General features: G+C 37.5%; 51 protein-coding genes, 10 tRNA genes and 1 pseudogene. 40 read left to right on the top strand and 22 right to left on the bottom strand.

Annotated features, from left to right (window positions below; translation table 11 throughout):
• Positions 1-13 precede the first annotated feature (13 nt).
• Positions 14-757 carry a hypothetical protein gene (locus QL998_RS08815; protein WP_290192535.1) on the top strand — a complete coding sequence of 248 codons (744 nt, stop codon included), beginning with the start codon at positions 14-16 and terminating at the stop codon, positions 755-757.
• Positions 758-1,415: 658 nt separating this feature from the next.
• Here the strand turns inward: QL998_RS08815 and QL998_RS08810 are convergent.
• The 4 genes from QL998_RS08810 to QL998_RS08795 all read right to left on the bottom strand — a co-directional run bounded on the left by QL998_RS08810 (position 1,416) and on the right by QL998_RS08795 (position 3,813).
• On the bottom strand, positions 1,416-2,297 hold the full coding sequence (locus tag QL998_RS08810; RefSeq protein WP_182725276.1) for a site-specific integrase: 882 nt from the start codon (positions 2,295-2,297) through the stop codon (positions 1,416-1,418).
• Positions 2,290-2,511: a hypothetical protein gene (locus QL998_RS08805; RefSeq protein ID WP_054206549.1), complete on the bottom strand. Its 222-nt coding sequence runs from the start codon at positions 2,509-2,511 to the stop codon at positions 2,290-2,292. Before QL998_RS08805 ends, QL998_RS08810 begins: the two co-directional genes overlap by 8 nt.
• Positions 2,512-3,014: 503 nt before the next feature.
• Positions 3,015-3,530 carry a hypothetical protein gene (locus tag QL998_RS08800; RefSeq protein WP_290192534.1) on the bottom strand — a complete coding sequence of 172 codons (516 nt, stop codon included), beginning with the start codon at positions 3,528-3,530 and terminating at the stop codon, positions 3,015-3,017.
• A 19-nt stretch (positions 3,531-3,549) separates the two neighbouring features.
• Complete coding sequence (locus QL998_RS08795) at positions 3,550-3,813, bottom strand: helix-turn-helix transcriptional regulator (protein WP_165723918.1); 264 nt, start codon at positions 3,811-3,813, stop codon at positions 3,550-3,552.
• A gap of 92 nt (positions 3,814-3,905) precedes the next feature.
• Here QL998_RS08795 and QL998_RS08790 point away from each other — a divergent pair, with 92 nt between their 5' ends.
• The 5 genes from QL998_RS08790 to QL998_RS08770 all read left to right on the top strand — a co-directional run bounded on the left by QL998_RS08790 (position 3,906) and on the right by QL998_RS08770 (position 6,712).
• Complete coding sequence (locus QL998_RS08790; protein ID WP_182725282.1) at positions 3,906-4,097, top strand: hypothetical protein; 192 nt, start codon at positions 3,906-3,908, stop codon at positions 4,095-4,097.
• An 88-nt stretch (positions 4,098-4,185) separates the two neighbouring features.
• On the top strand, positions 4,186-4,554 hold the full coding sequence (locus QL998_RS08785) for a hypothetical protein (protein ID WP_182725277.1): 369 nt from the start codon (positions 4,186-4,188) through the stop codon (positions 4,552-4,554).
• 31 nt (positions 4,555-4,585) lie between these two features.
• The gene (locus QL998_RS08780; protein ID WP_182725278.1) at positions 4,586-5,065 is read left to right on the top strand and encodes a dual specificity protein phosphatase family protein; all 480 of its coding nucleotides are present in this window, start codon (positions 4,586-4,588) and stop codon (positions 5,063-5,065) included.
• 286 nt (positions 5,066-5,351) lie between these two features.
• Positions 5,352-5,570: a helix-turn-helix domain-containing protein gene (locus QL998_RS08775; protein ID WP_182725279.1), complete on the top strand. Its 219-nt coding sequence runs from the start codon at positions 5,352-5,354 to the stop codon at positions 5,568-5,570.
• A gap of 77 nt (positions 5,571-5,647) precedes the next feature.
• Entirely contained in the window at positions 5,648-6,712 is a 1,065-nt protein-coding gene (locus QL998_RS08770; protein WP_182725280.1) for a replication initiation protein, read from the top strand.
• Positions 6,713-6,916: 204 nt separating this feature from the next.
• On the opposite strand, the gene QL998_RS08765 is transcribed toward QL998_RS08770, so the two are convergent.
• Both QL998_RS08765 and QL998_RS08760 read right to left on the bottom strand, forming a co-directional pair.
• Positions 6,917-6,993 (bottom strand) — tRNA-Pro (locus QL998_RS08765).
• Between the two features lie 110 nt (positions 6,994-7,103).
• Positions 7,104-7,727, bottom strand: coding sequence for an arylesterase (locus tag QL998_RS08760; protein ID WP_182195904.1), 624 nt, complete (start codon positions 7,725-7,727; stop codon positions 7,104-7,106).
• Between QL998_RS08760 and QL998_RS08755 the strand changes: the two genes are divergently transcribed.
• From QL998_RS08755 to QL998_RS08625, 27 genes are all read left to right on the top strand, one after another.
• Entirely contained in the window at positions 7,728-8,441 is a 714-nt protein-coding gene (locus QL998_RS08755; protein ID WP_007580378.1) for an ABC transporter ATP-binding protein, read from the top strand.
• Positions 8,431-10,932, top strand: a complete 2,502-nt coding sequence (locus QL998_RS08750; protein ID WP_182195906.1) for an FtsX-like permease family protein — start codon at positions 8,431-8,433, stop codon at positions 10,930-10,932. Before QL998_RS08755 ends, QL998_RS08750 begins: the two co-directional genes overlap by 11 nt.
• 129 nt (positions 10,933-11,061) lie before the next feature.
• Positions 11,062-11,586: a crossover junction endodeoxyribonuclease RuvC gene (ruvC, locus tag QL998_RS08745; protein ID WP_002960649.1), complete on the top strand. Its 525-nt coding sequence runs from the start codon at positions 11,062-11,064 to the stop codon at positions 11,584-11,586.
• 2 nt (positions 11,587-11,588) lie between these two features.
• The gene (gene ruvA / locus QL998_RS08740) at positions 11,589-12,206 is read left to right on the top strand and encodes a Holliday junction branch migration protein RuvA (protein ID WP_182195908.1); all 618 of its coding nucleotides are present in this window, start codon (positions 11,589-11,591) and stop codon (positions 12,204-12,206) included.
• A gap of 7 nt (positions 12,207-12,213) precedes the next feature.
• Positions 12,214-13,221: a Holliday junction branch migration DNA helicase RuvB gene (gene ruvB, locus QL998_RS08735; protein WP_007580382.1), complete on the top strand. Its 1,008-nt coding sequence runs from the start codon at positions 12,214-12,216 to the stop codon at positions 13,219-13,221.
• A gap of 977 nt (positions 13,222-14,198) precedes the next feature.
• Positions 14,199-14,903: a protein TolQ gene (tolQ, locus tag QL998_RS08730; RefSeq protein WP_002960643.1), complete on the top strand. Its 705-nt coding sequence runs from the start codon at positions 14,199-14,201 to the stop codon at positions 14,901-14,903.
• Positions 14,890-15,318 (top strand): protein TolR, encoded by a 429-nt coding sequence (gene tolR, locus QL998_RS08725; RefSeq protein WP_002960641.1) that lies wholly within the window; start codon positions 14,890-14,892, stop codon positions 15,316-15,318. Before tolQ ends, tolR begins: the two co-directional genes overlap by 14 nt.
• A gap of 4 nt (positions 15,319-15,322) precedes the next feature.
• Positions 15,323-16,249, top strand: coding sequence for a cell envelope integrity protein TolA (gene tolA / locus QL998_RS08720; protein ID WP_182195910.1), 927 nt, complete (start codon positions 15,323-15,325; stop codon positions 16,247-16,249).
• A gap of 9 nt (positions 16,250-16,258) precedes the next feature.
• A complete protein-coding gene (gene tolB / locus QL998_RS08715) occupies positions 16,259-17,617 on the top strand; it encodes a Tol-Pal system beta propeller repeat protein TolB (RefSeq protein ID WP_290192533.1) in 1,359 nt (452 codons plus the stop codon).
• A 34-nt stretch (positions 17,618-17,651) separates the two neighbouring features.
• A complete protein-coding gene (gene pal, locus QL998_RS08710) occupies positions 17,652-18,194 on the top strand; it encodes a peptidoglycan-associated lipoprotein Pal (protein WP_002960636.1) in 543 nt (180 codons plus the stop codon).
• 13 nt (positions 18,195-18,207) lie between these two features.
• On the top strand, positions 18,208-18,957 hold the full coding sequence (ybgF, locus tag QL998_RS08705; protein ID WP_290192532.1) for a tol-pal system protein YbgF: 750 nt from the start codon (positions 18,208-18,210) through the stop codon (positions 18,955-18,957).
• Positions 18,958-19,183: 226 nt separating this feature from the next.
• Positions 19,184-19,259, top strand: a tRNA-Lys gene (locus tag QL998_RS08700).
• Between the two features lie 70 nt (positions 19,260-19,329).
• Positions 19,330-19,405, top strand: a tRNA-Lys gene (locus QL998_RS08695).
• Positions 19,406-19,489: 84 nt separating this feature from the next.
• Positions 19,490-19,565: transfer RNA gene (locus QL998_RS08690), tRNA-Lys, on the top strand.
• A gap of 85 nt (positions 19,566-19,650) precedes the next feature.
• Positions 19,651-19,726, top strand: a tRNA-Lys gene (locus QL998_RS08685).
• Positions 19,727-19,809: 83 nt separating this feature from the next.
• Positions 19,810-19,885 (top strand) — tRNA-Lys (locus tag QL998_RS08680).
• Between the two features lie 64 nt (positions 19,886-19,949).
• Positions 19,950-20,025: transfer RNA gene (locus QL998_RS08675), tRNA-Lys, on the top strand.
• 83 nt (positions 20,026-20,108) lie between these two features.
• A tRNA-Lys gene (locus tag QL998_RS08670) sits at positions 20,109-20,184 on the top strand.
• 62 nt (positions 20,185-20,246) lie between these two features.
• Positions 20,247-20,322 (top strand) — tRNA-Lys (locus QL998_RS08665).
• A 141-nt stretch (positions 20,323-20,463) separates the two neighbouring features.
• Positions 20,464-21,504 carry a quinolinate synthase NadA gene (nadA, locus tag QL998_RS08660; protein WP_182733272.1) on the top strand — a complete coding sequence of 347 codons (1,041 nt, stop codon included), beginning with the start codon at positions 20,464-20,466 and terminating at the stop codon, positions 21,502-21,504.
• Between the two features lie 175 nt (positions 21,505-21,679).
• A tRNA-Ser gene (locus tag QL998_RS08655) sits at positions 21,680-21,769 on the top strand.
• Between the two features lie 186 nt (positions 21,770-21,955).
• Entirely contained in the window at positions 21,956-23,197 is a 1,242-nt protein-coding gene (locus QL998_RS08650) for an integrase domain-containing protein (RefSeq protein WP_290192531.1), read from the top strand.
• A gap of 21 nt (positions 23,198-23,218) precedes the next feature.
• Entirely contained in the window at positions 23,219-23,884 is a 666-nt protein-coding gene (locus QL998_RS08645) for a hypothetical protein (protein WP_290192530.1), read from the top strand.
• Positions 23,885-23,961: 77 nt separating this feature from the next.
• Complete coding sequence (locus QL998_RS08640; RefSeq protein WP_121954309.1) at positions 23,962-24,213, top strand: hypothetical protein; 252 nt, start codon at positions 23,962-23,964, stop codon at positions 24,211-24,213.
• A 373-nt stretch (positions 24,214-24,586) separates the two neighbouring features.
• Complete coding sequence (locus QL998_RS08635; RefSeq protein WP_290192529.1) at positions 24,587-26,566, top strand: glutathione synthase; 1,980 nt, start codon at positions 24,587-24,589, stop codon at positions 26,564-26,566.
• Positions 26,567-26,571: 5 nt separating this feature from the next.
• Positions 26,572-28,431 (top strand): DEAD/DEAH box helicase family protein, encoded by a 1,860-nt coding sequence (locus QL998_RS08630; RefSeq protein ID WP_290192528.1) that lies wholly within the window; start codon positions 26,572-26,574, stop codon positions 28,429-28,431.
• A 45-nt stretch (positions 28,432-28,476) separates the two neighbouring features.
• Positions 28,477-30,804 (top strand): hypothetical protein, encoded by a 2,328-nt coding sequence (locus QL998_RS08625; protein WP_290192527.1) that lies wholly within the window; start codon positions 28,477-28,479, stop codon positions 30,802-30,804.
• Between the two features lie 74 nt (positions 30,805-30,878).
• Here the strand turns inward: QL998_RS08625 and QL998_RS08620 are convergent, their stop codons facing one another.
• The 11 genes from QL998_RS08620 to QL998_RS08570 all read right to left on the bottom strand — a co-directional run bounded on the left by QL998_RS08620 (position 30,879) and on the right by QL998_RS08570 (position 45,898).
• The gene (locus tag QL998_RS08620) at positions 30,879-31,037 is read right to left on the bottom strand and encodes a hypothetical protein (protein WP_290192526.1); all 159 of its coding nucleotides are present in this window, start codon (positions 31,035-31,037) and stop codon (positions 30,879-30,881) included.
• A gap of 13 nt (positions 31,038-31,050) precedes the next feature.
• Positions 31,051-31,767 (bottom strand): zeta toxin family protein, encoded by a 717-nt coding sequence (locus tag QL998_RS08615; RefSeq protein ID WP_290192525.1) that lies wholly within the window; start codon positions 31,765-31,767, stop codon positions 31,051-31,053.
• Positions 31,768-31,862: 95 nt separating this feature from the next.
• Complete coding sequence (locus tag QL998_RS08610; RefSeq protein WP_290192524.1) at positions 31,863-33,083, bottom strand: hypothetical protein; 1,221 nt, start codon at positions 33,081-33,083, stop codon at positions 31,863-31,865.
• A 21-nt stretch (positions 33,084-33,104) separates the two neighbouring features.
• A complete protein-coding gene (locus tag QL998_RS08605; RefSeq protein ID WP_290192523.1) occupies positions 33,105-34,001 on the bottom strand; it encodes a DarT ssDNA thymidine ADP-ribosyltransferase family protein in 897 nt (298 codons plus the stop codon).
• Positions 34,002-34,013: 12 nt separating this feature from the next.
• Entirely contained in the window at positions 34,014-34,703 is a 690-nt protein-coding gene (locus QL998_RS08600) for a hypothetical protein (RefSeq protein WP_290192522.1), read from the bottom strand.
• A 10-nt stretch (positions 34,704-34,713) separates the two neighbouring features.
• Entirely contained in the window at positions 34,714-36,768 is a 2,055-nt protein-coding gene (gene pglZ / locus QL998_RS08595; protein ID WP_290192521.1) for a BREX-1 system phosphatase PglZ type B, read from the bottom strand.
• Positions 36,768-40,178 carry a DNA methyltransferase gene (locus QL998_RS08590; protein ID WP_290192520.1) on the bottom strand — a complete coding sequence of 1,137 codons (3,411 nt, stop codon included), beginning with the start codon at positions 40,176-40,178 and terminating at the stop codon, positions 36,768-36,770. Before QL998_RS08590 ends, pglZ begins: the two co-directional genes overlap by 1 nt.
• 23 nt (positions 40,179-40,201) lie before the next feature.
• Complete coding sequence (brxC, locus tag QL998_RS08585) at positions 40,202-43,681, bottom strand: BREX system P-loop protein BrxC (RefSeq protein WP_290192519.1); 3,480 nt, start codon at positions 43,679-43,681, stop codon at positions 40,202-40,204.
• Between the two features lie 10 nt (positions 43,682-43,691).
• Complete coding sequence (locus QL998_RS08580) at positions 43,692-44,237, bottom strand: BREX protein BrxB domain-containing protein (RefSeq protein ID WP_290192518.1); 546 nt, start codon at positions 44,235-44,237, stop codon at positions 43,692-43,694.
• Positions 44,238-45,020: a hypothetical protein gene (locus tag QL998_RS08575; RefSeq protein ID WP_290192517.1), complete on the bottom strand. Its 783-nt coding sequence runs from the start codon at positions 45,018-45,020 to the stop codon at positions 44,238-44,240.
• 2 nt (positions 45,021-45,022) lie between these two features.
• Complete coding sequence (locus QL998_RS08570; protein WP_290192516.1) at positions 45,023-45,898, bottom strand: WYL domain-containing protein; 876 nt, start codon at positions 45,896-45,898, stop codon at positions 45,023-45,025.
• Between the two features lie 307 nt (positions 45,899-46,205).
• Between QL998_RS08570 and QL998_RS08565 the strand changes: the two genes are divergently transcribed.
• Positions 46,206-48,125, top strand: a complete 1,920-nt coding sequence (locus QL998_RS08565) for a hypothetical protein (protein ID WP_290192515.1) — start codon at positions 46,206-46,208, stop codon at positions 48,123-48,125.
• Between the two features lie 34 nt (positions 48,126-48,159).
• On the opposite strand, the gene QL998_RS08560 is transcribed toward QL998_RS08565, so the two are convergent.
• Complete coding sequence (locus QL998_RS08560) at positions 48,160-48,357, bottom strand: AlpA family transcriptional regulator (RefSeq protein ID WP_149602879.1); 198 nt, start codon at positions 48,355-48,357, stop codon at positions 48,160-48,162.
• A gap of 125 nt (positions 48,358-48,482) precedes the next feature.
• On the opposite strand from QL998_RS08560, the gene radC reads away from it, so the two are divergent.
• From radC to QL998_RS08540, 4 genes are read left to right on the top strand one after another with little or no spacing between them, the layout of a single operon-like run.
• The gene (gene radC / locus QL998_RS08555) at positions 48,483-48,956 is read left to right on the top strand and encodes a DNA repair protein RadC (protein ID WP_010557264.1); all 474 of its coding nucleotides are present in this window, start codon (positions 48,483-48,485) and stop codon (positions 48,954-48,956) included.
• A gap of 12 nt (positions 48,957-48,968) precedes the next feature.
• On the top strand, positions 48,969-49,388 hold the full coding sequence (locus QL998_RS08550; RefSeq protein ID WP_290192514.1) for a DUF2787 domain-containing protein: 420 nt from the start codon (positions 48,969-48,971) through the stop codon (positions 49,386-49,388).
• Positions 49,389-49,398: 10 nt separating this feature from the next.
• On the top strand, positions 49,399-49,959 hold the full coding sequence (locus QL998_RS08545; RefSeq protein WP_138488856.1) for a tyrosine-type recombinase/integrase: 561 nt from the start codon (positions 49,399-49,401) through the stop codon (positions 49,957-49,959).
• Positions 49,960-49,990: 31 nt separating this feature from the next.
• Positions 49,991-50,230, top strand: coding sequence for a hypothetical protein (locus QL998_RS08540; protein ID WP_138488857.1), 240 nt, complete (start codon positions 49,991-49,993; stop codon positions 50,228-50,230).
• A gap of 190 nt (positions 50,231-50,420) precedes the next feature.
• Here QL998_RS08540 and QL998_RS08535 read toward each other — a convergent pair whose 3' ends face one another.
• Together QL998_RS08535 and QL998_RS08530 are read right to left on the bottom strand one after the other, a co-directional pair.
• On the bottom strand, positions 50,421-51,077 hold the full coding sequence (locus tag QL998_RS08535; RefSeq protein ID WP_170071120.1) for an inovirus Gp2 family protein: 657 nt from the start codon (positions 51,075-51,077) through the stop codon (positions 50,421-50,423).
• A 195-nt stretch (positions 51,078-51,272) separates the two neighbouring features.
• Positions 51,273-52,643 carry a hypothetical protein gene (locus tag QL998_RS08530; RefSeq protein ID WP_182768906.1) on the bottom strand — a complete coding sequence of 457 codons (1,371 nt, stop codon included), beginning with the start codon at positions 52,641-52,643 and terminating at the stop codon, positions 51,273-51,275.
• Positions 52,644-52,966: 323 nt separating this feature from the next.
• Between QL998_RS08530 and QL998_RS08525 the strand changes: the two genes are divergently transcribed.
• Complete coding sequence (locus QL998_RS08525; RefSeq protein ID WP_149602873.1) at positions 52,967-53,497, top strand: hypothetical protein; 531 nt, start codon at positions 52,967-52,969, stop codon at positions 53,495-53,497.
• A 212-nt stretch (positions 53,498-53,709) separates the two neighbouring features.
• Here the strand turns inward: QL998_RS08525 and QL998_RS08520 are convergent, their stop codons facing one another.
• Positions 53,710-56,388, bottom strand: a complete 2,679-nt coding sequence (locus tag QL998_RS08520) for a CHASE domain-containing protein (RefSeq protein ID WP_182195919.1) — start codon at positions 56,386-56,388, stop codon at positions 53,710-53,712.
• A 659-nt stretch (positions 56,389-57,047) separates the two neighbouring features.
• On the opposite strand from QL998_RS08520, the gene QL998_RS08515 reads away from it, so the two are divergent.
• Entirely contained in the window at positions 57,048-57,557 is a 510-nt protein-coding gene (locus QL998_RS08515; RefSeq protein ID WP_259365593.1) for an OprD family porin, read from the top strand.
• A 17-nt stretch (positions 57,558-57,574) separates the two neighbouring features.
• On the opposite strand, the pseudogene QL998_RS08510 reads toward QL998_RS08515, so the two are convergent.
• A pseudogene (locus QL998_RS08510) lies at positions 57,575-57,671 on the bottom strand (IS5/IS1182 family transposase); the annotation flags it as partial.

Below are 57,671 nucleotides of genomic sequence, written 5' to 3'. Positions count from 1 at the left end.
TAGGAGACAGCTTTTGTCTCATACAACTGTTTCACCATCTGTTTATGCTCATAATGATGTTAAACGAAGTCTAAACTTACTTTATTTTGATAAGTGTTATATTTGTGAGAATGACATTTCTGTCGAAAGGTATAATGTAGAGCACTTTTTACCGAAAAAGCACTTTTCTCATTTAGGTTATAGCTGGTACAACCTACATAAAGCTTGTGAAGGCTGTAACTTAGCAAAAGAAAAAAAAGAATTACTAATAAGAGATGAAGCTGGTGATGTAGTCGATATTTCCTTATTAGATCCATCATCAGAAGAATACTCCGTAAATGACTACATAACATTTGATCATAATGGTATGGCTAAAACGAAAGATGTTGTAGGGAATGCTGATGTTTTAGGTAAAGCGAGTTCAACAGTGCTTTATTTGAATGGGGGAACCAGTAGTAGGTATTCTCATTCATTACCTTATCTACGACTCTTGCGAATACAAAACTTTACGAGTTTTTGTGTAGATAACTTAAATGTGTTTAAACAAAGGTTAATTGAGCTTAAGGTACCCAATGTAGAATACGAAGTACCTTTAAATGCAGAATTGATTTCAGACCAAAAATTATGTCAGCTGTTAATTAATGTAGATAATGAATTTTTGTCAAAAGAAGCTTTTTTTTCAACTTCAACGCGCTGTATCTTATATCCACTTTTAAAAGTAACTTACGCGGAATTAAAGAGAATAAAAACAAAAATGAGAGAAGCCTTAGGTTTATAATTGATCATTTTTAAAGTGAAAAATAAGTAGATAACAGTTATTACCTTGGATGTTCATAACACTATCCAGATAGAGATCTAAGTGTAAATGTTGGTATTTTAGGGTGAAAATTAGTTCTATAGTTTCTTTGAAAAATATACAAAAATTCATTCAATCTTAGACATATTTCGGCAATCTCAGGCTTGAAATGCACCATTTCATGTTAACCGTCTCAAATTTCATGTGCACCTGTAGAAAAGAGTAGGAGGCGGTTAAGATGAACACTTAATACTTTTAATTGAAACCTACCTAGTCTCAGTGCGCCAAAAGAGGTATTAAAAGCAATTATATTAACGTATCTATAATGCTTGATTTTCAGGTTCAATTCAAAATTACACCTTTTCAATTTAGTGAAAATTAACTATTTATCAATTACAACCTCTAAATTCTTATTTAAAGCTATACTCATAATTGAGGGACTTCCTCTTAATTGAAAGGATAACGATTATGGCTCTTAAACCAGGACCAAAACCAATTGCTGATTCAACTGGCAAACCTGATAAACGTAGACGTGATAACAAAAACACTCCGGGGAACACCCCAGGATTAAAACCTAGTAAGTCTTCAAAGAAATAAATAAGGTTTGAAATTAAAGCTATCTTGATGGTAGCTTTTTAATTTAACGCAAATAAACTTCAGTTATTTCAGGTCTAAAATGCCCCATCTCTTGTGAAACTGTCTCTAATGCTATTTGATATGGATATTGATTAAGTATCAGCTCTAATAGCCTTTCTTGTGCGTAGCTATGCCTAAGGCCGTGAGCACCGTTGGAAAATGAAAGCGTACGGTTTGATGCTTTATTAAATGAATCAGACCATTTTTTACCGCCTCCTATATCGTAGCGCTGTAAGTAGTTTATTTTTCTATCAACAACAGTGGCAGGTTGTTTAAGTTTACGAAGTTCTAATTTAGCTGATAAATCGTGAGGTATTAGTACTTCGCGTGTTAAGCCTCCTTTGCCTGTCACGGTATATAGCACACCGTTTCTACCAGACCATTTTGAATCAAAAGCTGGCCGTTTATCTGCTTTGCGCTCTTCAACTTTGGCTATGGTCAATAATTCATGCGCACGAAGCCCCGAAGAGAGTGCTATTTGTGTTGATAATGAATATTTAGATGTTTGGTGCTTACTTATTATTTGTACTTGCTCTGTGGTGTAGGCGCGTGATTTAAGAATTTGCTGATTAATTGATTTAATAACAGGAAGCGTTTGTTTGTCTTTAAGTTTGCCGTTTAGCCTCATCATTGCTTGTATAGCTTGGCGCTCCATATCCAGTGACTTTTGACCCACTATTTCTTTACGGTAATCTAAATAATTGAGTGCTTGCTCGATGGTCATTGCCTGAATACCGTTTATGCCAATATCTTTAGCCCAAGAGGCAACGGTGTTAAGTGATTGCTCGTAGTTTCTGGCAGTTCCAAGAGACTTTATAAGCTTACTTTTTGTAAGTCCTTTTATGACATTGTGTGCTTGAGTTTTTGGTTTCGCAAATTTAGCCATGTTTTTTAATCCATCTTTGAATTGTTGACCAATGAGCATTTATACCTTTACGCTTTAGCCAGCGCTGAAGCTCGACAATGTTTGACCCTTGCTTGTAAATTTCTATTAGCTCGAATTTATGTTTATCAAGCTTAGATGCTTTTTTACGGCTTCCAGCGATTAACTTACTTTCAAATTTTAGTTTTTGGACTTCGATTAGTGCATCGAATTTCATGGTGTGACTCCAGTCGTATTAAGGTTGTAAGATTGACTGGCAATAAAGCTCAGCGGCACTTAAGCCTATTCGCCCCTGTTTTTCGCATATGCGAAAGGCTCGGACTGATCTCGCCTGATTATTAACCTCATTTCTACGTGTTGTCAGCAGCTGGAGTGCGCCGTTTTTGATTGGTTACTACCTTTAAAAAGATAGTATTTACCTCGTTACTACGTGTTGAAGGCAGCAGAATAGCGCCTGTTTTTTTCTGGCTCGTTAGAGCTTCAGTAGCAATAAGGTTACCACTTTAGAAATATTTTTCAATCTGCAAATAAAACCTGCGTATAAGGGTATGAATGTGTTGTCCCCCGCTATGTGTAAGCCGATTTTCGGCTTCGACATAGCGGGGGACAGGGGCGAAGCCCCAATGTTTAAAGAGAGGCTATTGCTCATGATGCCTCTCTTTAAAAATGAATTTGCTATATGTTGTTAGAAAATAAAGCTTTGGTATTCTTAGAGGTATTTTAAAGCATGCTATTTGAAACTATGATGAGAATAACTAATATAATAATTACTCCATATATGGCGTGGATTCGATATGTTATTTTTCTCAGTTTATCTATGCTACATATTAGCTCTTCTATTTTTTCTGTTTTATCAATAACAACTTTTTCGATCTTTTTATTCTTACTTTCTGTTTCTGAATGAGAAGCTATAATGCTGCCGCCAGCGCCGGTACAAGAAAAAAGAGCTAAATTTTTGAAAATTTCAAATTGTTGGGCAAAGTATCCATTCATATACTCACTGAATACCTCTGGGATTACTGCACCCCAAAAAATCCCATATAAAATTAAAAATATCCCTTTTAGAAACTTCTCAATATCATGCTCTAAAAGTAATATGAAAGGTATTGTAAAGCCTATTAAAAGGGATGGATATGCAATAAATATCCATCCTTTGAACAAGCTAAATGGGAAGATAATTAAGCAGATAAATAGTGAAATATACAAAATCAATTTAACTCTTACTGCTTTTTTCATAAATATCCGTTCGGTTAGTTTATTTTTTAAAGTGCAGAATTAAATCTACTAGTGCATCCTCTTCACAATAAAAAAATGCTGTTGGCACTTCTAATACTTTAGCTAACGCGCGCACTGTTTGAAAGTCGGGTGAGTGTACGCCTTTTTCGTATTGATTCATTCTAGGCGACGCCGCGAACTGATCCATACCTGCCAGTATTCCTAGTTTTTTTTGCGAAAGTCCTTTTGCTAGTCTTGCCTCTTTTAGCCGTTTTGGAAACGGTGAACCATCATTCGTTTTCATTATATTAAATTCTTAACTTGAAAACTAAGAGTTTCTTAGCTTTAATGTGTTCACGATACTAAGGAATACTTAGATGGAAGCGAGTGAAGCAAATGTTCTGGAAAGCAGTTAAGTTTATAGGGGCCGTTACGGTTGATATTTTGCTGGATGTTGATGATAAGTCTGAGCAGGATAAGTTCATTGATGAATACAATGATGGAACTGGAAATGTCGATCATTGCGGTGATAGCTACACAGAGCAAGAAGCGCGAGACACTCATAGTCGTGGTGAGTTCTACAAATAGTTTTGACAGTTGCTTTGTTAAGTGCAATTGTTAAGTGGGTTTTTACACAAAATACAGGCTACGCAGTTGAAAAGCTGCGTAGTTTTTTATGATTAATTTTAACGTTTATGCATTTTTACCCGCGATTGATTTTTTATTTATCAGACTGCAAGGTCAGGATAATAGCCGTGATAAATTATTATCGATTAGAAATAACCTAAGTAAGCTTAATGAAGCACAAGTGCTTAGTGAGTTACTTACCTTAGACTTCATGTTTTACGATTATAGTAACGAGCAATCAGAGGTTTGGGATATACAACTAGAGTCTTTTTCATCGTTTTATAATCGATCAGAAAAAGTGAAGAAGTTTGATAATTACTACCCTGAGGCACATGTTCAATCAGTGTTTAAGTGGATGCTTATGCTTTGTGATGATTGCAGTGATAGTTTGAAAATCCAGCCTTCAGTAATTCATTAAGCGGCACAAACAAAATTTAAAGGGATTTATTATGAAAAGAATTGGCGATTTAGAAATTTACGTAGGTACTAAAGAAGAATATGAGCTTGCCAAATCAAAGGGCATGAAAATTGTTTGTGCTTTAAACAGAGCAAATGGTCATGTAACTCACCAATCTGTTGTTGGTTGGAGTGGCAGGGGATGCAACAAAGATAACCCTTACTACTTATTTAAAGAAACGGAGGAAGCGATTTATTTAAACATGATTGATGGTGATAACCCTGCATATGTAAGTAATGAAATGATCGATCCTGCGTTAGGCTTTATAAAAAGAGCTTTAGACAATGAAGAAAAAGTATTTATCTATTGCAGCTTAGGTGAATCTCGAAGCCCATCTATTGCTTTAATGTATTTGCTTGAAAATGGTTTAATAGATAGGGAAGACGCGGATAAAGTATTTCGTGAAAACTACTACAGTGAATATAAACCTAAATTTGGAAATTTGGGCTACATTCAACAACGTTGGTTATAAAGAGGGCGTTATAAAGTTCAAACCCGTTAGAGGCTAAATTGCTTGATTTATACTCCTAAGTAATTTAAATTTATAAATAAGCATATGTTATATGCTTATTTATAACGCGAAGAAATTTCCCTATTTAATTAAGTTCAGAACATTCTACTTATCACTTTCACAGTGAAAAAACAGGCGCTTACGGGCTGCCTTCAATACGTAACGAGGTACATACACGTTTGTGTATGAAATTAAGCCATATCTATGTGGCGCATTTCTTCGCTTCTTTAACGTATTGGAGATTGTTATGCCTGGGTATATTACCGCTCAACAAGCAGCTGCTTATTTAAGCTGTTCTACTCAACATATTTATAATATTCGTAATAAAAGTAAAGCCGCTTTAAAAGCGGGGGATCACCAGTTAGCTAAAAAACTTTCGCCTGAAAGTATTAAGTTAGGTAACAAATTACTATTTGAAAAGTCGACTTTAGATACTTGGCTTCGCAAATATGGTGACCGCACATAGCTTGCTAGTATGGCAGGCATAGCAAATTAAACTTCTTGCCTGCCATGTTGATTACTTTTGACATAGGTATTTTTATTATGAATTCAGCAGTACAGCCATTAATGGTTGAGAATAAGTGTGCTCAGTTGCTTTTAACACAACGATTATTTCAAACCACACCACCTAGAACACTTAGTGCAGATATAAAACATGAAGCACGTTATCGGTATGGTGATTTAGCGTTAAAAACTCATAAATATATTCAGATAAACCCTAAAAACATCGTGTTCTGGTTGGTTTTTGACATTGATGATGAAAACACTTTTAGCTGGGAAGATAAGTTATTACCGCCTCCAAATATAATTGTAAGTGGCTTAGACCGAGCTGATAGCTCTAAAGTAGTTGGTGGCGCGCATCTATTTTATGCAGTTCAATTTGTACCTTCATCAAATGCATCGTGTGAAAAACCAGTCAGATTTTTAGATGATGTAAGAAAGGGGATGACATTGCAATTAGGCGCTGATACATCCTATTACGGCCCCTTGAGTAAAAACCCTTTAAATTCGAGTTGGAATACATCTTTCCTTCATGCACATGAATATAGTCTAAATGAATTAAATAATTATTTAACAAAGGTGACAAAAAAACGCCGATATGACTTTGATTGGTCTTTAGTCGCTGAGTCGCGAAACTGTATGGTATTTCATGAGCTTAGATTCATAGCATACGAACGTATTAATTATGCGAAAGAGAATTGGACATATGAACAATGGGAAAGTCATTTATTTAATATTGCTCAGTCTTGTAATGAGTTCAGTTCGTCAGACCTTCCTAAAACCCACCCATTAAACCACTCCGAATTGAAAGGGATTGTTAAGAGTGTGGCTAATTTCACTTGGTTCAAATATAGCTCGTCAAATAACCGTGGGAGAGCCGGACTATTTTTACTGCAAATTAAGATCGTAACTAAAAAACTTGCTCAACAGCAGGGAGCTAAGTTTACACACAAAGCACGTAGAACAAACACAGAGGAAAAAATTACTAGAGCAATAACGAAGATACAAAGTGAAGGGAAAAAGCCTTCACAGGTACTTATAGCCAACGAAATAGGAATGACTCGACAAGCTGTTGCTAAATATAAACATCTACTAGAAATATGTTAATTATGCTGCACATCAGGGTATTAGGAAATAAGATAGGACATGATGTTACATATTAAAGTTATCTAATAACTACATATGAACGAGCTGAATTAGCTGTAAGTAGTGAAGCTACATATATGCTACATGTATTAATAATATTTAGTGTACGTGTAGCAGTATGTATTTTATTTAAATTATAAGTACTTAATATTTAAATAAATTAAATGGTCGGTATGGAGAGATTCGAACTCTCGACCCCTGCCACCCCATGACAGTGCGCTACCAAGCTGCGCCACATACCGATTTGTATGCAATAGTACGTGTATTTTTTTAAAAATCAATAAGCGATTGTTTGTTTGGGTGTTTATTACGCAAGAGACCTAAAAAGGCACTCTTGCGGTGTATTAATTGGCTAGTCTTTATTTAACCACTTTTTGATCGAGTCATACATCTCATCTCGTATTAATGGCTGAGCTTTTTTGTTAGGGTGTAAACTATCGTTTTGCATCAGCTCAGATTGGCTGGCAATATCTAGCATAAAAAAGTTCATTAAATGCGCATTTGTTTCTTCGCTAACGCGCGAGAAAGTGTCTGTAAACATTTTACTGTAACGCGGGCCGTAATTAGGGGGAATGTAAATCTCCATTAAGGCGGTCATCGCATTAGCTGCTTGGCTTTTTTGAATAAGAGACGTTAAGTTAGTTTGCATTTTTTTGACTGGAAAACCACGTAAACCGTCATTAGCACCTAGCTCAATAAGTACATGAGTGGGTTCGTATTGCTCAAGCAATGCATCTAAACGGCGTAGGGCTCCACCAGATGTTTCGCCACTAATACTGGCGTTGATAAGTTCAATGTCGGCGTGTTCGTCATCGTATTTATCTTGTAACAATTTTACCCAGCCTTCTTCTTGTTGAAGTCCGTAGGCTGCGCTTAAACTGTCACCGAGTATTAAAATCGTGTTGTCGGCTGCTGCGCTCAGCGGTTTGATAACTAAAAATAAAATGAATACTAAACGAAGGATTGAATGAGTCATATGTCAGCGCTTTCTCAATTAAATATAATTCAGGTTAATGGTTTGTCTAAAGTAGTCTCTACCTTTGAAGGTGAGCTGCCCATCCTCAGCGACATCAGCTTTAATGTCAAGCATGGCGAGTCTGTTGCTATTGTTGGCACGTCGGGCTCTGGTAAATCAACGTTACTCAGTTTATTAGCAGGGCTGGATACCGCAAGTAGCGGCGAAATATTTTTAGATGGCGAGCCATTACACAATTTAGATGAAGAAGAGCGTGCTGCACTGCGCGCGGCTAAAATTGGATTTGTGTTTCAATCGTTCATGTTAGTACAAAGCTTAACTGCACTAGAAAACGTTATGCTACCAGCAGAACTTGCTGGCGAAAGTGATGCAAAAGAGCAAGCAATTGTTTTGCTTGAAAAAGTAGGCTTGAGCCATCGAATTGATCATTACCCGTCGCAACTTTCTGGCGGTGAACAGCAACGTGTTGCTATTGCGCGAGCATTTATTGGTACACCTAAAATACTGTTTGCTGATGAGCCTTCGGCTAATTTAGACAGCAAAAACGGTAAAATGATTGAATCCTTATTATTTGATTTAAACACGCAACACGGTACTACGCTTATTTTGGTTACTCACGATGAAGGGCTTGCACAAAAATGTGAGCACATTATTCAAATAGAAGCGGGTTTACTGGTAAAAAGCCAAGTAGAGGACGTTGCTAATGTGGGTTAAGTTAGCGCTTAAGTTGTTTTCGCGAGAATTTCGCCGTGGTGAGTTAACAGTTATAAGCGCAGCTATCGCCCTTGCTGTTTTAACCGTGCTTACACTGTCTATGGTTACTGAGCGAATAGGGCAAAGTATTGCGCAAAAAAGCAGTGCTTTTATTGCAGCAGACCGTGTACTTGCCAGCGATCATGTTCTTGATACGGCCTTTATTACTCAAGCACAAAGCCAAAATTTAAAAACGGCACAAATGGTGTATTTCGACACTATGTTGTTTGCCGATGATGAAATGCAGTTTAGCTCAGTAAAAGCGGCATCTAATGCGTACCCGCTAAAAGGGCAGTTAAAAGTTAAAGATACCCTAACAGGTGAAACTAAGGTTGCTAATAGTGGACCAACGCCTGGTAATGTGTGGCTAAGTGAATCAGTATTTTACAGTTTAAATATTGATATAGGCGCGCAAGTAGAGCTTGGCGCTGCATTATTTAATGTTTCAAAGGTTATTGTAGAAGAACCTGATGCGCCATTTAATGTATTTTCGAGCAGCCGCCGCGTGCTTATTAATATTGACGATGTGGCAAAAACCGAAGTTGTGCAGCCAGGTAGTCGTGTCTATTATCGCCAACTTTATGCAGGTAGTGAGGCCGATATAAATAGCTTTTACGAGTGGCTTAAACCACAAATGAAAGAAAACCAACAATGGTACGGCGTTAAAGACCGTCAATCACCTATTTCAAATAGTTTAAACCGTGCAGAGAGCTTTTTATTACTTGCCGGCCTATTAGGTATTATTTTAGCCGCAGTGGCTATAGCCGTTTCAGCAAAACGTTATTGTGAACGCCAATATGACCCAGTAGCGATGATGAAAACGCTAGGCGGTAGCCGCTCAATGATCCGTAAAATATACATGCTTCATTTATTGCTTGTGTGTGCAATGGCGGTAAGTATTGGGCTGTTAATTGGTTATGGTTTGCAAGAAATAGCAACAAGTTACTTATCAAAAAGTATGGGCACAGAGCTACCTCTAGGTGGTTTTAAGCCGTGGCTGGTGGCTATTAGCACTGGCGTAATTTGTGCTGTTATGTTTTCTATTAAGCCGTTGTTTGATTTATTTGATATTCCACCGCTTAGAGTGCTGCGCCGTAACTTAGGTGACAAATTGGCAGTAAGTCGTGTGCATTTAGGAATGAGTGCGCTAACCGTGTTTTTATTAATGTGGTTATTTAGTAACAACATAAAAATAACGCTTATTTTGTTTGCCTCAACGCTTGCCCTAATTGGTGTGTTGTTTTTGATATCTAAATTAATATTTGGTGGCAGTCGAAAACTTGGCTTAAAGCCAGGTAACAGTTGGTCGCTTGCAATTGCATCTATTCAAAAACGTGCAAATGTGAACGCGGTACAGTTAATTAGTTTTTCGTTAGCGATTAAATTACTGCTGTTTTTAGTGGTACTTAAAAACGACATGATATCTGATTGGCAATCGCAGTTACCAAGCGATGCACCTAATGCGTTTTTAGTGAATATTACGCAAAACGAACTTGAGCCAATTAATGAATATTTAGTTCAAAAAGATATTCAGGTATCAGAGTTTTATCCAACTATTCGTGGGCGCGTAAATGCGGTAAACGGCGAGTTGGTAGCACGTTCTGTATCGCTGCAAGACAATGAGAAAAAAGACGAAGAAGCCCGTGCAGGTATTGGCCGTGAGCTAAACCTTACATGGCTTAAAGATGTGCCTGACCAAAATGAAGTTACACAAGGCAAGTGGTTTGGTGAAAATGCGATGGCTGAAGCCTCAGTAGAGGAGTCGATGCTTGAGCGTTTAGATGTTGAGATAGGCGATACGCTTACATTTTTAATTGGTTCGCAGTCGTTCGATGCTAAAATCACCAGTGTTCGCAAAGTTAATTGGGCCACGCTTAAACCTAACTTTTTTATTATTTTAAGCCCAGATGTACTTGCAGATTTTCCGGCAACGTATATTTCATCGGTACGTATAAATCCAGAGCAAAAGCGCGACTTTAGCCAGTTATTGCGTACTTATCCTACTATTACAGCAATTGATATTGATAACTTTGTTAAGCAAATACAAACAACTATTTCGCAAGTATCACTCGCCATTGGCTTTGTACTTGCAATTGTTGTGTTGTGTGGCGCACTTGTACTTATATCGCAAGTCCAAGCTAGTTTAGGTGAGCGTATGCAAGAAATTGTAATACTCAGAACGCTAGGGGCTAAAAGCCGATTAATCAAAAACGCGACCCTTTATGAGTTTTTATTACTAGGCGGTTTAGCTGGTTTAGTCGCCGCATTTTTTAGTGATATAGCGCTTTTAATTGTGCAACAACAAATGTTTGACCTAGCAGGTAAGTTGCATCCGCATATATGGGTTATTGGTCCGGTAGCTGGTGGCGTGTTTGTGGCCGGTTTAGGTTATTTAATGATTGCCCGAACACTTAAACAAAATACCCAAGGGTTAGTGCGCGCTCTAGGGTAAGCTTAAACTAACATGCTCCTTCAAATGCCCACCTAACACGTGGGCATTTTTGTTTTCTTTGTACTGGTAATTTATACAGTGCTCTGGCATTATTAGCGTAATTTAAAAATAATAACAATGGAGTGCTGTTTGGCCATTATTTTAGGGATCGATCCTGGTTCACGTTTGACCGGATATGGCGTTGTTGCCCACCAAGGTTCTAAATTTACATACTTAGGCAGTGGCTGTATTAAGTTAGCCGATCATCCTTTTCCGGTTAGGCTTAAAATGATCTACCAAGGCATTACACAGCTTATTGAGCAATTTTCGCCAGAAACCTTTGCGATTGAAAAAGTATTTATGGCGCATAACCCCGATTCTGCTTTAAAACTAGGCCAAGCTAGAGGCGCGGCTATTGTTGGCGCTGCAATGGCCGACTTACCCGTATTTGAATACTCAGCTAGGCAAATTAAGCAAGCAGTAGTAGGCAACGGTGGTGCAGATAAAACACAAGTGCAACACATGGTAAAAAATATTTTAAAGTTGCCTGGCACGCCACAAGCCGATGCAGCTGATGCACTCGCTATTGCGATTTGCCACGCTCACTCAGAACAAAATTTAATTAAACTAGCGGGTAGCGCAAGCAAAACCGTTAGAGGACGTTTAAGGAAATAACTATGATAGGCCGCTTAAATGGTATTTTAGTCGAAAAACAGCCACCAGAAATATTACTCGAAGTAAGTGGTGTAGGTTACGAAGTACAAATGCCAATGACCTGTTTTTACGATTTACCAAAAATTGGTGAAAACGCGATTGTTTACACCCACTTTGTAGTGCGTGAAGATGCTCAATTATTATTTGGTTTTAATAATAAAGTTGAACGCGCCTTGTTTAGAGAGCTATTAAAAGCAAATGGCGTTGGTCCAAAACTTGGCTTAGCTATTTTATCGGGCATGTCGGCAAAGCAATTTGTAAGCTGTGTAAATAACGAAGACTCAACGTCGCTAGTTAAATTACCGGGTGTAGGTAAAAAAACAGCCGAGCGTTTAGTACTCGAAATGAAAGACAGATTAAAAGATTGGGGTAATGATTTATTTATGCCATTTAGCGACAGCGCAGTAATAGAGCCAATGAGCGATGCGACAATAGCTAATAACGCAGCCGATGATGCCGTATCGGCACTGCTTGCATTAGGTTATAAATTGCCACAAGCTCAAAAAGCAGTAAAATCGATAAGCAAACCCGATATGTCTACTGAGGTTCTTATTAGAGAATCTTTAAAATCAATGTTGTGAGTAACCCATGATTGAAGCGGATCGCTTAATTGATGCGACTGAAAAAACAAATGAAGACTCTATAGATCGTGCAATAAGACCAAAACTTTTAGCCGACTACAGAGGCCAGCCTCATGTTAAGCAGCAAATGGAAATTTTTATTGAAGCTGCCCGAACCCGTGGTGAAGCGCTCGATCATTTATTAATATTTGGCCCACCAGGGCTAGGTAAAACCACGCTTGCAAATATCGTAGCCAACGAATTACACGTAAGTATTAAAACAACATCCGGCCCTGTACTTGAAAAAGCAGGCGATTTAGCTGCGTTACTTACTAATTTAGAAGAAGGCGATGTACTGTTTATTGATGAAATACACAGGCTAAGCCCGCAAGTTGAAGAAATACTGTATCCAGCAATGGAAGACTACCAGCTTGATATAATGATTGGTGAAGGCCCAGCTGCGCGTTCTATTAAATTAGACTTACCTGCATTTACACTTATTGGTGCCACTACGCGAGCAGGCTCGCTAACATCGCCACTGCGTGACCGTTTTGGTATTGTGCAGCGATTAGAGTTTTATTCTGTAGAAGATTTGTCGCACATAGTAGGGCGCTCTGCACATTATCTTGGTTTAGAAATGTGTGACGACGGCGCAACCGAAATTGCACAACGTTCACGTGGTACACCACGTATTGCAAACCGTTTATTACGGCGTGTACGCGATTACACACAGGTAAAATCTGACGGTACAGTAAATGCCGAAGTAGCTAAGCAAGCGCTTGATATGATTGATGTAGATAAAAGTGGTTTTGATTATATGGATCGCAAATATTTACTCGCCATAATTGAAAAATTCATGGGCGGCCCAGTAGGACTCGACAATGTAGCTGCAGCTATTGGTGAAGAGCGTGAAACAATAGAAGATGTAATAGAGCCGTTTTTAATTCAGCAAGGGTTTATTCAGCGTACTCCGCGTGGGCGAATAGTGTCTGACAGTGCATACCATCACTTTGGTTTACTTCCTAAAAAAGACTAGCCTCATACATATTACTTGCTGTGGTTTATTGCGCAGCAGGTAATTGACTCAGTATCCCTTTCTTTCAAATATTTATACGGCTGGTATTTTACCCAAAACCTCAGCACACTGTTGCAAATGTTATTTCAAAATACTTATACGCTTTATAGTTAACTGTTAATTCACAGGGCGTTAAGACTCGCGAAGCTATCCTGCGTACCATTCAAACTAGTAACCGGATTACTTATTGTAAAATAGGTAGGGCAATTATTAGTTTATAAATAAAGTATGTAGCGCACTAAATTGTAGGCAAAAAAAAGCCCGCAAAAAATGCGGGCAAACAACAAGTTGAAGGAAGTAATCCAGGGAACTACGTTTTACTGAATTTGGTTTTATCCAGAAAGAGTAAAACAATGTAATACGATAAAATATCCTATTACTAAGAACTTGGCTTAATGAAACTATCTCATTCAGTGCGCTAGCTCGGTATGGGAGAATGATACGTAAGTTTACTTTTTTGTTCAAACTAGAAAATTTGTATTTTCAGATTAGAAAAACTAATTTAGTGAATTTTATTGTTGTTTGAATCTTGTGCGTTAATTAATCGTTAAATTTATAAGTTTATGAAATTTATAACTTAAGTAATTTATTTCGTTATAGCTCGGTATTAGTTTTACTATTACGTACAGGTGAGGCTTATAGGTTTTGAGTGTTTATGCTCTTATTTTGAATAAACGGCGCATTTTATGACGTTTCATGTATATATTTACGCATATTTACAGTTAGCGAGTTTGTTTAAAAGTTTAAATAAAATACTGAGGCAAAGGGAAATGCCAACTAAAGCTGTTTTTTAACGTTTTTTGTTGCCTATTCATAGCAATACCGTTGTCAGCTTGAAATGGACTAGATACACTAGATGCAACTTTTGGCCGTGTAAGCGGTCATATTTACACAAATTAACCAATTTGCCGTATTTTGAAATTATTTAGGAGTTTAACGTGGGATCAGGGCTTAATTTTTTAGATCTAATTTTAGAAGCAAGTTTGCTTGTTCAATTAGTAATGTTAGGGCTAGTTGCCATGTCTGTAATGTCGTGGACAATTATATTTCAACGTAAAAAAGCAATATCGGATGCGCTAATAAATGCTAAGAAATTTGAGCAAAAGTTTTGGTCGGGTATTGATTTAAGCAAATTATATAACGAGATATCGTCACGCAGCGGTCAGTCTCAAGGCATTGAAGCTTTGTTTACTTCGGGCTTTAAAGAGTTTGCTCGCCATAAAAAGAATACATTTCAAAGTGCGAGTATTGTTATGGAAGGAACGCACCGCTCTATGCGTGTTGCGCTTTCTCGTGAAATTGAAAAAATGGAATCTAGCCTATCGTTTTTAGCAACAGTAGGTTCTATAAGTCCGTACATCGGTTTGTTTGGTACAGTGTGGGGTATAATGAATGCCTTTATTGCACTAGGTGAAGTTAAGCAAGCTACATTACAAATGGTAGCACCTGGTATTGCAGAGGCACTTATTGCCACTGCTATGGGTTTATTTGCGGCGATCCCTGCTGTTATTGCTTATAACCGTTTTTCAAACAGTGTTGAAAAGCTTGAGTCTCACTATATTAACTTTATGGAAGAGTTTGCTAATATTTTACACCGTCAAGCAGCTACACAAATAGAGGCACAAGCGAATGTATCAGCGTAAAAAGCGCCGTCCGGTCGCAGAGATTAATGTAGTACCTTACATTGATGTAATGTTGGTACTACTTATAATATTTATGGCTACAGCACCGCTTATTACGCATGGTGTAAAAGTTGATTTACCCAAAATGGAAGAGTCTGATTTAGTTGATACTAAAGATACTCCGCCTATTATTGCCTCAATAGATGCACAAGGTAAATATTACGTGAGTGTAGGTACTGATCCTGAAGAGCCTATGGAAGCACTTGATGTAGCTGCGGTTATAAAATTACAGCTAATGAAAAACCCTGACGTGCCAGTCATGATTAAAGGCTCGGGTAAGGTGTCGTATCAAGAAGTATTATTACTAATGGATTTTTTGAAAAATGCAGGCGTACCATCAGTAGGATTAATGACTGAATCCTTTGAGGGGAAGTAGCTGTATGAATAGTTCAGTAGTAAAATCAATAGTACTTCATTTAGGGATTGGTGGATTTTTGTATGCTTCTGCAAATATTCATCCGCCAACACCTAAAGTAATGGAAGTAACGCTAAATTCGGCTATACCTACGCCAGATAAAGCGGTATCAGCCGTTACAGTTGATCAAAAACAAGTTGAGCAAAAAATTGCTGAACTTCAAAAGAAAGAAAAAGATAAAAAAAGTGCTGAAGATAAACGTATCCGTGATTTAGAACGTAGAGCGGCCAATGCACGCAAGCAACGCGAATCAGAAGCACGTAATATTAAAAAGTTAGAGCAACAGCGAAAGGCGAAAGAGAAAGAAAAAGCGCAAGCCGAGGCAGAAGCTAAAAAAGCACGTGCCATTGAGCAAAAAGAGCGTGCTAAAGCTAAGCAAGCCGAAAAGCAAAAGCAAGAAGCTGAAAACGCAGCAAAAGCAGCAGCTGACAAACGCAAAGCTGAAGAAGAAGCGCTTAAAAAAGCAGAAGCTGAGCGCAAAAAGCGTGAAGAGGAAGCAAAAGAGCGTGCTGCTGAGGCCGAACGTAAACGCCAGCAAGCAATGCAAGAGCAAATGTTACAAGAGCAACTTGCCAAAGAGCAGGCTGCCCGTAGTAAAATACGTCAGCAACAAGTGGTGAGCGAAGTGGATAAGTACCGTGCATTAATTATGGCGCGTATTCAGCAAAACTTACTGATTGATGAAAAAATGAAAAACCAACAGTGCCGAGTTAATATTCGTTTGGGCTTTAATGGTTTAGTAACGCAAGTTAAATCATTAGGTGGAGACAAGCTAGTATGTGAAGCTGCATTAAGAGCAGTGCGCATGGCTGACACATTACCGGTATCTAAAGATAAAGACGTATTCGAAAAACTTAAGAATATTAATTTAACAATCAAGCCAGAATTTTAAAGGAATGATATGTTCAACAAAATAAAAATAGCCTGTTTAGTTTTACTGTTTGGGTTTACGGGTGTTGCCAATGCAGCGCTTGAAATTGTAATAACAGAAGGTGTAGACGGTGCAAGGCCTATAGCCATTGTACCTTTTAAATACCAAGGTGTTGGTCCAATCCCTGAAAAGCTAAGTGGTGTTATTGCTGCCGATTTAATGCGCAGTGGTAAGTTTAAACCTGTTGATGTGGCGCAAATGCCGCAACAGCCAAGTAAAGATGGCGAAATTGATTATGCGTCTTGGGTTAATAAAGGTGTTGAAGCTGTTCTTGTTGGTGAGGTTGAACAACAAACTGATGGGCGTTATTTAGTCCGTTATGAATTAGTTGATGTGATTCGTGGCCAAATTACTGGTGGCAATACGCAAATGATGAGTAACGGTAAGTTAGTTAAAAGCCAAGATCATATTTTAGAAGCGCGTGAAAGTGTTATTGGCGAGAGTGGTTTTCGTCGTTATTCACACCGCATTAGTGATGTTATTTATGAAAAGCTAACGGGTGAAAAGGGCGCGTTTTTAACTAAAATTGCCTATGTAATAGTACGTGATAACGAGGCTAAACCTTATCAGCTAGTCGTTGCTGATTACGATGGTTTTAACGAACAGGTATTACTTCGTTCAAAAGAACCATTAATGTCGCCAGCATGGTCACCAAATGGTACTAAACTAGCGTATGTAACGTTTGAAAACCGTCAAAGCCAAATTTACATTCAAGATATATACACAGGTAAGCGTGAAATAATAGCAAGCTACCGTGGTATTAATGGTGCACCGCAGTTTTCGCCAGATGGTAAAAAGCTATTATTAGTGCTTTCTAAGGATAAGACGGGTGCGACAGAAGTTTACATGCTTGACCTTGCTACACGTAAAGAAACACGCTTAACAAATCATCGTAGCATAGATACTGAGCCATCTTGGCACCCTAATGGCCAAGATATTGTGTTTACATCTGAAAGGGGTGGTAATGCTCAGATTTATAAGTTAAATTTAAAAACAGGTAGGTCACAACGACTCACCTTTGATGGTGATATGAACCTTGCTGGTTCTATAACACCAGATGGAAAAGAATTAGTGATGGTTAACCGTACCAACGGGCAGTACCATCTTGCTAAGAAAGAGCTGGCTACAGGCGCGTTTCAAGTATTAACGAGAACACGCCTAGATGAATCACCGAGCATAGCGCCAAATGGTTCGATGATTATATACAGCACGCTCCATAATAATAAACAGGTACTTGCGCTAGTATCGATGGACGGCCGCTTTAAAGCACGGTTACCTGTGCTAGACGGACAAGTAAAGGCGCCAGCTTGGTCGCCATACTTACAGTAATATTACTGGTTTACTCAAAATAGGAATCTACTCAATGCAACTTAACAAAATACTTAAAGGCCTGCTAATTGCTGTGCCAGTAATGACATTAGCAGCTTGTAGCTCATCTTCTGATATTGATGAAGGTGCTGCAAACCAATCAAATCAAGGCGTTGTTGAGCAATCAACTAACACTGATACAGTTGAAGTAGCTACAATCTCTCCTGAGCAACAAGCAGAAGAGCAACTTCGTCAAAAGTACGAAGCACTTCGTCAAGAGCAAGTAATTTACTTTGACTTTGATAAAGCAACTGTTGAAGGTAAGTACGCAGATTTACTTCGTGCACATGCTGAGTTTTTAGTTCAAAACCCATCAGTTAAAGTACTAATTGAAGGCCACGCAGATGAGCGCGGTACTCCAGAGTACAACATTGCACTAGGTGAGCACCGTGGCCAAGCAGTTGAAAAATACCTATTAAGCTTAGGTGTTTCAGCTAGCCAAATGTCAGTGGTAAGCTACGGTGAAGAGAAGCCAATGGTTAAATCTCGCACTGAATCAGCTTTCGCTAAAAACCGCCGTGCGGTACTAGTTTACTAAGATAAGAGATATTATGAAGCCGAAAATTATTTTGGCAGCCATGATATTGAGCGGGAGCACCCAGTTAATGGCTGCTCCCGCTCCTGTTTCAGAAGCTGCGAGTTCACAATCAAGTATTGAGAAGCGATTAGCGTCGCTTGAGAATATGATGCAGTCGCGTAACTTTTTACAAGTAGAGTTACAGCAACAACTTAACTTGTTACAAGACGAAGTAAGTCAAATTCGCGGTGTAACTGAAGAGCAAAGCTACAAACTTGAAAAAGTACTGCAGCGTCAGCGTGAGTTGTATCAAGAGATTGAAAACCGCGTGAGCCAGGCTTATACACAGCCAACAGCAGCTCCAGTAGTCGATCAGGCGCAGCCAAGCGATGCACAGAGCTACAGCAGTGACTTATCTGAAAATGAAGCGTACGAGCGTGCTGTTGCGTTAATAATGAAAGATAAACGTTATGATCAAGCGATTCCTGAATTTCAAACGTTTTTAACTACCTATCCAAACTCTGTATATGCGTCTAACGCGCATTATTGGTTAGGGCAGTTGCTTACTATTAAAAATGATGGCGTAAAAGCGGTAGAGCATTTTAAAGTGGTTGTTAACGAATTTCCAAATTCTAATAAACGCCCTGATGCAATGCTAAAGTTAGGCACACTTTTACAAGATCAAGGTTCAGCGGCGCAAGCACAAAAAATATTGAGCGATCTTATCAATCAATACCCAAGTACTACCGCTGCAAAACTAGCAACTGATCGTTTGGGAAACTAAAGTTCACCAGCGATTAAATTTCTAGTTAAGGCGAGCAAACTACATGGAAACTCTCGAAGAATCTTGGATTTGCATGTAGTTTGAGCACAAACGGTTTAATTTTGTGCATCTAGACATAAAAACTTAAAAAAAGAGACAATTTCGGTTGCACTCATTTTATAAATAAGTATTATAAGCGCCCGCAGCAGACGAATGGTTACCCCACTCGAAATGCGACAAAAAGAGCGGGTTATTAGCTCAGTTGGTAGAGCAGTTGACTTTTAATCAATTGGTCGATGGTTCAAATCCATCATAACCCACCATTATTTGAATGGTCTTTTATCGGCGGATTTACGTACAATACTAAGTTGTTATAAAACGCAACGTCAGAGCGGGTCATTAGCTCAGTTGGTAGAGCAGTTGACTTTTAATCAATTGGTCGATGGTTCAAATCCATCATGACCCACCATTCTTTATTCCTTGTGAATACGGTTTGGCATCAATCGGCGGATTTACGTAAGCTTTAACTTAGTAATAAGTTAGCAACTGGAATGGGTTATTAGCTCAGTTGGTAGAGCAGTTGACTTTTAATCAATTGGTCGATGGTTCAAATCCATCATAACCCACCATTCTTTATTCCTTGTGAATAATGACTGGTTCAAATCGGCGGATTTACGCAAAGTAGTAAGTTGCATTTAAACGCAACAATAGAGCGGGTTATTAGCTCAGTTGGTAGAGCAGTTGACTTTTAATCAATTGGTCGATGGTTCAAATCCATCATAACCCACCATTCTTTATTCCTCGTGAATAGCGTTTGGCATCAATCGGCGGATTTACGTAAGCTTCATTCTTAATTGGATAAGTGCATAGAGCGGGTTATTAGCTCAGTTGGTAGAGCAGTTGACTTTTAATCAATTGGTCGATGGTTCAAATCCATCATAACCCACCATTCTATGAGTAGTTTTAATCGGCGGATTTACGTAAGTTTATTCAAAATGAATAAGCGCATGAGCGGGTCATTAGCTCAGTTGGTAGAGCAGTTGACTTTTAATCAATTGGTCGATGGTTCAAATCCATCATGACCCACCATTCTTTATTCCTTGTGAATAGTGTATGGCATCAATCGGCGGATTTACGTAAGCTTCATTCTTAATTGAATAAGTGCATAGAGCGGGTTATTAGCTCAGTTGGTAGAGCAGTTGACTTTTAATCAATTGGTCGATGGTTCAAATCCATCATAACCCACCATTCTATGAAAGTTTAATCGGCGGATTTACGTAGCTTTTTTCAAAGCAGATTTATATTAGAGCGGGTCATTAGCTCAGTTGGTAGAGCAGTTGACTTTTAATCAATTGGTCGATGGTTCAAATCCATCATGACCCACCACTCTCTAATACTTTCCTGTATATTCTTTTTTTAATTCCCATTCTATTTTTTATAAACAGCTTTACCAGTTTGCTGTTATTTGTGTTTATATTCTCGTATAATTCGCCCTAATTAATGCACTGTAGATAAGTGGTCGAGAACATGAGTCTAGCTCAAACTATTATGCCTGAAGGTTATATTTTCCCCCCTAAGCCAGCACCGTTAACAAATGACGAGCAAGGCGAATATAAAGCGCGTATAAAACAATTACTAAAAGATAAAAATGCAGTACTTGTTGCACATTATTATACCGATCCTGAAATTCAAGCACTTGCTGAAGAAACTGGCGGTTGCGTTGCCGATTCGCTAGAAATGGCACGTTTTGGTGCACGTCATGATGCAGATATGATCATCGTCGCGGGCGTGAAATTTATGGGCGAAACAGCCAAAATTTTAACGCCAAATAAAACGGTTGTAATGCCAACACTTGAAGCGACGTGTTCGCTAGATATTGGTTGCCCGATAGACGAGTTCTCAGCGTTTTGCGATCAGCACCCAGATCGTAAAGTGGTTGTATATGCAAACACCTCTACGGCTGTTAAAGCACGTGCAGATTGGATTGTAACTTCATCATGTGCACTTGAAATAGTAGAGCACCTCGATGAGCAAGGCGAAAAAATCATTTGGGGTCCAGATAAGCACCTTGGTAGCTATATTCAAAAAAATACCGGTGCTGATATGCTTATGTGGAATGGCGCATGTATTGTACATGACGAATTTAAAACTAAAGCCTTAAAAGATATGAAGGCGCTACACCCAGATGCGGGCGTTTTAGTTCATCCTGAGTCACCAGCAGAAATTGTTGCACTTGCCGATTCGGTTGGATCTACGAGCCAATTAATTAAAGCTGCGCAAACAATGGACAATAAAAAGTTTATTGTAGCAACCGATCGCGGCATCTTTTATAAAATGCAGCAACTATGTCCAGATAAAGAGTTTTTTGCGGCTCCAACGGCAGGTGAGGGCGCTTCATGTAAAAGTTGCGCACATTGCCCTTGGATGGCAATGAATGGCTTAAAAGCGATTGAGGAAGCCCTCATAAGCCCTAAAGGTAAAGAAGTATTTGTTGATATGGATTTACGCGAAGGCGCACTTAAGTCACTTAATCGCATGCTTGAATTTACTGCGAGCATGGCTAAGTAATTTTAAAAGTATAAATTAAAACGGTTAATTCTTAGATTTAGCCGTTTTTTGTGCCTATGGATAAGCTATTGCTTGATAAGTAAGCATTTAAAGGCTCATATTTAAAAATGCCTTGCACCTTAAGGGTCTATTTCATACTATAGCGCGCTGTTGCATTATACAATTGCAGCACTGTGGAGGGATGGCTGAGTGGCTGAAGGCGCACGCCTGGAAAGTGTGTTTAGGTTTATCCCTAACGAGGGTTCGAATCCCTCTCCCTCCACCATTATTCAATATTAGGACGTCTCAGGACGTCCTTTTTTGTGCCTGTAATAAAGTAAAATCAATAACTTAGTGTATCATCTCGTCCCATCCTGTTTCACCCAAGCTCAAAGCTTTAGTATCTAATATGGTATTCCTTTAATAAACTGCCATAATAAAGAATACTAAATTGGAGTAGGGTTCATTTTTTATGGCAAGATCAGCGAAGCAACTTACCGATACAGCGCTAAAGAAAGTAAAAGCAGATGATAAAGATCTTATTTTATCTGATGGTAATGGCCTACAAGTAAAAGTTAGAAAGAGTGGTTCTAAGCTCTGGAACTTTAACTACTATCATCCAATTACAAAAAAGCGTATTAACATGGGCTTAGGTAAGTATCCCGATATATCAATTGTTAATGCTAGAAAGCTAGCGCAAGAAGCCAGGGAGTTGGTTGCTCTAGGGACTGACCCTAAAGAACATAGAGACGAAACCTTAGCTTTTAAACGAGCACAAGAAGAGTTAACGCTAAATAAAGTCGCTTTAGAGTGGTTTGAGGTTAAAAAACAAAGTTTAACCAAAGACTATGGTGAAGATATTTGGCGATCGTTAAACAAGCATATTTTATCGGTTATTGGCAAATACCCCATTGGTAAAATCAATGCACCACAAGTGATTAAGATTTTAAAACCCATAGAAGCAAAAGGAACCTTAGAGACAGTTAAGCGGCTATGCCTGTATTTAAGAAAGATCATGATACACGCAGTTAATAGTGGTTACATTAATGCTAATCCACTTGCAGGGATTAGTGAGGTTTTCAAAAAGCCGCAAAAACAAAACATGCCTTCGTTAAAACCAGAGGAGCTGCCTGAATTAATGCAAACACTTGCTATAGCATCAATTAAGCGCGTAACTCGTTTTTTAATTGAATGGCAGTTACATACACTTACGCGCCCAGGTGAAGCTGCCGGTACGCGATGGGATGAAATCGATTTTGGTAATAAACTTTGGACTATACCCCCTGAACGCATGAAAAAGCGCAGAGAGCATGTCATTCCTTTATCAAAACAGGCTTTAGAGTTATTGGAGGCAATAAAACCAATTTCAGGGCACAGAGAGTTTGTTTTTCCGTCAGACAGAAACCCTAGAAATCATATCAACAATGAAACAGCTAATATGGCTCTAAAACGTATGGGGTTTGAAGGTAGATTAGTAAGCCATGGCTTACGTTCGCTTGGGAGTACAACATTAAATGAGCATGAGTTTAACCCAGATGTGATAGAAGCCGCACTTGCGCATGTAGATAAAAATAAAGTTCGTTCTGCTTATAATAGAGCTGAGTACATAGAAAAACGCAGAGAGCTAATGAATTGGTGGAGCGACCATATAGGCCGAGCATCTCAGGGTACACTGTCGGTAACAGGGCATAAACACCTTTTAAAAGTTGGTTAGAGGATAAAATAAGGATATAAAATGGCTTTAACTCAAATGCAGATTATTCAATCACTAGGTGAAGCTATGAGCTGGTTAGAAAGGGAGTTAAGTTGGGATGTGCCTGCAACAGAGCTAAGACATTTAACTGGTAGAATTGGGGAGCTTTACGCTGCACTAATCACGAATGGACGTATGGCAACAGAGGTTAACCAGGCGGGCTATGATGTTGTATCAAGCAAAGGCGAGCGTATATCAGTTAAAACAACAGGTAGGATGCATACAGGCGGCCATATTAGCTTTAATACTAATACGTTAGAATTGGTCGATCGTATAATTATTTTAAGAATCAATACAGACGAAATGCAAGTTGAAACTTTGTTAGATATGCCAGTTGAGCAAGCTAGATTACTAATGAGTGATGCAGCAACGGGTAAAAGCTGTATCACAATGAGTAAGTTAATAAACCCACCTGTTAAGCCACGTGTATTACTAAACGTAAAAGAAGCAACATGGAATAACTACAAATTAGTAGAGCTTGAAAGCGGAACTATTGAAGTGTTTTTAAATGACGAGCTTGTAACACCAAGCAAGCGTTACTTACGTGATATCGCTAAAGAGTTAGGGATTTCAATTTTAAATAGCAACGGAAATCCATTTAATATACGGGAACTGGGTTTTGTGTTGATTAAAGAATTGCTCAATTAATTACTAATAACATGGCTTTACTGAATGTACTTAAAAAGGTACATTGATTTCTTAACTAATAAAATAAAGCAGGGAATATGAGCGATTTAGTAGAATGTAGCGAGTGTAAATTAAAATTCGATTTGGATGAATACGATAATTGTCCTGATTGTGAAGACGACTTAATTGAGTGTGAAGTGTGTGAGCACAAGTTTAATTATAAACTCAAAAGCTGCCCTAACTGTGATGAAAACACAGTGCCAGAAGGTACTGAATGCGAGTTTTGCGAAAAGCCTGCAGTGCGCTATATGCAAGATAACCCGGTTTGTGAAGACCATTTCCAGCAGTAATCAAGTTTACTTGGCTCATAATAAATTGTAATGAGCCATTTCCTCGACTCAAGAGCTCTAAGCTAGAGGCAATATGCCTTATTATTTTTAGTATATAAGTATTAACCCTGAGCCATATTACCTCTACTACGAGCCTCTTTCTGTGAATAAATCCTATCGTTGATTTCAAACTTTAATGCCATATTTTACCTATGTTCAATGAGTTAACGAATGTTGAAGTTAATTATCTATTATCAACAGTTTACCGTATTTAGATTTGCTAAATATATAAAAAGTGGCAAAATAAGAAAAAGTCTATTGAATATAAGCAATAGTATTCGATTTAAATAGACTCACCCTCGAATCAGCATAATTTTAACAAGGAGTTAGTTTTATGAATAAAGCTGACGTACATCGCCAAAAAGTCCAAGAAATCCTCAGTAGTAACGTATTACATGGTCACCAAGTAAATGCCGCGACAAAAACATTTGATGCATTTTCTGCAGATGTTAGAGCCGTAGTTACAGCCGCAGAAATGCAAGCTGGTAAATCGGGTATTGCTTTAGCTTTATGTTGTCTACAACGTTTGAGCCTAGATGATGAAACCATTTGCCAAAAACGCTCGCTTAAAGACACCTTATACCTTGTCACAATGCCAGATACAGCCTTAAGGGATCAAGCTGAAGATGACTTAAGGCTTGCTAAAAATGTAGTGGTCAGTAATTTTGTTAATTTTGAAAAATCTTTAGAAACTGATTTTAAGGGCAATCCTCCGAAACTCATCATCATTGATGAGTGCCATTATGGCTCTAACGTAACAGGTATACGTTACAGCACTGTATTTGACTACTTAGAACAAGAAAATGACTCTTGTAAAGTCGTGTTTATTTCTGCGACACCTTTTGGTGCTTTATATGGTGCAGAGACTGAATATGAAGAAGCTTTAGAAATTAGTTCAGAAGCAGAGGAGGATCATAACGATAAGCTACTAAAAGAGTCAGCTCAACTTGCAGATCAAGCTCTTAAAGATTCTATTTTACGGCGTGATTTTGGCACGCGATTAGTTTTTCATAAAACGAGTAACGAATATTACGGTGTTCGTGAAATGCTAAAAAATAACCGACTACATAATCTAAATGATGACGAAAGAAACTTTCTAGTTGATTCGTCTCATCGCAAAAGTTTTATGCAGCAATTTAATGCACATGAAGGTATGGGTTGGTCATTAGTTCGTGTTCCTGCCGGTACAGCAATGGATGCAAAGCAGTACTTCATTTCCCAAGGAGTAGATGAAGAAAACATTTACATACTAGGAAATTCGCTTTCAGGGGTGCCAGAAGATGAGTTATCTACAATTGATAGGTTTAAAAAAGCATTTGAAGACAGCGAATTGTTTGGTGAAAAGTTGGTCGCGATTACAGTTGCAGGGTGCCGTGCGGGAATAAACTTTGGTAATTTAATGAAGAATAACCTTATCTCTACCTGGGATAGCACAGTAGCTAGTGTTGCTGCTGTTGTACAAGCGAATGTAGGGCGTGCTTGTGGTTATCATGGCAATAATACCTCAATGCATTTCACTAATGGTAATGCAGCTGAAGCATATGGGGCAATATTGGATTATTTAGAACGTAATTGTTCAGATCATGCTGCATCTGATTTTGAAGGCCTGAAAGAGTTTTTTGAAGAAGTATGTCAAGAACATCAAGTAAATGGTTTAGATGTAGGGCTTACAATTAAATATAAAAAACGTAGACCTATTGGAGATGTTGAAACGTTCGCAACGGATCATTATGTAGCTGTCCCAGCAAGGCTATTAGACCAAGACTATGACTTTTCACAACATACACAAGATAAGCTACTTTTAGCTGCTACTTCAGTATTACGAGAAGAATTTATTAAAAATGGAGCTCCGTCTGTTAAAGGCAGTAGGGCAATGCGCGGTAAGAAAAAAAACTGGATAAAAGCTCAGTGGGTTAATGGCGATAGCTACGATAACGCCCAGAAAGCAGGCGTGGATGGACCTCAAAAAGATAGAACTATAATGCTTACCAGCATGTTAGATAATGATGAATATGTTGAGTTTAATAGGGTTGTAGCGCCAGGTTCAGGAGAGCTATCTGAAAATAAGTCAGTTACTGCAACTGTTTTTAGTATCTATAACATATCAAGACGTAAAGTTACCAAAACGATCATGACAGAAAAGGATGTGTGGGACATGTGTGATTATTTCGATATTCCACATGACGATACCATGTTTGTTTTATATAAACGCGGTGAATATGACTTAGATAGAACACTAGATAAAAAGACTCATAATGAGTTACCTGAAAAATCAGGTGCTTTAAGTGACGAATCACAGTTTTCAGTGAAGTAAAGTTTATGAATCAAGCACAAAAGCACAGAGAGTATCTAGAGAAAATAGTATCTAGTGATACTTTCGAACATCAACAACATGCAGCAAAGAGAGCGTTTTCTCATTTTCAACAGGGTAGTCGTGCTGTTGTTATAACCGCTGAGATGCAATCAGGGAAGTCTGGTATCGCATTAGCATTAGCTGCATTACAAAGGCTGAGTTTATCAGATATAGATATTTGTGAGCGCTCAAAATTAAAAGATACACTTTATTTGGTCACTATGGCCGATTTGTCACTCCAAGAGCAGGCTAAGCAAGATCTTGCTAAATGTAATAATGTTGTTGTGAGTAACTTTACTAATATGAGTTTCGCACTCTCAAGCAACTTTAAAGCCCAGCCACCCAAACTCATTATAATAGACGAGTGTCATTATGGAGCCGGCTCAGAGGCCGTAAGGTATGCCAAGGTTTTTGAGTATCTCGAAAAAGAAAATACAAACTGTAAAATTGCTTTTATTTCAGCCACACCTTTTAGCGCGCTTTATTCAGCAGGTGCAGATTCGATTCTTCGTCACGACTTTAAAACCAGTCTCGTTTTCCATAAAACAAGCGATGAGTATTTAGGCATCAGAGAGATGCACCGCAATAATCAAATAGTAAAGTTAACAGAAGAGCAGCGTAATTTTTGTGATGATTCTTTACTACGTAAGCGTTTTATTAGGCAGTTCAAAGAGCATCCCTCATCAGGATGGTCATTGATTAGGGTTCCTAGTAGCCAGGCTAATTTAGCAAAAAATATCCTACTAGAAAACGGTATAGCCGAAGAGCAAATAATGGTTATTGGCCAAAAGCTGGTGGGTGTTGAGGAGAGTGATTTAGCAAGTATTGACGATTTTAAACGTGAATATGAAGCAGCAGCTATGTTCGATGACAAAGTTATCGCTATTACTGTTGCAGGCTTTAGAGCTGGTATTAATTTTGGTCAAGAGATGAAAAGCACGCTCATTAATACTTGGGACAGTACGATTGCTAATATTGCTGCAATTGTCCAGGCTAATATTGGTCGTGCTTGCGGTTATCACAGTAATACACTTGCCAAACACTATACGAACCTTGATGCTATTAAAGCTTATAGCGACTTACTTAATCACCTTGAATTAAATAGTGACAAAAGTGATTTCAAAGGGTTACATGCAGTTTTTGAAGATATCTGTGCTAAATACGAAGTAAGAGGTTTTGATAGAGGTGTTCAAATACTACCAAATAAGGAATATACCGCCTCTTCTCGAAAAAAAGATGACACTCAAACATATTTAACCCAAAGTTATCTAGCCGTTCCAGGTAAATTAGCTATACCGGACTACGATTATTCAAAATACACCCAAAACCCCTTACTGCTTGAGGCTATTGCTCTAATTAAGGCTGAATTTTTAAAAGATGATGGTCCACACCGTAAGCAGGGTAGAGCCCTTAAAGGTGAACATCAGAATTGGATAAAGGCACAATGGGTAAACGGCGTTACTTATGATGATTACACTCCAAGCTGTGCAAAAAGTAGAACAATAGAATTCATGTCATTATTAGATCAAAACCAACAGTTAGAGTTTAATAAAGTGGTTAACCCAGGCGGTGGTGAGGCTACGACTGATAAGCGAGTTATGGCGAGTGTGTTTAGTATATATAACTTATCTAAAAAAGCAGACGCATTTAAGCGTTCAATGGATGAAGATGATTTGCAAGAGATTAGTGAGCTATTAGATGTGGCACTCGATGACACAATAATTTTATTGTTTCTTCGTGGTGAACACTCAAGTGAGTTAACTAAAATAAAAAAACACCAGGCTGAAGTGATAGCTACGCACATTAAAAACCAGTCTGTTTTTTAATGTATTTTACAATGGTTTGGTCTCTATTTCCTTTAAGGCTCTAACATGGATGAAAAAACTTTAAGTTTTATTAATAAAGCAAAATCTATACATGGCGATACTTATTCTTATGATAAGTCTACTTATATTGGTAGTAATATAAAATTAACTATTACGTGTAAACACCATGGTGATTTTGAACAAACGCCATCAAACCATTTTAAATACCATTGTTCTAAATGTTCAAAAGAGGTCCAAAACAAAGCTAAATTAGCGAAGGCGTCCTCAGTGTATTTAGATAAAGTTATAGCGGTCCATGACAACAAATATGACTTATCAAAAGTAAATTATACAGGAGCCAAAAATAAAGTAACTGTAGTGTGCTCTGAACATGGCTTGTTTGAAATTAGAGCTCAACATTTTTTAGCTGGTAGTGGGTGTAAACAATGTGGAAACAAAAATACAGCATTAAAAACTATCGAAGCAGCTTCCAAAACATTTGAATTAAAGTCTAGAAAGGTCCATGGAGATAGGTTTGATTATAAGCAAGTCGCTTACAAAGGAAATACAACAAAAGTTATAATAACCTGCCTAGAACATGGAGATTACTTGCAAACCCCTCGCAAGCATCTTGAAGGTTCCGGTTGCCATAAATGTGCAATAGATAACTCCACTTCAAGGTTATCAGCTAGTGTATTTATAGAAAGAGCAAAAATAGCCCATAAAAATAAGTATAACTATTCAAAAACTCAATTTACTAAGTCACATGAAGATATAATAATTACCTGCGAACAGCATGGGGATTTTTCACAAAATCCACATAATCACTTAGCTGGGGCGGGTTGCAAACTCTGTGCTAATGAAAAAATAACCTACACTACAGCTGAATTTATAGACCGAGCTAATAATAAGCATAGATCTTACTACTCATATGAAAAAGCAATTTATGTCTCATCAAAAGTTAAAGTATTAATTACTTGTCCTACGCATGGCTCATTTAATCAAAAGCCAATACTACATTTGCAAGGCTATGGATGTAACAAATGTGCCGCTATTAAACGTGGTAAAAATAACGCCTCTTCTACAGCTGAATTTATTAGAAGCTCAAACTTCATACATGAGTACAAATGGAATTATGACAAAACAAAATATATAAATAACCATAAAAAAGTAATAATAACGTGTCAGGAACATGGTGATTTTGAACAAACCCCTGGTAGCCATAAAAGTGGAAAAGGGTGTCCTAGATGTGGGGTTATTAAGTCTACCGACTCTGGAAAGGTAAAGTATGAAGAGTTTCTAAAAAGAGCTAAGGAAGCTCATGGTGATAAGTATTTATATGACCTTGTTGAATATTCATCATTTAATGAGAAGGTTAGCATAAAGTGTTTATTGCATGGTGTCTTTAATCAATCACCGGCATCGCATGTTAGAGGATCCGGGTGCCCAATTTGTGGCTTAGAGTCTTCTAGGGAAAAAAGGAGAATCCCTCATCATGTCATACTGACAAAAGCGCATGAAGTCCATAACTTCAAATATAGTTATGTTGAAGATAGGGAAGAGAATCCAGATGGTAAATTAGTTGTTTTTTGTTCAGAGCATGGAAGGTTTGAACAAAAAATTGATGCTCACCTTAGAGGTGTAGGGTGTCCAGAATGTACTAGCATTCAACGTAATATGCAGACTGAAGAGTTTACAGAAAGATCTACTGCAGTACATAGAGGAAGATATGGCTATCAGTACGTTGACTGTAATGGGACTAATAGCATACTAAAAATTGAATGCTATAAGCATGGTATCTTTGAACAAATGGCTTCTCAACACTTAAAGGGCAATGGATGTAGAGACTGCTATGTTGATTCAACAAAACTAACTTTAGAAAATTACCTTAAAGATTGTAAAAAAATACATGCTGATAAATATGACTATTCTAAATTAGAATATAATACTATCAGGGATAAGGTTATTATTACCTGTTCTACACATGGTGACTTTCTGCAAACGGCCCATGATCATAAACATGGTGCAGGTTGTCCTAAATGTGCTGAATATTTTAGGAATTTAGATAATAAAGATCCAGATACTCCATGTTATCTATATTATTTAAAACTTAGAACAGAACATCTCATTTTTTATAAAGTAGGCATAACAACAAAAGGCGTTAAACAACGTTTTTATCGTTTGGAGAAAGATAATACAGAAATTTTAGATCAGTTTAGTATCCTCACAACTCTTGATAAAGCTATTATTGCCGAGCAAACCATATTAGAAGAGTTTGAAGAATATAGACTTTTAATGTCAGACACTTTGGTGTTAAGTGGAGGTGGAACCGAGTGTTTTGCTGATGATGTATTAGGGATACATGGCTTAGAATTAGAAGACTACATTAGCTAGGTGGTTAGGCGAGTCTTTTCGAATCAAAAAAGCCGTTCAAATTGAACGGCTCTCATAATAAATCTGTTTGTTAGCTATCTACAGGCTTTCGATTCTTCGATCATCGCACGTTGAATAGCTACTGTTTCTTTGATTACTTTATCGAAGAACTTTCTCTTTTCTTTTGCTGAACCGTTACGTACAAATTCAGAAAAAGGCGTAGACTTAACTTTTTCACGAGATTGAACCAACATGTCATACTCCTATTTATGTTGAATTACTTATACCGGCTATACGCTCTAATGACTTACGATTATACTTTTTGCCAAGTAGAGCGTCAATGTTACTTACATTAAAGTAAGGCTTTTCTTTTGTTCCATCAAGGTTTTTTTCCATAAAAATAATATCAATTTGCTCCTTGAAAATATTTTTTAATTCGCTGACCACACGTTGAGACTCTAAAAACTGATTTACGAAAACCTCAGGTGGAACTCTTCTTCCTTCAACTATTTCGCGAGCCTTAACTAAACACCAAGCTTGTTCTGGATCTTGGTAAACAAATATAATCAAAACATAGCGATCTTTACGTAATGAGCGTTCTATATTCGATTTTGCCTTTTCAAAACTTGAAAGCGTAGAGTCGAGTAAAAAGCTTACCTTTTTCTTTAAAGCTCTATCATGTATAGCTTCCACTAAAATAGTTGCAGGCGTTTGGAATAGCGGTGAGTTTAATCCCTTGTAGTCATCAAACTCCTTTCTTAGTTCATCATTTTCTATGTGAACAACATCAGCGCCATGCTCTTTTTTAAATTGAGAAATGATACTTTTAGCAGTCTCAGTTTTTCCTGCGCCAGGGGAGCCTGCCATAAAAACAGATACAGCACTTTCTTCTTCTGGCAAATGATCAATCATACTTTTGGCAAGAGCTTTCTTCATTGCCTTAGCTTTAACTAGCGCTTTTTTTGTAATTTCTGCATCTGTCATAAAATATCAAATCTAAGGTTAATTCACATAAATAAAGGGGTTAAAACCCTCTATAAATCCAGTAGTATACCAAGAGGTCATTCAACATTTTTGGCTTATGCCATCCCCCAAAACTCAGATTTAATATCATCAGCATTATTATTTTTATATATGTTTTCACTTATCAAATAGGCTTGAGATTGATTGTTATTAATCATAAAGTGCTTATCATTCTTTTTATACAGCTTAAATGTATAGTGATATTGGCTCGAATATGTCGCAGTAGCTGAAAATACATTGGTAATATTATTTTGCCCCATAAATTGAAAAATAGCTTGAGCGACATAGTTTAATCTTTCATCTCGGCCCATATTCATTGTAAACATTGAATACGAATCTTGATCATCAAATGCAACAAATATCTCAATAACTTCGTTTGAATCTTTAAAGATAAAGTTAACCACTCTGCCGTCTAGCTTCATATCACCATCTTTATCAATTTCATACAGGTGAGGAGTTTCATTATTAACATACATGACCTCACCATTTTTAACGATGAACATTATATCGACTTCAGCTTCAATAAGCCTCATTCCACCATCGTAATCGATTTTTTGATTACTGATATTATTGCCGGAATTAGAAGTAATACTTAATGAAATCAATTTATTAAGTATTGCAGTCCTAATTTCAAACATCTTGAGAGGGTCACGGCTGAAGCAACATAAAATACTTTTAAAAAATATAAATGCTTTTCCAGTATTATTATTCTCAGTGACTTTTATAAATTCAGAATGATTAATCCCGCAATTTAAAGCATATTCCTGGTGGATTCCCCCCATTTCCTCAAGTTCTTTTATTTCCTCAAGAATAAAATATTTTATTAAATCTAAATCATTGGCTAAATGCTGATTACTTAGTATTTCTGCCCAACGTTGGGCAAAGTACTTAAGGCCATCATTAGAGAGCTGCTGTCTAACTGTATCGCCACTTTTTTGTTCGAAACTGATAAATAATTTTATTCGCTCTATATTTTGCAATGCCATCGGAGTGGTTCTTTCTATATCCACTGACTCCTTATTCTTCTCCATGTCTATAACTTTACGATAATCATCATACGCCTCAAGGTACCTTTCTTGAATCATGAAACAGCCAGCTCTATTTAAATATACGCTTGAATGGTTTGGGCTTACTTCTAGTGATTTTGTAAAGAATAAAATAGCGTCATCTTGATTGCCGTATTGATGATACTGAAGAGCTTGGCGAAAGTATTGTTCACCTTGTGCTTCTGCCTTGGGGTCCGTTTTAATTCTTGAGAAAAAGCTAAATAGAGACATATTATTTCCTTATAATGAGATTTAGTTAAAGCAGTGCGAAAGAGCATACTGTCGATTGTGAAAGTAAGTATTATTGATCTGAAAATCGGTATTTCCTAATAACTCGTTAGGTTTATCCAAATATATTGATTGGATATATTCTCTTGGGATATGACTATTAACGAGAATTTCGGCTTGTGAATCAGTAGGATCACAAGCTCGTAAATTGATAGGTTGATTATTAAAAAGCTGTTTTAATGCCAAACTTCCTGAGAGGGATTCCTCAGTTGCTGATGCTATAGAAGAGCTAGCAGCATTTGTGGGGCAAAATAAGCAGTCAAGCTCCCATAAAACACGGGCAGATATTTCTAACACAGCCCAACTTTCTTCTGGTTGTGCTTGTCTGTATTTATAAAACATTTTGTCGTTAGGGTAGGATATAGATAATGAAATCATGTGAGTTCTGTAGTCAAACCTATTAGCATCGTTGTAAATATGACCTTTAGATATTTCGTTATTATAATCTTTACTATTAAGGCCTATATCCAAAATGCTTTTAATATTTTTTACTTTTGTAAAGTGTATTAATGTAGTAATTCCGCGCTCTTTGCAAAACTGCTTAATAAGGTTTTTATCATCAATATTCGCATACTTGCCTAATTGGAAATGCGTCATTACGGCATCAATTAATTCAAGACGTAGTGAAATAGTATTTTGATGCGTGCCTATTTGAGCCATTGAAGTCGAAAAATGAATGTTAGGGCTGTCTAATTCCAATAGTGGCATCTCAGCCTTTAATTTTACACCACTGGATTTAGCAAAGTTACGGACCAGGAGAGAGCTTTTGTTAGCGAATGATAATTCATTTACTACAAACTCAGCTGCAATAGCTGGGGTGGGTAAAAGGGCTAATGTCTTTTTTAACATAGTTTCAAACATATTAATTTCCATTTAAATAAATAAATCCTTTTGTACAGGGGAGGCGCAACTTTCGATGCTTTGGCTTAAGTGAGCTATAAACTCATCAGCAGAGCGAGTAACTTGTTCTAAAATGCCATTGTTGACTAAAGAAACATACAAAGCTGCAGCTCTAGCTTGGCAATTAACACTTTTTTTAGGATTAAACTCAATATCAGTAAACGCATTATACTGAATAATTTGAGAGTGTAGTTCTTTGTTTAATTTTAAAGCATTAATGTAAATCCAATCATAAAATATAGTTTTAGGTGTGAGTGGCCAGGTTTTTCCATTACTAAAAAAGCCAGTTAAACAGCCGCTCTCAACTAAACGGCTATCTCGTTTAACTTCATGTGTCGGAATTGTAAGAAGCTCTTTAAAAGGGCCGCCATTTTCAAACACTTTAGATGCATGAAAAATATTTTCTAGTGGAACCTCGCGACCATTTTTTAATGTAACTAGCAAATTGAAAGCACTTAGGCTTACACCCAAAGTACTCTCACTTTTAGTAGAGATCTCAAGTACATTTAAATCATTAAACAAGTTATGCGCAGCGTTATGTAAAGAGCGAACAGATTTTTGCTTTTGTGTGGCTGCCATTCCTTTATGCCATTCAAAGTCAATTAGCTCTTCCTGTACATAAGGAAACGGCTTAGTCACTTTAAAAATGGGTCTGGAAGCCACTTAATAAACCTTAAGGTGTTGTTATATTAATTACGGGGGTTAAGCACTCTTGTATACTTAAACCACCATGATTGTAATAATCCCCACCCACATAACCTGCAATACCAGGAGCCATAGCTACAGAGACATTCTCGTTCCAATGCCATGGCACTTTTAATTCGTCAGTGCTTACATTGTCCTTTAAAATAGCACAGCGGGCTAAGCGTTTTTTAACCTGATTTTTTGGAATGTTTGCCTCAGCTAATTTACCAGGCACCCATAACCAACCGTGGTCAGTAACAATGCGTATATTTTTCCAGCCAGCAGCGATTAAGCCTTCAATGCGGGTGACTACATCATTTAAGATGCTATCAATATAGCGCGGCATTTTTAGCTGTTGCTTATGCCCCATATTGTCTAAATCGCCAGTTTGTAGCCATGCATTAATAGATGGGTTGCCAGTATCTAACTCTTTCAAAAACTGCCAATCTTTTTTTCCTAATGCACTACTTAAGTGGTAAGAGCTAAACTCAGAGTTAGACTCGGTTATCTGAGGAATAAAATTATCATTTTCTTGTGCGCCACTTAAAATATCGGCAACAGGTGTTACGGCAGCCTTAGCGGTTGCTGTTAATGAGGGCAGGGCACACCAATTACTTGTTAAATTAACATTTATGTTTAATTTACTAAGCTTATTCTCAAGCATTTTTGCAGTATCAAAACGTAGTCCATCTACAAAAAATACAGCTTGGCCGTTTGTGTTATACGTCGCGGTCGACTCATTAATTTCACCGGCACTACTTGGCTTACCGGGGTAGCCTTCGTCCTTTACTAAGCGTTGAAAGTTCAATGTAACAGCTTCAAGCCAAGGGGTATAAATTACTGCCAGAATATCAGCTACTACTTGCTCCTGGTTTAAATCAGTAGCAGCAGCCATTGCGTTAATAGCAGCAGCATCAGCTTGCCAAAAACGCTCTTTGTAGGTTTGTGCCATTGCCTCAGCACTTGGGCCTGTAAAATTAATTTGAGTATGCTGCGCAACACTTACTAGCTGTTCTAATATATTAAGCCAAGGCGACATATCGAGCTTTTGCCACAACCAGTTTTTACGCTGTTCGTGTAATTTAAACAAATTCGTTAATTGCTGTCTTAACTCGGTTGGCGTTAGATTAATAATGTTAGCTAATTTATTTGCTAATTCAGCTTCATCTTTTATATTTTCAGATAAAAAATGGCTAGCCTCAAACGCTAAACCAGTAGGTGTTATCGTTTTTAGCTTTTCAACTAAACAGGGCAGGTTGTGTGCGGTGTCTTTAAATCGCTCCCACACCGTTTGCCATTCGCCATCAGCCTCACATAAGCTGTAGATAATAGCTCCCATATCGCTTATTGCTTCAGGGTCAAAGTTAAATTGGCTTATACAGGCTTGTTTAAATACAGGCCATTTACTGTCGCCCCAAGCTTGTTTTTTTGCTTCTGGGTTATTTAACCAAGCTAAAATATCTTTAGCCGGGTCATCCATTACAATGCTTATAAAGTCTTGGGCTTCTAGCTTTTTACCTTTTAATTGCTCCGCTGGTGTTTCAAGTAAATCGGGCAAAATATTGAGTATGGCTTCTTGTGTGTTTTTGTCTTTAGCAACATCAAGCTCTAAACCTACACGCGGGTTTGTTAAAAATGAGCCAACACTCCAATCCCTACCTGCAGAGTTGTAAGCCCACCAGCAGCCTCTGTATTGTAATTCGGCTAATGGTCTTAGTTCGTCGGGGCATTGCTCTATTGCACGTAAATCTTTGCGGCCAACACCTGGTAAATAAATTATCGGGGTTTTACCTTTAGGTAATTTACAATCTTCTAATACTCCAGCTATCGCACATTTAATCCAAATAGCAGGGCCAATGCGCTCTTCTGGATTATAAGTACCTAGCTCAATGAGTTCAGGTATATGTTGTTTTATAAACGGCATAGCAGGTTGCCACTGACGCTCAATGTCAGTCCACAAAATAGCAGCAGGTGCAACTTGCACAGCTGAATTATATTTAGCAGAGCTTCTTAGCTGTTCAATTAAGTAATCTATTAATTGCATTAAACTTTATCTCTCGCTGCTGTTTTCTCGGCAAGTGTTAGGTGATGGTCGTTGATACGGTCACCTTGTTTGCCGCCATATTCTAAACCTAAATCATACCAAGGGGCTGATGCTACATCGGTGCCACGATCTTTCTTCCAATGAATGTTTGGTTTTGAACGCAGAATACCAGCGTCTTTTTTGCCAACATCTTTCGCTTTCATTAATGGGCGGATGTTTAAGCGAACACCATCATTTAAGTCTGGATTCCAACCCATCGGTTGTTCCGCTAATGACTTCCAGCGTACAAATATATCTAAGCCTTCTTCATCAATCAAAATGTCTTCAAGTTGTTTTCTTAGGTTTCGAGCTGCGGCTAAACGAATTTCTGCACCTTCGTCACCATCTTTTTCTAATTGAATTTGTGTACTAATCCAGTCATCAAGATAGGTGTAAATTAAGCGCTCTAATCCTTTGTAGTCGAGTTGGTGATAATTAACTAGCGCAGAGAAACCATCTGGTAAGCCATCCCAAATATGCCAGATAAACGGGCGATGCTGGAATAGTTTACAATGTTGCTCAAAGAACTTATCACGTAGCCAAATGTTTAAGTCACGAGACTTAACGGACTTCAATAAATTATTTAATACAGTCGCAGACCATTTATCGCCATAAGCAGCATGTAAAATCGCTTCTAACCTATCTTCAACTGGATGTTCTCCCCTGACTGTAGGTAAACGTCGATCGCCAACATAAGAAGATAAGCAGACAATACCGTCATCATCAACTAAACCATCAAACACTTTATTTTGTGCAATGATTTCACGCATTTCAGGCGCTAATTCCATTTCTGTGTCCAGCTCTGCTGGCCATCGGTATCCTAATAGGCGAGCAACTGCTACTTGGAGGATGGTATCATCTTCACGCAAGTCACTAATAACGGTTGTTTTAGTTCCTTCATCCCAAACTACGGATGCACATGGATGGCCGTGGTAAAGCCATTGAGTGCAGTCGTTTGAATATGGCTTGGGTAGTCCATAAGGATATTTAGCTTTAGCTAAATTCTGCCAATTATCTAGTTCGAGTTTAACCTTTGTAAAAGTACCTGCGGTAACAGACATTTTTTTATCTAATTTACTAATATCTGATTGTAGTTGACCTGAGGTACAATATTCCCAGAGGGCCGGTAATAACTCATTTTTGTCAGGAATTATTACAGCGACATTATCATCAAATATACCGTCTTCATAAGGAGTAAACCTAAACTTTCCAGCCTTTCCTATTGCTATCCCACTTTTACCGTATACTCTTTCACCTCTTTGAGCAAAACCAACTTCTAACGTTGGGTTAAAATTGGTGTCATTCCATAGAATAAGATCACTGCGACCAGAGTAACCATTTGAATGGTCGGGGCTGTTCAACCACTTTCTAGCGATTCGAGGAATAGTATTGAACTCCCAAAATTTTCTAAGGTAATGAAAGCCATCTCCGGAAACGCTCCCCTTTCCAAAATCAGCAAACTTTGAAAGCGATTCTCCTTTTATACTAGCTAGTTCAAAAGAAATTCTATAATCCGGGTTGTCTAATTGTTTTAATTGTTCAGCAACCTCTATTTTTCCATTTTGTAAGGTGGTTTCTTTTGAGTTGACAGAGGCATCTTCGAACTCTATTCCTTTATGGAATTTGCTACTTTCATTAGTTGTCATTTGAAGACAAATATTGACGACCTCTCCTGAGATTTCTTCAAAAGCACCTTTCCCTACTCTTGCTATTAATCCTAACCCTTTGCTTTTTATGAACTTTTCCCTCAGTGATGAATAATATTTTAGAAACAACCAATACTGCTGAGTAACTATGCTACATACACAACCCGGATGTAGTAATTTATGGTTTCTTTCCATGAAAGTTGTTTCTAAAGCATATTTAGATTCAGGGTAGTATTTTTCACAAAATGATTTTAAAGTTTCACATTGATCACCAGCTTTTAGGTAGGGCACGTTTGTTACAACCCACTCATATTTTGTTGACAGTAACGTTGCTGATTTAGCAAGTCCTTGTGCTGTAATTAATGTCTCGTTCGAAGCATTGGATTGTTGTTTTAATGCATTTTGTAGTAACTCCCACGGAGCCTTTAATATATCAATCTTAAGTGGCTTTGGCTCAATTAAACTTCCAAGGATCGGCGCATCCTTGAAAGTTTGCTTCATCCACTCTACAGCACGTTCAAGCTCTTCATTACCTTTGGCTATATTCTTCCACTCTTTTTGAGCTTCATTGATCGATATGCCTGAACAGGCAAGCTGTAATTCAGGCAATTGACGATAACCACCTGAATTAGGGTAACGCCAAGCTTCCAATGCTAAGGCAAATGCAGCTAGTTCTACACAGCGCTGGTCAAGCTCTAATCCATGAATATTCTGAGCAAGTACCTTATTAATTGCTTCTTTTGCTGTTAGCCCCTCAAGTTCCATGCGTATTGGTACCAACATTAAGAACTTGGCTACTAAAAAGTGACCTGACCCACAACAGGGATCGAGTGTCTTCAATTCACTTAAATCATCTGGCCATTTATCAAAATCACCAGCGGCGCTACTCCAAGTTTTTGTATCCTCATCTTGAACAAAACGAAGGTACTCTAATGGTACACCTGGAATAGCAGCCAATTCTCGCAGCTCTTGTTCACTGGTGGCTGTTTGTAAGTCATCTGATGTTAACCGGCGTTTTGCCCACCAAGCGCCTAAGGCGTTATCGAGCAAAAAGCTGACCATATAAGGTTCAGTAAATAACTGAGTTACTGGGCTTAGTTCTTTAGCGCCAATTTTTACCCCTGATTCATTAACCTGCTTTTTCTTTTTGTTTTGCCAGAACTGATAACACCAACCAAGAGCATCAGATGCCTGAAAAGTGTCTTCGTGAAGTTTAGCAATAAGTTCTTCTAGTGCATTAACATGGTTAATTGAAAGCTTTACTTCAAATACAGGCGAGTCTGCTCGGAATATTTGCGGCAACATTTTTTGCGCTAATTGACCTGCTAACTCCCATCCGTCTTTTACATCGGGCTCTTCTTCAGCTAGCTCAAAACACTCGTCTAGGGTGACGTGCGTGTGTTGGTCGTACATTAACAGGTCACTTTGCTCTAAAAAGCGAGCAAACAACATACGGTGCCAATGCTCATATGCCATTTCGTTAACTAATAGCTCTGTTTCTTGTTTGCCTGTATCACGATTTAACACATCACCTAATTGACGACCGTGGGCACGTAAACGCGTTCTGAGTTTACGTTCTACTTCGCTTAAATAGTTCGGTGCATTGCCATCGCCAATACCTAAACGAGTAAGTGCTTCAGTTACTGCAATTTCAACGGTATCACGAGCTTTTTCTACTGTTTTTTCAAGCTTGCTACGTAATGTTTTATCTAATGGTTTTCTCATTTTTTATTCCTTTAGCAAGCTTATTAGCTAGGTACCACAGGTCCATTGGCAAGCTCTGAACGAAGTTGTGCTTCAACTGCTGTTAGCCAAGCTTTAAGATCATCTTCTGATTCAAGCATCGGCTTATTTAAGCGGATATGTTTTACTTTAGGGGCGAGTTCACTAATAGCGTCTTTAAGGGCTGCATCAAAGCGGCCTGGTAAAGCGGATATGCGATCATTCCACTGCTCAAAATTTGTATTTTCAATAGCATCGTATACCGCTGCCGATGAAGATAAATCAACGATAGGCACTGAGGCTAAACTGCGTTTATCTAACAGTGCTTGTTTTTTGCTTTCATCTAGCTTGGCCCAATTGGCGTCATCCATTAAGTCGCGTTGGCATGCATTGAATTCGTCTTCATATTCAGATAGTTTTGCTGTAATGGCGTCACGTAATGCTGATTCTGCTTGTTTGAGTAGTGGACTAACAGGGCTAGGTTCAACTAACAAGCTACGGTTGGAAACAATTGATTCCATCTGTTGTTCAATAGTTCTGTAAATCGCTAAATTTTTACAGCGAAGAGCAGCGTTTTTCAGTTCGTTCCATTGGTTAATTCGTAGTTTTGCGAGATCTGCTTGTTCTTGCCACTGAGTAAATTGACTTTGAATTTCGTCTTTAGCATCATACGCTTGTTGTAACTGTTCATTACCATTGTACATTTCTAAATTAGTTAGAATTGTGGTATTTGGTGCTAATGGCAATGGCGCTTCACCACCTGCACTGCGTGCTATTAGCTTTGCGTTTGCAATAGCAACTGGCAGTTTACTTTGTTCTTCATTTGAGCCACAGTTTTGCCCTTCAGGGAGTAGTGCATTAATTAAGCCACGTACCTTTATTATCTGTACTTTTGATAACGTGACGTTTTCAGGGCGGAACTTAGTTTGGGTCACTGAAGATCTATCTAAGTTTTTAGCATCAACAGCGCGCTCTTGGCCATCTTTTGCATTGAGCACTCCGGCAGCTACCATGGCAAAAAGGGCACCTTCAATCGTATCTTTACCCCAGCCATAAGGCGCATCTTTAAAGTGTTCTATAATTTCTTTACCCGTTTTAACTAAGCTGATAAAGCGTTTAATTTCAGAGCATACAGGGTGTTTATCTGCTTCATCATTGTGGTCAATGGCTTCTAATGCATTCGGGTCACCTTGAGTACTGGCGTGGCTGTATACTTTTGCCCAACCTTTGTTGTCAGCCATTTTAAATTTACTGTATAAACGCTGGCATGCTAACACACCTGCATTTTGAATTTGCTCGGCTAAAGACTCGCCTTCAACGTCTTGACCACCAGCAAGCTGTACTTGGATTTGGTTAAATATATCTTTTAATATCGCTTTTTTAGTGCGGTCAGCTTCTTTAAAACGATATTCCATTGCTGCGTAGGCTTCTTTACCTGCATCGGTTTTAGCTGTGCCGCGCACATCAATGGTGGTTTCTGCCGCTTTTAATTCAACAATGGCTTTACGAAGTTCGTCACGTTGAGTGGTTGGAACATATATATAAATAGTAGCTGTATCAGGGTTTGCACCTCTGGCGAGATCGTTAAATTGCTTTTCAGATACTTCTGGGGCCCATGCATATAGCTTTTTATCGGCATCACTTGGTAACTCAGTACCAAACTCTAAGTTAATAGTTCGCGGTTCAGCAACATCACCTTGAATTATTCTCGCTTGTGCTACTTGTTTACGCACATATTGTTGAATTTCTTGGGAGCGAAATACTTCTAGACGTTGTGGATTGCTTTTTAACTCGCTTTCTTGCTGACGATACATATCGTACCATTGCTGGCTTTCTACTGTTTGCAGGCGGTATTCTTCCCCCGCATTTGTTTGCATTGGCATTACCAAACCATCGTCAACCAGTTGAGCTAGTAGTTTAGGTACTTTAGCTCGAAGTTCGTGTTTGCCTTCTAGCAGGTTTTCAAGTAATAGATCAGATAGGGCATCAGCAGTTGCTGCTATGCCATATTCTATATCGTTAGGTAGTTTGCTTATCAGTAATATAAGAGCAAGGATACGCGCTTGTAATTTTTGGTCATTATCACCACCTTTTAAGCGGCTGATGGTTTCGTAAATATCTTTACCAATTACACCGCTATTAAGTAATTTAGTGGCAATTTGATCGTATATGTAGTCGGCTGGTACAACATACCCTAGAGGGTACTCTGCAGTTACTTTTGTTGCTTCGTGTACTACGCGTAACTGGTTACGTAACTGTGAGCCTGTGCCTGTTTTATCAAGTGCAGGAAGTACTCGCTCCCAAAAGCGGCGTCGCACAGGTAGTAATGGGTAATCGGCAACCATCCATTTTTCATCTTCTTTATTGTGCTCAATAATACTGCCACGTAAATGGCGTGAAATTTCACCTAATTCGTTATCAATAACTGTTTGGATTTGTGGGCGGGCTGTTTCTTTCTTTTGAAGAATTACCTTACGTATAACCGAGTCTACGTCCGTATCTTCTAATTGAACGTTAACTTGAAAACGTCCCATCAATCGATGCAAGTTTTCAGTACCAGATAGCGCACTTTGTCCTGTGCCAATAAATAATAACTTGGAGTTTAAGCGGCCATCATCACCACAGGTTTCAACTAATTCTTGAACGTCCATTGCTGTTTCAATACTGTCGCCAATATATTGTTGTACTTCATCGAGAACGACAAGTGTTAATGGCAGATCACCATCAATGGCAAGGGCATCCATAATCGCAGTAACCATTTCTTCGTTACTAATATCCGTAACGACTTGATATTGCGAACGTATCATATCTCTTACTTCTTTGGCATCACTGGCATAACCAGGGAGAGAGCTTAGTAAGGCATTACCAATAAGAGGTGAAACATGAAGGTTTTTTAGCTCATATTCCCAAGAGTTGCGGCCTTCCTTTTGTTTAGAGTTTTGGCTGATATAAGTTTTTACGTTGTCTAATATACCTTCTGCTTTTAGCCACATGACAAATTTAGCCAAATGGTATTGTTCTGGTAGCCCTACAGATTTAAAAATAATACTTAAAAATGATAATCTAACTCTCTTGCCTGCTCCAGAGCCCAGCGTACCTGATGCTGCATGTAAACCATTATATTGGGCTCCAAGTTTAGAAAGTATCTCAAATAGTTCTGAAATATCACTAGGTAAATCAACTAAGCTACGGGCATAGCTACCATCATTTAGTTTTTGATTAGTCCATAAAGCACGGATCATTTTAGCTAAATGTGATTTCCCCGAACCAAAAAAACCACTTATCCACACACCAGCCTGCTTTCCATTTTTTTCTACGCTTGTGTTATATGATTTTAGTATTTTTTTTAAACCTGCGGCATAAGCACCATCACACACGAATGTTCGTAATTCATATTCTAAAATATCGAGTTCTAATTTAGAAAGGTCATCCTTAACAGTTGCAACGCCTTCATTTGCAAGACTACGTATTGTAGGGTCGTTTAAATATACTTCGCGATTTAACATTCACTTATCCTTATGACATTGCTGTGATGGCTGTGGCGTGATAACCCCAGCCATCTCGGGCATCTAAAAGTTTAAAATTATTATTTTGATATTCACCAGGGAAGAAGACGATTAGTCGACCTTTTACTTCTTGTGCTATTTGCTCTACTAAGCCAGATACAGATGCAAACCCAAATAAAGTACCACAGCCAAGTAAAGCTACGACTGTATTTTCATTTTGCTTTTCAATAAATTGTGACTTTAATTTAATAATTAGTTCTTCAATAAAGTCTTCGTACAATCCCACTAAGTATTCTGGATCTTCGAAATAGGTTTCTTTATAGTCTTGCTCTGCCATCCAGTTTTCAAAGCTGTTAGTGATATCGAGTTGTAACCATGGGTGATTACTCTGTGTTGCACTGGCTTCAAATTCAACAACCCTAGCGCGGAGCTTTAATTCATCTTCTTTGTTATAAACGACGAAAATTGTACGTTCATCAGGCGAGACTGCATTAGGCCAGGGTATGCTGATATGACTTTCAAAGCTTTGCAGTAATTTTGATAATCGGTCTGACATTTAACTTTGTTCCTTTGGTTGAACCGCTTTTGGTAGCTCTATACTGGGAAAGGTAACTTCTATCACTTCACTAATCTGTTTAAAATTAATTAAACCTCTTAATGAAGCTCTATGCGCCAGCTCATATAAATGCTCTTTATCTTGCGATAACATCTTGCACCAAAAGCTGTCAAAAAGTCGTTGACCAGATAAGCCATGGCAATGGGCTAAAAATAATGCATATGCGATATTTACATAAGTCGCTTTAGGCTGCGAACGATATTTTTTTGTTTTACCTTCCAGGTAATTTGCCTGAGTCCATGTACCGTTAATGTTTTGTGCAAATGATTTAAGTGAGGCGGCACTAAAGCGTTCTGGATCATCTTTTGCCAAATGTTGTTCTACTGTTTCACGAGGTAAATGTTCACCCAATTGAAGTGGTAAAATTACACTAGCAGAATTTCTTAAAATAGGATCACGAGCCACGGCAAGCTGCAAAGCTAATATAGGTTGGGCATCTTCTGATAGCTCCCACCATTGGCGGAAAACATTGAATAAAGGAATATCCATTGATATACCGTATAAATCGACAAGGTGCCTAAAGGTTAGTGAACGTGATTTTTCGGTTGGTTTATGCAATATGTTAAAATTGATGATGTCGTCTTCGTAATCTTTTTTTGTTGCACTTTTATCGCGAGAAAAAAGTAGTGATTTAAGTTCTTCAATCATCATGCTTCTAGCTGAGTGTGCGCCATTTTTGCCAAATTTGAAGCCTATTTGGCTAAGTGTGTTTTCTTCAACCATGTTCATTCCTGATAGCCTGGTGCTATCTCTATATCTTTAAGATTAAGTTGTGATTTATTGCTTAAGTGCAGCTGGTAAGTATTACAGTTTAATGTGCCTTGTTCCGTGCAGTCTACATTCCATTGTCTTAGTAAATATCCTAATAGAGCAGCTCTTACTTCTAATTTTAATTGCCCGTTTTCCATTGCGTAATCAAGCTCTATTGCTTTTGGGTATTTTAGCTTTGGGTGCGGAGTTAAAATTATATCGTAAATGGTGTGCCATTGGGTGTCTTTATCTACTGATTCTTCACAATTTATAGAGTGTTGCAGTATTTTTGGGCATTCAATACGGGTAGTAACAAAATCTCTAAATTCTTGGTTTGATCTATCAAAAGCGCGTACATGCCAGCGAATACCATTATTTACAATAGAATGGGGGATTAACACTTTTGAAGTAGTGCCTGAAGTTAAAGATGTATATTGGCATTCTAAAGCGAGTTTAGAAGCAATAGCACGCATTATAGTGGCGATTATTTCGCTATTTGGGTGTATTAAGCGCGTTGCATCTTGGCAGTAACTGCTGGGCTGAACGCCGTTAGACAAACCATCACCAAAACCAAGGCATAAAGCGCTGAGAATACTCTCAGCGTTATGTTTGAATAAAGGTTTAAAACTTTCTAACCGGTGGTAGCTTTTGGTTGTGTGACTCAATATTAAGTTTTGCGGAACAAGCTCTTTGTAGGATGCTAAATCACGGGTGCACGCGGCTAAGCCAGTTTTAAAGCGCTGAATTAAATCAGCTCTTGCAACTTGGCCAAAGTACTGCAGATTAAAATCTATGAACGCTAGGCGTTCCCTCTGAGCATGTGTGAGTGCATCCAATGCGGTATTAGTCATAAATATACTAAGTCATTATTTTGTAGTAACTATATCAGGCAAAGTTAAAGATGCAATCAAAATGAGTTAATGTGGTGTGTTTCTTAAATAACTACAATAAACATTTGACATTAAATGTTTTTGCAATTAAATTGCGTTTCAAGGGCAGAGGCTTACCTGCGGTTTGTAATGTACTTCTTACAAAACAAAGCACTCGAATCGTTTTCAGATAACACCTACGATATACACTTCATTCTTGGACTTAGTAGCCAGAAGTACGCCGTTTAAAATATACAACGGGGCTTTAACTATTTTTAAAGGTTTTAGAATGAAAAACAATACTACAGTTTCAACTACATATATCCCTCTAGAAAAATTTCACATTGTGCCTATTACTGGTTTAACACCAGAAAGCTTAAAATACTCAGCTAAAAAAACTATCAGAGACAGAGAAAAAATCCCTCATACCACAAAGCTTAATATATTAGCGAAAAGCCTCGGTATTAAGGGTGGGTTTGCTAACTACGAAAAAGAGTTTGAAGAAAAGCTTAAACCATTTATGTCAAAGCATAACCTGCACAAACGAGTTAATTTACTTGAGCATAAATACCGTGGAATGCGATTAGGCTACAAGCAATTTAACCACCAGCAAGTATCTGAAAGACTGTTTTATTCAAAAGGGCAGATGCCGAGTAAGTTGTTTACTGGGCACGACTTCGATTTTTCAGGCGTTTTTGCCTGGGATATGCATGATCTTTATGAAGTATTAGCTAAAGATAAATATTTAGAAAATATTTTTATACAAAAGCTGCATATTAAGCTCTTTTGTGATGATAGCTTTGAACTTGATAAATATATCGAGGCTATGAAGGAACACTATTTTGTAGATTTTAATGAAGAGCGCTTTAAGGAACTATTATCTTTAGACCTTAATACAAAAATCCCACTTACAAAAAGGCGAACGGATAATCTTCCCTCTTTTTTTGACTCTGCTTCTAATAATTTAAATGAAGCTTCTACTCAAACTGCTGAATACGAAGAAGTGATGGTAAGCATTTCAGATCTGATAATTATTAGTAATATGTTTGAGATTGGTGGTTGCTATAATTTACTTGGTAACAACCTAACAAACTTTTACGACCATGCTTTCGGCTTAGATGTTGAGGTCTATTACGAAAATAGCATGTCTTCGGATGAATCTGAGGTATATATAAAATCAGCGCAATTTTTACAAAAGATATTAAATCAAAGGTTTCAACAGTCAAATAAGGGATGGGTAAATGTAATTCCTTATAACGAGAACCTTATATTCCTCTCTGACGATAACGGTAATTTTGACTTTGTCATCAAAAACCAAAGAGATAAGGTTTTTACACATCAAATATACGGTGATTACCTAAAACGGGCAGATATACCAAGCTTTATTGAAGATTATCGATTTAAGCGTTGGGAGTACTTTAACTATAAAGGTAATCGTGAATTAGACAGCCACTTATCAGAGCAACATTACTATGCCAATGGTGGTTTAACTAAAAACTACCCAGGGCAACATGTAATATTACAAAATTATTATGTAGATTCTGGTGATTATATTACTGAAAGCCCCAGCTCGAATAAGCGCTTACATGGCTTTAAAAAAATTAAGCTAGCCGAAAAAGAGCTAATGGTTTCAGAGCTTATTACCATAGATGAACTAAATGATTTTTTACATAAAAACCATGAATATTTTGCTACCAGAAAGGGTGACTCTTTACTCCCATTAAATAGTGAGTGTGATAAAGATTTAGCGGCTACATGTACTTTTTATGATGTATTGGCTTATATTAGCTGGGCAGAAAAAGAAACAAACGTACCACTCAGATTACTTGCTTACAATGAGTACTTAGCAGTTAGGGATAATGAAGTTGGAAAAAATGCTAACTTTGATAAAAGTCGTGATATGACCTTTTATACACCTGACGGTAGGCAGTACCCTGCGCACCCTCCATATATGAATGAGAGTGACTTTGATGCATTAACACTGCGTTTTCCTGACAATTTAACTTGCTTTGAAAAAAACGGGCTAAAGTTTATAGACTCGAACTTTTTTGCTGAGTGGTTGTTGGAAGGCGTAAGTATACGTTCAGCGAGTTTGACCTCTTTTTATGGTGATACTCATGTAATAAGAGCATCGGGTCCGCGAAATTGTACTGGCAAATACAAAGGTATAAAAACAGGCTTTAGACTTTGTTATGAATTAAGCCAGTAGCTTTTATTAATGCTACCCCGCATGGGGTAGCATTTTAAGCCGCTGTATCTATAGTGTCCCTTTTCCCAATCTTTTCACTTATCCATTCTTCAACTTCACTTTCTACCCAGGCTACAGAGTTACCACCTAACTCAACTTTCATAGGAAACCCACCAGCGCTCATAAAGCGATAAACAGTAGATCGGCTTAAGCCTGTGATATGTAAAACTTCTTTTAATTTGATTAAACGCATGGGATTTCTCCGGTTAGGTTATTAGTACATATCCTTTCCGGAGGTAGTAATTTTTTACTGAGGCGAAACAAAAACGTTAAGCACATACATCACTATTTTGCATAAACCATTAAGAGGGGATAACAATGCAAAATAACAAGTCACTATACGAATTTGATCACCCTGTAAGTGATGAACAAATACTTGAAGCTGCTGCTTACATAATCGCTCAAAAGCAATTTAGGCATGGGGCTTTAACATGTCCCAAAGACAGTGAAGAATATTTAAGGCATAAGCTGGCGTTGATTGAGCATGAGGTGTTTGCCGTTCTGTTCTTGGATAGCCAAAACCGCATACTTGAATATAAAGAGTTATTTAGGGGGACTATTAACGCAGCAAGCGTATACCCACGAGAAGTGGTTAAAGAAGTATTAGCGCTAAATGCAGCATCTGTAATACTTGCGCACAACCATCCTTCAGGCGTAAGTACACCATCTCAAGCTGACAAGCTTATTACCACCAAATTACAGCAGGCGCTTAACCTAATTGATGTTTCAATAGTCGATCACATCATTATTGGTGAAACCAGTTATTCATTTGCTGAGCATGGCTTAATTTAAAGGGGTTAGGGTATGGCGATTAAAATAGAGCAAGTGCCAGGACTAAGCGTGCCAGAGTCACTGTTTGATGTGATTGTAAATGCCATCACTAAACAAGGTGAATCGATAGGGAATGCGAGTGAGTTAACTTTGAATTTCCGTGATAAAGATTATAGCGCAGCAGCTGGGGGCTTTCATCCAGTCGAGGTTAGGCTAGAAAAACGCGGTATTGGTTGGGAGCTTGTATATATTACTGATTTTTCATACCAGGGCCGACCGGACTCTGAATTAGTGAAGGAGATTGATGTTTGCTTTGTGATTAAACGCGTGTATCACATGCTGGTGGGCTGGTTAAGTGAACGAGAGGGTAAGGAGCTTTTAACTTTATTTGAGACTAACTTTGTTGAATATTACAACACAGGCTGCTACCAAGTCACTATTTCAACAGAATAAGGAGTTGGCTATGGCTGAAGTACAGGCGATTAAGGACCTTGATACAGTAAAGTTAATCAGTTACTTGCTTGAAAAGCGGTGTTCTAAACAGATGAGCCATATTTGGAATATAGGATTGAACCTAGCATTGCGTATATCTGATTTGTTGTCTGTTAAATTTACGGATATACAAAACGACAGGTTAATTATATTTGAGAGTAAAACAGGAAAGCTAGCAGAGATTAAGCTTAATCAGAAAGCATTAGCGTTTATCCATGAAGTACGCGTAACTCACCCCAACCATGTTTACCTATTTCAATCGTATCGTAATCAACAATCTAAAAGTTCAATAACACGGCCCTTGTCACGCAGGGCTGTTACAAGAGCATTTGCGCTGGTGGGTGAAGAGCTTAATTTAAAGCTAGGCACGCACTCAATGCGTAAAACACGAGGTTACCACCTCTATCACAAAACCCAAGACATCGCCCGTGTAATGAAAATGCTTCGCCATAGCTCTGAAGCAACGACACTGCGTTATATTGGAATAACTCAGGAGGAAATCGATAAAGACTTTGAAGAGTTAGAGCTATAAATTTATTACATATAATAGGAGTAAGTTTGTTATGTCGTTAGAAAAAGCCGTTACATGCGGTGTAGTAGGAAATGAAGTATCTAAACAGATAACCGGTAGTAGTGAGCCGTCACTCGGACGAACGGCTATTGCTGTAAGCTCTGGTGCTGTAGCAGGAGCTGCTGTATCTGGTGCGATAGTAGTTGGGTTAGGTGTGGCATCTGCACCTGTTACGGTGCCATTAGCTCTTGCTAGTGGCTTGTTGGCTGGAGTAGCGAGTTTATTTGATTAGAAGTAAACAAAGAACGCATTTATGCAGTGCGTTCTTTTTTTGCTTTTGTAGCGTAAATAGCGCTTCTCGTAATGCTATTTTGGGAACTTGCCAGCCCTTATATACTAAGGGTTTAAGCTTATTTAGCTAGTTGAAGGTCTCAAAACCTCGTTAAAACGAATTATGAGAAGCACAGGTCTTAATTAGAATATTACCTCTGACTATAACCAAAACAACGCTGCCCTAAGCCGTAATGCTTAGTATTAAGTTTGGCGAAGTAACTTACTCGATAATAAAGAGCATGGAAGTTTTGAGCGAAATTAGGGTTATTAGCGTCAAGGTAATAGTGTGCATTATCAGGCAAATGAACTAATTCCATCGTTTCATTCAGCGTTAAGGACAACGCACTTGCCCAGGCCTTAGCTATTCGGGTAAACAAGTTATCGCTTTCTATATTTATTTTACCCGTACAGTGGTACCGGTCCTTATTGAAAAACAGTACAAGATGATAATGCTGATGGTGAGCTTCGTCCTTCTCTCTAGTCCAAATATATCTAATATTACATGGATGTGGAGTTTTACCATCACGAACTTTACGTTTTGTATCTGCTTTAATCTGCGCCTCAAGAGAAGCAATAAATCGTGTAATAATTTTATTGCTATCTAAATCAACTGTATTTGAATAAGCAGGTAGCCTTAAATCAATTCTGACTGCAAACGTTCTTTTATGTTCACTACATGCAGCATGCATTACTTTCTCAATAGCATTTAAGTAGGGAATAACTAGTCGCTGATCTACTCTAGCGAGTGTTTGATATTGCTTGTATGTAGGGTTTGTTGTTACTGGGTATTGGGTTGGGTTAGTCATTATCTTTCTCCTGTTATGTATTGGTTCATATCAGGTGTCTGAGTAGTAGTTTTTTAATTTGTATTTGGCGTGATAATAGATTCGTTACTAGTAACTCTTATAAATATTACCAAACCGAGGATTGGGCTTGAAAAAAGTAAGCACGTATCAATGGAACATTTTTTTTAGCGCTATACATGCGAGCGTTATTCTCAATTAATTCTGCTCTGAAGTTAAAGTGTCTTTGTAAAATGCTTCAAATACTTTTGGATCAATATGAAATATATTGTAATTCCCATTTTTCAGTTGGCTTTTTGAGTCCATAAACGTCACTGTTCCATCATTACTATTAACTTTTTCACAGAGGTCTAGATTGGTAAATAAGATTAAGTTGTGAATTGATGTGACATCATAAAACTTTACCTTCGAATGAGTGCCTTCTATGAAGGCATTTATATAGTTACCTTTTTTCTTGAGTGAGTGTATAGAGCTAAGGTATTTCTCTATGTCCTCACCAACTTTCGGAGTGTCTTTTAGCGAATGAATTATAGAATATAAAATGTAATGAATATGTATATTAGCTAGATTTTTTATCAGGTACGAAGTTCCATGGCCTAAATTAGCGGCGCTTATTTTATAATCTGCAGGGCTGAAAATATGGCTAAAAGCATCTTTTTGGCTAACAGGTTTAATGTTAGTTCCACCATTTAGTAAATATGATAACCCCATAGAAACTAACTTAAGAAGGACTCCATCGAAGTAGCTAAAAACTTCTTTAGGCTGCTGACACAAAAAATTAAAGTCATGTTCAAGTGAATCTACTTCAAATCTTAATAATCTTAAAAAAATATTTTCACGTATTTTTTCAGAGAAGAAAAAATCTATCAGTGCCCCAGAGAAGTTATATATTTTTTTACGATTGGCATATGATTCTAAATTAGTCAATGAGGGAAATGTGAACAGGTATATGAATTTGTTATGATTATCTCCCATTATTTTAAAGCAAGACGAACGCTTAAAGTTGTTACCTCCAGTTTCAACAACGTTCCTTTTATTCTTGTCTTCAACTTTTTTTAAAGTACACCCTTTTATGGCTTTTTGAATGAATTTAAGGTCAATTAATTGAGAGATAGCAGTTTTAACCTCAGCATCTTTTAACCCACATGCTTTAGCAATGTTAGATAGTGTAAAATTAACAACATATCCAAACTCATCTTGGTTTAATACAAAGAAACACCATACTATTTTTACAGGCACTCTTAACTCTTCGTCCTTTAACTTTTTGTCCTTTATTCTTACAAGCTCTTTGCTGGGTAATGATTTAGTCATTTCTGTGTGTTCATCGTAGATAAAAATGTATGACTCAGCAGGTCGTCCTTTTTTAGAAAGTTCAGTTTTGTGCTTTAAAATTGCATTAATTTCTTGTAGCTCTTCTATTACTTTTTTAAATTTATTGTGTGGGCATCCTAATTCTATCAGATCAGATTTAGATAGTTCGTCTCCAATAGTTTTCTTCGCAATTAAACGAATTAAAACCCATTTTGAATATGCTGATAGACCTGTGGTTAAGTTGAAAAACTCACTCATTAGATTGTTTCCATGCCGTGTGTTGTTACCCTATAGTAGAGTAACAACAATTTAATTAACACAATAACAGGGTGTTATTTTGTAATTTTAAAAAGATGCGATATTTAATCTCAATTAGACTCTTATGTAGACTTTTTATTTATTTTAAAAATCTAATTTAGCCTCTAGTTGAGTGGATAGTTGAGGGTCTAATTTAGATGTTGATTAGTATCTAAAAGATATCTGGTGAGGTAGATTCTGACCGCAAAGCGGTTGCTTACAAATTGGTATTGGATTATTGTTTTCGATAACATCCGCAAACGGTAAAACACAGGGAAGAACTAATGACAGATCGGATTGCTAGCAAGAAAATTTTGACGTGGGTCAATGAAGATAATGAAGATTTGCGTAACTGGCTAGCATGCCGCTATGACAGTTACAGTAGTTATTTTAAATCTCCAGATGCCACATTAGATAGCTTTATTAGAGATGAAATAAAACGTATAAGTGATAATGAAGATAGTCAAAAAGTTAGTCTTGATAAGCTCTATAAAGCATGGAAAAGCTATGAAAGAGGCTTAAAGAATATCTCTAATAAAGTCTGTAAACTTCAGCTCGAGGTGTCTAAATCAGCGCGTGATAAACTAAAGACGTTAAGTGCAGCGGATGAAATATCTCAATCTAAATATATTGAAAAGCTAATTAATTACGCTAGAAAAAACCCTAAGCTGATTTCTGAAGATACAAAAGTACAAGAATCTTACAAACACAAACAGAGAGCTTTTGATGATAGCCTTGACTTAAAAGCTATAAGAGAAAACTTATCAACTATTGATGGTAAGATTACTAGATTATTAGATGCTTGGGAGGAGTAGGGCAAGCTGAGCTTTCTTTAGGCCGCCTTGGTTATTTTTAAAAATAAATAACTTTTAGTATACCTATTGGTATTCCTTGCGTTTATTTTTTGCGGTGTTTTTATTGTTAATCAGTGTGTTATTAGGTTTTTAAGAATCCCTCTCCCCCTTATTCTTAGAACCCAGTTACTAATATTGAAAGGTATTAGTAACTGGGTTTTTTAATGCCTAAATTAGGTATTAACTAAATAGAGTGTTGATAACATGCCTATAAGTTCATGTTTTTCAATTGGCTTTGAAACGTAACCATCAAATAACTGCCTGTATATTTCTTTTTGTTCCGTAAAAACATTAGCGGTTAACGCGATAATAATTTGCTCGCTATCAAGCGCCTTAATTTGTTTACATGCCTGAAGGCCATCCATTTTTGGCATTTGAATGTCCATAAAAATAATGTCTGGCTTGTGTGACTCATATAACGAAACTGCTTCCAACCCATTATTTGCAATAATAATGGTGGCTTTAGTTGGTTCAAGCATTGCAGAAGCCACCAGTTGATTTATTTTGTTGTCTTCTGCTAATAAAATGGTTTTGCCAGTTAAATCAGGAAACTCAACATTTTTTGCTGTTAATATATTTTCATCAATCTGTGCTTGATCTAGTGGTAAGTAAACATAAAACTGGCTGCCTGAACCTAATTGACTTGTTACTTTTATTTCACCATTCATTAAGCCTATTAATGATTTAGTGATAGGTAAGCCTAGCCCTGTACCACCGTATTCGCGCGTAGTTGATTGCTCAGCTTGTTCAAAGCGCTCAAACAATCGCTCTATTGCCTTCTCAGAAATTCCAATTCCGGTGTCTGATATACTGCAACATATTTTGTTTTCAGCAGTTAGTCTAAACGTTACTGTAACGCCACCTTTCGATGTAAACTTAATCGCATTAGATATTAAGTTTAAAAACACCTGTCTGAGCCTAACAGGGTCGCCCACCCAATGCTTATGCTTAATATTAATAACAAATTTAAGGTATATGTTTTTATCGCTAGCTTGCAGACCAAGATCGGACTCTAGGTGATGAATAAGTTCAAAAAGATCAAAAGGTTTATGCTCTAATGAAAGCTTACCGGCCTCAATTTTAGAAAAATCGAGAATATCATTAATAATAGTGGTGAGTGAGCGGGTCGAATAAAGTGATTTTTTTAAATACTCTTTTGACTTTTCATTGAGGGGCTGCTCTTGCAATAACTGTAATGTGCCAAGTATGCCATTCATTGGGGTTCGTATTTCGTGGCTCATATTTGCTAAAAACTCAGATTTAGCCTGAGATGCTTGTTCAGCTAGTTCTTTAGCGTGTCCTAGAGCTTGTTCGTGATTAATTTGCTCTGTTAAATCATAAGCAATACCTAAATAGCCAACGATTTCATTTTTATTATTTAATAAAGAGGTGACGCTTATATTAACTTGTACGTGCTTGCCTGTAGAGGAAATGTATGTCCACTGATTGATATCAGGCTCTGTAGCCGTTGCTTTTAAAATCAAGACTTCAAAACTAGGCGGTACAGCTTTATTTAATTCAGTACTAAGCTGGTTCGCTTTTTTTATTATTTCTTCTTTTAAATGAAAAATTGCTGGGTTTTCAATTCCAATAACATCTTGCGCTTTATAACCTAATAACTTTTCAGAGGCGGGGTTAAATAAAGTAATTAAGCCGTTTATGTCGGTTGCAATAATTGAATAACTGGCACTATTTAAAATACTTCGTTGAAGCATACTAATATCGGCAATTTCCTTAGTGCGTAGTTTTACTTCTTTTTCTAATTTTAAATTTGTTTGCTGAAGCATATGCTTATTTTGTTTAGCTTTGACAATTCTTCGCTGCGTTCGTTGTGCCCTACGGTAAAAAAATAGCTGTAGTAATAAAATTATAAACATGCAAATAAGAGTATAAAAAATACCATTGACAATAGCTTGATATTTACCCGGCAAATGCAATGTTTCAATAAATGCGTCTGAAGCACTAAGCGTGAGTTCCCATGTTCTTCCCATCACTTTAATTATTTTAGTTAACTGGTAATTAGCTGAATTGCTTTGAATACCGTAGCTAAAAAAGTCAGTTTTAGCGTTGTTAGCTATATCGCTAATGACTAGCTTATTCTCATCAACTAGCGAGAGAGAGTCTAAAATTTTATTTATTAATAATGGAGCGTATGCCCAGCCTAAGATCTCATTAATGCGTTGCTCTTTATTATCCGCAATCGTAATGCTTTTATAAATTGGCAGTAAAATTAAAAACCCTTGCAGTGATTGCTCATTAGCCTGTACTAAAGTTATAGGGCCCGTGAGTTGAGCCTTATTGTGAGAAGCTGCATTTAATGCTGCTTTTTTACGCATGCTCTCTGAGCCAATATCTAAACCTATTGCTTGTAAATTTTTATGTTCAGGAAAAATATACTGAATAATAAAATGTTCATTATTACCATTATTAAGCTTATTAAAGTTAAATGTTTGAGTGGGTCTATCATATTTTGCAGTATGTAAAAACTGGGTTAGATTCTTAGATGTTACCTTTCGAATGAAACCAATCCCGTTTGCACCGGGGAACTCTTGGCCATAGTTACGACTATTAGAGTAATTAGAAAATGTTTGGTAGTTTAAATTATTAACGCCTATACCGTGTATAAACCCTTTTAAACCGAAGAGCCCATATTTATATAAGTCGATTCTATTCGTTACGCCTGTTGAGAGCGTAGAAAGGCGGTTGTTAAGTGCTTCGTTTATTTTATAGTTAAGTGCGTTTTGGTGTTTAATGTGAGCGAAGAAAGTTAAGACAATACCGCTGATAAGAAAAATGACATGAGCAAGTATAGAGACTAAAAACCCTTTCCTAACCAGTCGTCCTGAGAACATTAACCCATCCTTTATTGTTAATATGCTGAGTGTGTATCTACCTCTATCATCAAAATAAATATAGCACTTATTATTCAGGATACAACTTTGTTATTAATTAGAATATATATATTTTATAAAGGTTTAGAGTGGATGTAATATATAAAGTTGATTTTACTCACCAAGATAAGACGAACATGTATATAAATATAATAATTTTTATGTTTTTTGCTACTTTATAGCGAACAACAAAAGTATTAGCTAAAGGTACTGATTTTTATATTTATCGATTTTTTAGTGAATATTAGGTGCTCAAAAAACAACGGATAGCTTTTAGTTTTTGCTTATAACTTTACTTTGTTAAGTTTAAATAAAGTAAAATTTAACCAATATTATGACGCTTTTAAAGGGAACTATCGGTATAGGTTCGAGCGAGCAAGAGACGATGCTCACCTTACTTTTATAATTCATCCGAAACAAAACAAACACTTAATATTTTATAATATGAAAATTAAAACATTAAAAACTTATATTGTTCTATATTTTAGTCGCGTGAAAGAAAACGTGATTACTTAAAATGTAATTACCTTATGACTTGTTTGCCGTGTAGGTCGAAAAAATACACGCTGCTATGCACTGCACAGTGAAAACTTAAACAAAACAAGGTAACGGAGATAACTATGGCTCACCGAGTATCTAAATTACTTGCGGCAACAGGCGCAGTATTAACATGTATTTCTATTCCTTCGTATGCCGCTGTTAATGGGCTGACAGAACAAGATGAATTTAATATAAAACTTAGATCAATTTATTTTGACCGCGACTACGATAACGACGCAAGTGACGATTCAACTTTTGCTCAAGGTATAGAGCTCAATTACACATCGGGTTATATAAACGATTTAGTGAGTGTGGGTGTATCGACTTACACCGTGATGGATATTAATTCTACGGGTTCAGCTGCAGGTAATATTTTGCCAGCAGGTAATGAGAGCGGTGGAGTTGACGATAGCTTTTCTAAATTTGGGCAATATTTTTTAGATTTTAAATTGGGCAACAACGGTCACGTTAAAGTGGGCGGGCAAAAAACCAAAAGTATGTTGCTTAAAAGCTCTGGGAGTCGGGCTATTCCTAATACTTTTAGAGGCGTTTTTGGCGATTACAAAATTGGTAACACTAGGGGCTGTTGATCTTTGTAGTACATATATCAATCAGCCCACATTGGTAGCCACATCATAGTAAATGCTAAAGCGAGCATTGAATGATAATTTCGTTCAAGCTTTTCATACCGCGTGGCTATCCCT

The sequence above is a fragment of the Pseudoalteromonas sp. APC 3691 genome, from assembly GCF_030408135.1.
Classification (GTDB): domain Bacteria; phylum Pseudomonadota; class Gammaproteobacteria; order Enterobacterales; family Alteromonadaceae; genus Pseudoalteromonas.
This window is presented reverse-complemented; position numbering and strand designations above follow the sequence as displayed.

What these genes read in the sequence shown, in the direction of transcription:
- nadA (WP_182733272.1), top strand. Translation starts at nt 20,464, where the DNA reads ATGAGTCTAGCTCAAACTATTATGCCTGAAGGTTATATTTTCCCCCCT.
- tolR (WP_002960641.1), top strand. Translation starts at nt 14,890, where the DNA reads ATGTATCAGCGTAAAAAGCGCCGTCCGGTCGCAGAGATTAATGTAGTA.
- pal (WP_002960636.1), top strand. Translation starts at nt 17,652, where the DNA reads ATGCAACTTAACAAAATACTTAAAGGCCTGCTAATTGCTGTGCCAGTA.
- QL998_RS08810 (WP_182725276.1), bottom strand. Translation starts at nt 2,297, where the DNA reads ATGGCTAAATTTGCGAAACCAAAAACTCAAGCACACAATGTCATAAAA.
- QL998_RS08540 (WP_138488857.1), top strand. Translation starts at nt 49,991, where the DNA reads ATGTCGTTAGAAAAAGCCGTTACATGCGGTGTAGTAGGAAATGAAGTA.
- QL998_RS08565 (WP_290192515.1), top strand. Translation starts at nt 46,206, where the DNA reads ATGAAAAACAATACTACAGTTTCAACTACATATATCCCTCTAGAAAAA.
- tolB (WP_290192533.1), top strand. Translation starts at nt 16,259, where the DNA reads ATGTTCAACAAAATAAAAATAGCCTGTTTAGTTTTACTGTTTGGGTTT.
- QL998_RS08760 (WP_182195904.1), bottom strand. Translation starts at nt 7,727, where the DNA reads ATGACTCATTCAATCCTTCGTTTAGTATTCATTTTATTTTTAGTTATC.
- QL998_RS08805 (WP_054206549.1), bottom strand. Translation starts at nt 2,511, where the DNA reads ATGAAATTCGATGCACTAATCGAAGTCCAAAAACTAAAATTTGAAAGT.
- pglZ (WP_290192521.1), bottom strand. Translation starts at nt 36,768, where the DNA reads ATGCAATTAATAGATTACTTAATTGAACAGCTAAGAAGCTCTGCTAAA.
- QL998_RS08750 (WP_182195906.1), top strand. Translation starts at nt 8,431, where the DNA reads ATGTGGGTTAAGTTAGCGCTTAAGTTGTTTTCGCGAGAATTTCGCCGT.
- QL998_RS08570 (WP_290192516.1), bottom strand. Translation starts at nt 45,898, where the DNA reads ATGACTAATACCGCATTGGATGCACTCACACATGCTCAGAGGGAACGC.
- QL998_RS08525 (WP_149602873.1), top strand. Translation starts at nt 52,967, where the DNA reads ATGACAGATCGGATTGCTAGCAAGAAAATTTTGACGTGGGTCAATGAA.
- QL998_RS08630 (WP_290192528.1), top strand. Translation starts at nt 26,572, where the DNA reads ATGAATCAAGCACAAAAGCACAGAGAGTATCTAGAGAAAATAGTATCT.
- QL998_RS08640 (WP_121954309.1), top strand. Translation starts at nt 23,962, where the DNA reads ATGAGCGATTTAGTAGAATGTAGCGAGTGTAAATTAAAATTCGATTTG.
- QL998_RS08560 (WP_149602879.1), bottom strand. Translation starts at nt 48,357, where the DNA reads ATGCGTTTAATCAAATTAAAAGAAGTTTTACATATCACAGGCTTAAGC.
- radC (WP_010557264.1), top strand. Translation starts at nt 48,483, where the DNA reads ATGCAAAATAACAAGTCACTATACGAATTTGATCACCCTGTAAGTGAT.
- QL998_RS08770 (WP_182725280.1), top strand. Translation starts at nt 5,648, where the DNA reads ATGAATTCAGCAGTACAGCCATTAATGGTTGAGAATAAGTGTGCTCAG.
- QL998_RS08625 (WP_290192527.1), top strand. Translation starts at nt 28,477, where the DNA reads ATGGATGAAAAAACTTTAAGTTTTATTAATAAAGCAAAATCTATACAT.
- QL998_RS08545 (WP_138488856.1), top strand. Translation starts at nt 49,399, where the DNA reads ATGGCTGAAGTACAGGCGATTAAGGACCTTGATACAGTAAAGTTAATC.
- brxC (WP_290192519.1), bottom strand. Translation starts at nt 43,681, where the DNA reads ATGTTAAATCGCGAAGTATATTTAAACGACCCTACAATACGTAGTCTT.
- QL998_RS08615 (WP_290192525.1), bottom strand. Translation starts at nt 31,767, where the DNA reads ATGACAGATGCAGAAATTACAAAAAAAGCGCTAGTTAAAGCTAAGGCA.
- ruvB (WP_007580382.1), top strand. Translation starts at nt 12,214, where the DNA reads ATGATTGAAGCGGATCGCTTAATTGATGCGACTGAAAAAACAAATGAA.
- QL998_RS08780 (WP_182725278.1), top strand. Translation starts at nt 4,586, where the DNA reads ATGAAAAGAATTGGCGATTTAGAAATTTACGTAGGTACTAAAGAAGAA.
- QL998_RS08590 (WP_290192520.1), bottom strand. Translation starts at nt 40,178, where the DNA reads ATGAGAAAACCATTAGATAAAACATTACGTAGCAAGCTTGAAAAAACA.
- QL998_RS08530 (WP_182768906.1), bottom strand. Translation starts at nt 52,643, where the DNA reads ATGAGTGAGTTTTTCAACTTAACCACAGGTCTATCAGCATATTCAAAA.
- QL998_RS08795 (WP_165723918.1), bottom strand. Translation starts at nt 3,813, where the DNA reads ATGAAAACGAATGATGGTTCACCGTTTCCAAAACGGCTAAAAGAGGCA.
- QL998_RS08610 (WP_290192524.1), bottom strand. Translation starts at nt 33,083, where the DNA reads ATGTCTCTATTTAGCTTTTTCTCAAGAATTAAAACGGACCCCAAGGCA.
- QL998_RS08515 (WP_259365593.1), top strand. Translation starts at nt 57,048, where the DNA reads ATGGCTCACCGAGTATCTAAATTACTTGCGGCAACAGGCGCAGTATTA.
- QL998_RS08575 (WP_290192517.1), bottom strand. Translation starts at nt 45,020, where the DNA reads ATGGTTGAAGAAAACACACTTAGCCAAATAGGCTTCAAATTTGGCAAA.
- QL998_RS08520 (WP_182195919.1), bottom strand. Translation starts at nt 56,388, where the DNA reads ATGTTCTCAGGACGACTGGTTAGGAAAGGGTTTTTAGTCTCTATACTT.
- QL998_RS08790 (WP_182725282.1), top strand. Translation starts at nt 3,906, where the DNA reads ATGTTCTGGAAAGCAGTTAAGTTTATAGGGGCCGTTACGGTTGATATT.
- ruvA (WP_182195908.1), top strand. Translation starts at nt 11,589, where the DNA reads ATGATAGGCCGCTTAAATGGTATTTTAGTCGAAAAACAGCCACCAGAA.
- ybgF (WP_290192532.1), top strand. Translation starts at nt 18,208, where the DNA reads ATGAAGCCGAAAATTATTTTGGCAGCCATGATATTGAGCGGGAGCACC.
- QL998_RS08755 (WP_007580378.1), top strand. Translation starts at nt 7,728, where the DNA reads ATGTCAGCGCTTTCTCAATTAAATATAATTCAGGTTAATGGTTTGTCT.
- QL998_RS08635 (WP_290192529.1), top strand. Translation starts at nt 24,587, where the DNA reads ATGAATAAAGCTGACGTACATCGCCAAAAAGTCCAAGAAATCCTCAGT.
- QL998_RS08645 (WP_290192530.1), top strand. Translation starts at nt 23,219, where the DNA reads ATGGCTTTAACTCAAATGCAGATTATTCAATCACTAGGTGAAGCTATG.
- QL998_RS08785 (WP_182725277.1), top strand. Translation starts at nt 4,186, where the DNA reads ATGATTAATTTTAACGTTTATGCATTTTTACCCGCGATTGATTTTTTA.
- QL998_RS08580 (WP_290192518.1), bottom strand. Translation starts at nt 44,237, where the DNA reads ATGTCAGACCGATTATCAAAATTACTGCAAAGCTTTGAAAGTCATATC.
- QL998_RS08620 (WP_290192526.1), bottom strand. Translation starts at nt 31,037, where the DNA reads ATGTTGGTTCAATCTCGTGAAAAAGTTAAGTCTACGCCTTTTTCTGAA.
- QL998_RS08650 (WP_290192531.1), top strand. Translation starts at nt 21,956, where the DNA reads ATGGCAAGATCAGCGAAGCAACTTACCGATACAGCGCTAAAGAAAGTA.
- tolA (WP_182195910.1), top strand. Translation starts at nt 15,323, where the DNA reads ATGAATAGTTCAGTAGTAAAATCAATAGTACTTCATTTAGGGATTGGT.
- QL998_RS08775 (WP_182725279.1), top strand. Translation starts at nt 5,352, where the DNA reads ATGCCTGGGTATATTACCGCTCAACAAGCAGCTGCTTATTTAAGCTGT.
- QL998_RS08800 (WP_290192534.1), bottom strand. Translation starts at nt 3,530, where the DNA reads ATGAAAAAAGCAGTAAGAGTTAAATTGATTTTGTATATTTCACTATTT.
- QL998_RS08550 (WP_290192514.1), top strand. Translation starts at nt 48,969, where the DNA reads ATGGCGATTAAAATAGAGCAAGTGCCAGGACTAAGCGTGCCAGAGTCA.
- QL998_RS08535 (WP_170071120.1), bottom strand. Translation starts at nt 51,077, where the DNA reads ATGACTAACCCAACCCAATACCCAGTAACAACAAACCCTACATACAAG.
- QL998_RS08605 (WP_290192523.1), bottom strand. Translation starts at nt 34,001, where the DNA reads ATGTTTGAAACTATGTTAAAAAAGACATTAGCCCTTTTACCCACCCCA.